The following is a 57,135-nucleotide window of genomic DNA, read 5'->3' on the forward strand; positions in this document are numbered from 1 at the left end:
CTAAAAGGAATCCACGTCATGGAAACATGACGGGGTAATGCATCATGCACTGGCTTTTAACACACTGTTGAGTTCTCAAGAAACGGACGCGTACACCCGGCTGAGACCCACTTTCGGTGGGCCTCGCGCCGTGAGGCGCTATCTCGTTCGCCGCAATCTTACCAGTTCGCCTCGCCTCGTGTCAACTCTCGCGACTTGACGAGAAGCGAATCGGACTTCCAAGATTGTCTGCCCCGATCTGAGGCAACCCCCGCAACGTACCGTGTCACTGTGGTCATGTCGAATCAACCGCATTTTCGGTGATGTCGACACACCCCAGGACAACCCGTGCGAGAACACGCCGAAGCAGCCTCGCCGAGTGGCTCGTTACTTCAAGGGGTTTGCCCTGGGGCCCGTCCGCCTGTCCGGCGTCCGGCTCACTCCCGGGGCGAAGTGAAAGATTAGGTGCCGATCCACGACTCGTCAAATCGCCCCGCCCTACGCGACGAAACCCGCCCCAACGCGGTGACGCCCACCCCAACGCCGCTGCCTCCACCCCGACACGGCCATGCCCGACCCAACGCGACAACCGCCGGTCTATCGCGACAAGGGCGACCTACGCGGTAAGAAACAGCCGTGAGCGTTCCGGGTCACGCATCAGCCCAAGCCATCGGCTAGAGCACCCCAGGTCAAGCCCGAGGCCAAGAAGCAGAGTGAGGCAGGTGCGGCGTGCCAGATCCCTGCGGAGCGGCATGCCCCCGCCGTCACAGGGCGACGGTCTTGGCAAGTTCGCGCACCTGCTCGACCGACCGGAAGACCTCGGCCGTCATGCCCGCCTCCCGCGCCGCCACCACGTTCTCCTCGCGATCGTCGATGAACAGCACCTCCCCCGGCGCCACGCCCATCCGCTCCGCGCAGATCTCGTACGCACGCCGATCCGGCTTCGCCACCCCCTCCCGGCACGAGAACGTCAGCGCGGCGAAGCGGCCGAGCAAGGAGCCGTGGCGCGACTCCCAGACGGGCACCAGGTCCGCGATGATGTTCGACAGCAAGCCGAGGCGGTGCCCCTGGTCGGCGAGTTCGTGGATCAGGCCGGCCATGGCGGTGTCGACGCGCGACCAGCTGTCGAGGTCGGCGGCGATCAGCGCGGGGACATCGGCGAAGCGCACCCCGAGCCGGTCGGCCACGGCGTTCCAGTAGGCGGTGCTGTCCTGGCCGGCGTCGTACGCCGGGCGGCAGGCCCAGTACGCCTCCCAGAACGGCTCTGCCTCGGCCCCGGCCAGCTCGACGATCCGCTGCCGCGCCTCATCCGCCTGGTTGAGGGCGATCACCCCATAGAGGTCGAAAACGATCACGTTTGCCATGTCCCCGACCATAACCGCACGTATCCTGCCTCGGGTGAACTCTGTCGCCACCCGTGTCGCTCCAGCACGTCCGGCCACGCGCCGGCGCGCGTTCGCTCCTTGGTGGATGGGGTTGCTCGGCGCGATCGCCGCGTTCTCGGGCACCGGCGCGAGCACCCTGAACGGCGACGAGCTGGCCACCATCAGCGCCGCCGAACGGTCGCTCGCCGGACTGTTCGAGCTGGCCCGCCACATCGACGGACACTTCCTGCCCTACTACCTGTTCATGCACTTCTGGGTGAAGGCGGGTACGGCCGAGCTGTGGCTCCGCCTGCCGTCGGCGCTGGCCATCGGGGTGGCGGCGTGGCTGCTGGCGGACCTGGGCCGGCGGGTGCACAGCACGCGAGCCGGAGTGGTGGCGGCGGGGGTGTTCGCGATCCTGCCGTCGGTGTCCTACTACGGGGCTTTCGCCAGGTCGTACGCGTTCGCCGCGGCGGCGGTGGTGCTCGCCTTCTGGACGCTGCACCGGGCGCTGGAGCTGCCGAGCGGGCGCAGGTGGGCGGCGTACGGTGCGGCGGTGGCGTTCGTGTGCTGCACGCACCTGTTCGCGGTGCTGGTGCTCCCCGCCCAGATCTTCCTGATACGGCGGGACGTGCTGCCCAAGATGGCGGCCGCGCTCGCCGTCGGATGCGTCCCCGCGGCGGTGCTGGGGCTGATCGGGTTCGGTGAGCGGCACGCCATCAGCTGGATCCCGCAGCGCGGCCCCGAGGTGTGGCTGAAGTTCCCGAAGATGGCGGCGGGCTCGGAGCCGCTGGGCATCGCGTTGTTCGCGATCGCCCTGGCGGGCGCCGTGCTGCTGTGGCGGGCGGCGGGCGAGCGGAGCTGGGCGGCGGCCCTGGCGGGATGGCTGGTGTTTCCGCCCGTGCTGCTGCTCGCGGTCTCCTGGCTCGTCACTCCCGTGTACGTGGACCGCTACCTCTTCGTGACCGCCCCCGCGCTCGCGCTGCTCGTGGGCATGGCGGTCGCCTGCCTGCCGCGCTTGCAGGTGGTGGCCGGAGTGCTGGTCGTGGTGGTGGGCTGCCTGGTCGCCCTGCCCGAGCACGTGGACGTGCGCGAGGAGAACGGCCGCATGGAGAACATCCCGTGGGCGCTGCGGGTGATCAAGGCGAAGCCGGACGACGCCATCGTCTACGGGCAGAGCCAGCTGCGTACCGGCTTCGACTACTACGCCGACTCCCTCATGCCGGTCGACGTCCTGCGCACGGAGGACGCGCCGGCCGCCACCGGGTTCGGCTACCGGGAACGGCGGGATGTCGCGGCGGCGCTGGCCGGGCGCGAGCGCGTGTGGGTGGTCTGGCGCGGCACCAAGCAGACGGGCCTCAAGGGCGACGGGCTCCCCCGGGTCGAGCAGGTACGCGAAGCCGGGTTCGAGCTGGAGCTGGCCAAGCACTCCGGCGATCTGCCGGGGCTGACGGTCGCGCTGTTCACCCGCCCCGAGGAACCGCAGCGGCCGGCGACGCCGCGCGTCACCCGGCGAACCTCCACGCAAGAGGGCGCCCAGCGGCGCAGGGCCGGCACGCCGGATCCGGCTGCGACCGCTCCCGGCCGGCGGGACACGCGCCGGGACGCGCCCGGCACCCAGCGGTAGCGCGGGCATGCGTAAGGGCGGGCGACTGCCGCACAGTGCCCGCCCTCGACAGGCAGGCACTGCCGCTTCAGCAGGCGGCGCCCGCCCTCAGGGAGACCTCAGCCGACGACCTCGACGCCGCCGATCGACTTCTTGCCGCGCCGCAGCACCATGTACCGCCCGGCGAGCAGGTCCTCGGGGCCGGGCACGTACGCCTCGTCGGTGATCTTCCGGTTGTTGAGGTAGGCGCCGCCCTCCTTGATGACCCGGCGGGCCGCGGACTTGGACTCCACGATGCCGCTCTGCGCGAGCAGATCGACGTACGGCACCCCGAGCGCCGGGATGTCGGCCTTGGGCACCTCGGCCAGCGCGGCGCCGAGCGTGGAGGCCGGCAGCTCTTCGAGCGCGCCCTGACCGAACAGCGCCTTGGAGGCGGCGACCACGGCGTCCAGCTCCTCCTTGCCGTGCAGCAGCTCGGTGAGGTCGGCGGCGAGCACGCGCTGGGCCTCACGGGCGAAGGGCCGCTCGGCGACGGCCTTCTCCAGCTCCTCGATCTCCTCGCGGCTGCGGAACGTGAACACCTTCAGGTAGTGGATCACGTCGCGGTCGTCGGAGTTGAGGAAGTACTGGTAGAAGGCGTACGGGGAGGTCATCTCCGGGTCGAGCCAGAGGGCGCCGCCGGCGGTCTTGCCGAACTTGGTGCCGTCGGCCTTGGTGATCAGCGGCAGCGTCATGACGTGGACGTGGCCGCCCTCGACGCGCCGGATGAGGTCGGCGCCGGCGGTGATGTTGCCCCACTGGTCGCTGCCGCCGATCTGCAGCGTGCAGTTGTAGCGGCGGTAGAGCTCGAGGAAGTCGTACGACTGCAGGATCTGGTAGCTGAACTCGGTGTAGCTGAGGCCCTCACCGGCCAGCCGCGCCGAGACGGACTCCCTGGCGAGCATGCGGTTGACCGGGAAGTGCTTGCCGATGTCGCGCAGGAACTCGATGGCGCTCAGCTTGCCGGTCCAGTCGAGGTTGCTGACCAGGAGCGCGGCGTTGGGCTGGGCGTCGAAGTCGAGGAAGCGCCCGACCTGGCCGCGCAGCCGCTCGACCCAGCCGGCCACGACGTCGAGGTCGTTGAGCGAGCGCTCGGTGTTGCGCCCGCTGGGGTCGCCGATGAGGCCGGTGGCCCCGCCGACCAGGCCGATCGGGCGGTGGCCCGCCTGCTGGAAGCGGCGCAGCGTCAGCAGCGGCACGAAATGACCGACATGCAGGGACGGCGCGGTCGGGTCGAAACCGCAATAAAGCGTGATCGGTCCCTTGGCCATGGACGCACGCAGCGCGTCGAGGTCGGTGGACTGGGCGATCAGGCCTCGCCACGCGAGGTCGTCAAGGAAGTCGGTCACGGTGATCTGGCTTTCCTGTCGGATGTCGGTGCCTTTAGCCTGCCCGATCAGGCCGGATGCGCGCCACTTGGATACGCTGGGTGCCCATGTGGAGGGTCCGTCGCGAGCTGGCCGTTTTCAAGATCTTAGGGGCTCTGACGTGTGCCGGGCTCGGGGTCTACTGGTGGTCGGCCGGCGATGTCCGCGGCGTGATCCTCGCCGTTCCCGCGACGGTTCTGCTGGGGGCGATGGGGCTGCGCGACGTGCTGGTGCCGGTGCGGCTGGCGGCCGACGAGAGCGGCATCACGGTGGTGCACGGGTTCGCGGGGCGGCGGCACGTGCCGTGGGAGTCGATCGAGGAGATCAAGGTGGACGTGCGCAGGCGGTGGGGGCTGCGCAGCGAGATGCTGGAGATCGACACCGGCGACTACCTGCACATCTTCAGCGCTCATGAGCTGGGTGCCTCTCCGACGGAGGTGGCCGCGGCCCTGCGGCGCCGGGGCACGTGAGCCCGGTACGGGGAGACGGTCGGATCGCCGTCGATCCAGAACCGCCACGGCGTCTCCTTGGCCGTCGACACGCCGGTGCGCGGGCCTGACCTGATCGTCGCGGGATCGGCGGGACGGCCTTCCAGCACGGCGGCCGACTGCCGGGGACGGCCGGCGGGCGAGCCTTCGAGCACGGCGTCGATGCCGTTGTGCTCGCGCAGCAGGCCGAGCGCGACAGCCAGCCTGGCGGGCCCGCGCGCCAGGTCGCGGTCGGGGACCGGACGGCCGCCCGAGCGGCGGGCGCGCGCCTCGGCCACGCCCTCCACCACCTCGCCCGCGCGCAGCAGCACCGCCGAGCCGAAGCCCTCGGGCAGGCAGACGAGGTTGGCGCAGAAGTGCATGCCGTAGGTGAAGTACACGTACAGGTGGCCCGGCGGGCCGAACATGACGGCGTTGCGCGGGGTCTTGCCGCGGTAGGTGTGGGCCGCGGGGTCCTCGCCGGGGCCGCCGTACGCCTCGACCTCGGTCAGGCGTACGGCGACGGAACCGTGCACGAGCACGCGCCCGAGCAGGTCGGGCGCGACCTCGTGGGACGGCCGGTCGAAGAAGCTCCGCGGCAGCGGTGCGGAGCTCAGCCGCCCGCCGCCCATGCCGCCTGCGCGTCGACGACTTCGCGGAGTGCGATGAGCTGGTCGCGTACGCGGTCGGGCGCGGTGCCGCCGTACGCCTTGCGGGCCGCGAGCGCGCCGGGCACGCTCAGCACGTCGCGGACGTCGGGCGTCAGGTGCGGCGAGACCTTGGCCAGCTCGTCGTCGGTCAGCTCGCCGAGGTCCTTGTCGTTGACCTGGCACCAGACGACGAGGTGGCCGACCGCCTCGTGCGCCTCGCGGAACGGCACACCGCGCCGCACCAGCAGCTCGGCGAGGTCGGTGGCCAGGGCGTAGCCGTCGGGGGCGGAGGCCTCCAGGCGGGCGGTGTTGACGCGCATGGTGGCGACCAGGCCGGCCATCGCGGGCAGCACCAGCAGCAGGGTGTCGACGGCGTCGAAGACCGGCTCCTTGTCCTCCTGCAGGTCGCGGTTGTAGGTCAGCGGCAGGCCCTTAAGCGTGGTGAGCAGCGACATCAGGTTGCCGATGAGGCGGCCCGACTTGCCGCGGGCCAGCTCGGCCACGTCGGGGTTCTTCTTCTGCGGCATGATCGACGAGCCGGTGGAGTAGGCGTCGTCCATCTCGATCCAGCGGAACTCCTGCGAGGCCCACAGGACGATCTCCTCGCCGAGCCGCGACAGATGCACGCCGATCATGGCCGCGTCGAACAGGAACTCGGCGGCGAAGTCGCGGTCGGCGACGGCGTCCATCGAGTTGGGCGCGGCGGCGGCGAAGCCCAGCTCGTCGGCCACGGCCTGCGGGTCGAGCGGCAGCGACGAGCCGGCCAGGGCGCCGGAGCCGAGCGGGGAGATCGCGGCGCGCTTGTCCCAGTCGGTGAGCCGGTCGACGTCGCGGGCGAACGCCTGCACGTGGGCGAGCAGCTGGTGGCCGAACGAGACCGGCTGCGCGTGCTGCAGGTGCGTCATGCCGGGCGCGGCGGTATCGGCGTGCTGCTCGGCCTGCGCCATGAGCGCGGTCTCCAGCTCGACCAGGCGGGAGACGATCGTGCGGGCGTGGTCGCGGAGGTAGAGCCGCAGATCGGTGGCGATCTGGTCGTTGCGCGAGCGGCCGGCGCGCAGCTTGCCGCCGAGCGAGCCGAGCCGTTCGAGCAGGCCGCGCTCGAGCGCGGTGTGCACGTCCTCGTCGGCGACCGTCGGGCGGAACTCGCCGGACTTGCACGCCTGCTCGAGGTCGTCGAGCGCGCCGATCATGCGCTCGAGCTCCTCGTCGGTCAGCAGGTTCGCCCGGTGCAGCACGCGGGCGTGCGCCCTGGACGCCGCCAGGTCGTACGGCACCAGCCGCCAGTCGAAGTGGACGCTCACCGACAGCCGGGCCAGCGCGTCGGACGGGCCGCTCTCGAAGCGTCCGCCCCACAGCCGCATCGGCTTGCCTTCACTCACCGTTATGTCCTCCATATACGTTTTGGGCTGGCCGCGCCCGCGTCGGTGCTCGCCGGCATCGTGCCTCGCGCTCCCCCTAGCTCCTGCGCGACATTAGTGCACGTCGGCCCCTCGTGGTGTCCCGGGCAGCCGTGATCTTAGCCGGGGAGCGGGCCTGAGCAGGTACGGCGCGGTCTAGGCGCGCCGGTCGGCGATCTTGAGCAGGGCGTCGGCGACGGCCTGCCCGCCGGTGGGGTCGCGGCTGATGACGAGGATGGTGTCGTCGCCCGCCACCGTGCCGAGGATGGACTCCCAGTCGGCGTGGTCGATGGCGGAGGCGAGGAACTGCGCCGCCCCCGGCGGCGTGCGCACGATGACCAGGTTGGCCGACGCCTCGGCCTCGACCAGCAGCTCTTCGGCGATGCGGCGCAGCCGGGCGGCCGGGGTCTCGCCGGTGCCGGTGCGGGTGAGCGGGATGCGGCCGCCGCCCTCGCCGGGCAGCGCGTAGACGAGCGAGCCGTCGTCGGCGCGCAGCTTGAGCGCGCCGAGCTCGTCGAGGTCGCGCGAGAGCGTGGCCTGGGTGACCTCGACACCGCTCTCGGCCAGCAGCTTGGCCAGCTCGGGCTGGGAGCGTACGGCCTTGCGCTGCAGCAGCTCGGTGATCTTGGCCTGCCGGGCCGCCTTGGTCATCGGGATCATCGCTGGGACACCAGCCAGTGGAGCAGCGCCTTCTGGGCGTGCAGGCGGTTCTCCGCCTGATCCCACACGACGCTGCGCGGGCCTTCGAGGACGTCTTCGGTGATCTCGTACCCGCGGTAGGCGGGCAGGCAGTGCAGCACGATCGCGTCGGGCGCCGCGTGTTCGAGCAGCTCGGCGTTCACCTGGTACGGCGAGAGCGCGGCGACGCGCTGCTCCTTGCCGTCCTGCCCCATCGACACCCACGTGTCGGTGGCGACGACGTGGGCGCCCTGGACCGCGGCCTCGGGGTCGGACAGCGCGACGACCGAGCCGCCGGTCTGGGCGGCGATGGCGGCGGCCTTGTCGAGGATGACCGCGTCGGGCTGGTAGCCGGCGGGCGCGGCGATGCGGACGTGCATGCCGGCCGTGGCGCCGCCCAGCAGGTAGGAGTGGGCCATGTTGTTGGCGCCGTCGCCGAGGTAGGTGAACGTGACGCCGGCGGTGCGGCCCAGCCGCTCCCTGACGGTCTGCAGGTCGGCGAGGATCTGGCAGGGGTGGAAGTCGTCGGTGAGCGCGTTGACCACGGGCACCCGGGAGTGGGCGGCCATCTCCTCGATGAGCTCCTGACCGGTGGTGCGCCAGACGATGGCGGCCACCTGGCGTTCGAGCACGCGGGCGATGTCGGCGGTGGGCTCGCCGCGGCCCATGAGCACCGAGACGTTGTCGACGACCAGCGGCAGGCCGCCCAGCTCGCCGATGCCGGTGTGGAAGGAGACGCGGGTGCGCGCCGACGGCTTGTCGAAGAGCACGGCGACGGTCTGCGGGCCCTCGAAGGGGCGGTAGCCGAAGCGGTCCTTCTTCATGGCGGCGGCGAGGTCGAGCACCTCGGCCTGCTCGGCGGGGCTGAGGTCGTCGTCGCGCAGGAAGTGCCTGGTCACTTGGCCGCCTCCGCGAGGATCGCGGGGAACGCGGCCACGAACGCGTCGACCTCGTCGGCGGTCACCACGAGGGGCGGCGCGATGCGCACGGCGTCCGGCTGCAGGGCGTTGACCAGGAAGCCGGCGTCGGCGGCGGCCTGCTGCACCTGGGCGGAGCGCGGCTCGGCGAGCACGGCGGCCAGCCACAGGCCGCGGCCGCGCACGCCCTTGAGCAGCGGGTGCGCGACGGACTCAAGGCCGGTGCGCAGCCGGGCGGCGACGGACTTGACGTGGTCGAGGTCGAGGTTGTCGAGCACGGCCAGCGCGGCGGCGCACGAGACCGGGTTGCCGCCGAACGTCGAGCCGTGGTCGCCCTTCTCGAACAGCCTGCCGACGTCGCCGAAGCCGATGCAGGCGCCGATCGGCAGCCCGCCACCGAGGCCCTTGGCGAGCGTGAGGATGTCGGGGGTGACGCCTTCCGCCTGGTGGGCGAACCAGTGGCCGGTGCGGCCGATGGCCGACTGGATCTCGTCGGCCACCAGCAGCGCGCCGGTGGAGTCGCAGATCTCGCGGGCGGCCTCGAAGTAGCCCTCGGGCGGCGGCACCACGCCGGCCTCGCCCTGGGTGGGCTCGAGGAAGACGGCGATGCAGTCGCCGGTGACGGCCTCCTTGAGCGCGGCGGCGTCGCCGTACGGGACGAACCGCACGTCCACCGGGAACGGCCCGAACTGGTCGCGGATGGACCGCTTGCCGGTCAGCGACAGGGCGCCGATGGTGCGGCCGTGGAAGCCGTTCTCGGCGGCCACGAAGTAGGAGCGGCCCTCGCGGCGGCCGTACTTGAGCGCCAGCTTGTAGGCGGCCTCGTTGGCCTCGGTGCCGGAGTTGGCGAAGAAGACGCGGCCGGGCGCGTTGAGCAGGTCGAGCAGCTTCTCGGCCAGCAGCACCTCGGGCTCGTGCAGGAACAGGTTGGACGTGTGCGCGATCGTGGCGACCTGCCGGGAGACCGCCTCGACCAGCGCGGGGTGCGCGTGGCCGAGCGAGCTGGTGGCGATCCCGGCGATGAAGTCGAGGTATCGCCTGCCGTCGACGTCCCAGACGCGGGTGCCCTCGCCGCGGGCCAGCGCGATCGGCGGGACGCCGTAGTTGGGCATGAAGGCGTTGCCGAAGCGCTCGTGCAGGTTCATGACGGGATCACCATCGTTCCGATTCCTTCATTGGTGAAGATCTCCAGCAGCAGCGAGTGGGGCACCCGGCCGTCGAGCACGTGGGCCTGCGGGACCCCGCCTTGCACGGCCGTCAGGCACGCCTCCATCTTGGGCACCATACCGCTGGACAATGTGGGCATCATCGCCGCCAGCTCGTCGGCGGTGAGCTGGTCGATGACGTCGGTGTCGTCGGGCCAGTTCGCGTACAGGCCCTCGACGTCGGTCAGCACGATCAGCTTCTGCGCCTTGAGCGCCACGGCCAGCGCGGCGGCCGCGGTGTCGGCATTGACGTTGTAGATCTGTCCGTCGTCACCCCTGGCCACGCTGGAGACGACGGGGATGCGGCCGTCGTCGAGCAGTGCGCGCACGGCGCCCGGCTCGACCTTGATGATCTCGCCGACCTGGCCGATGTCGACGGGCTCGCCGTCCACGATCGCGTGCTTGCGCACGGCGGTGAACAGGTGGGCGTCCTCGCCCGACATGCCGACGGCGAACGGGCCGTGGTGGTTGATCAGGCCGACGATCTCGGGGTTGACCTGGCCGGTGAGCACCATCCTGACGACCTGCATGGCCTCGGGCGTGGTGACCCGGAGCCCGGCGGTGAAGGTGGACTCGATGCCGAGCCGGTCGAGCGCGCTGCTGATCTGCGGTCCGCCGCCGTGCACCACGACCGGGCGCAGGCCGGCGTGGTGGAGGAAGACGACGTCCTCGGCGAAGCGGTGCTTGAGCGACTCGTCGGTCATGGCGTTGCCGCCGTACTTGACGACGACGACGGCGCCGTGGAAGCGGGTGAGCCAGGGCAGCGCCTCGATCAGCGCCTGGGCCTTGCTCTGTGCGGTGGTCAGCCTCATGAGGAGTACGCCGAGTTCTCGTGGACGTAGTCGGCGGTCAGGTCGGTGGTGTGCACGGTCGCGGTGTGCGGGCCCGCCGACAGGTCGATGGTGATGGTGACGTCGCGGGGGCGCATGTCGACCTTGGAGCGGTCGTCGCCGACGGCGCCGCCCCGGCAGATCCAGATGCCGTTGATGGCGACGTTGAGCCGGTCGGGCTCGAACTCGGCGTCGGTGGTGCCGACGGCGGCGAGCACGCGGCCCCAGTTGGGGTCCTCGCCGTGGATGGCGCACTTGAGCAGGTTGGAACGGGCGACCGCGCGGCCCACCTTGACCGCGTCGTCCTCGGAGGCGGCGCCGACCACCTCGATGGCGATGGCCTTGGTCGCGCCCTCGGCGTCGACGAGGAGCTGCCTGGCCAGGTCGGCGCAGACCTCGGTGACCCGCTCCTCGAACTCGGCGAGGTCGGGCCGCACGCCGGCGGCGCCGCTGGCGAGCAGCAGCACGGTGTCGTTGGTCGACATGCAGCCGTCGGTGTCGAGCCGGTCGAAGGTCTTGGACGTGGCCGCGCGCAGCACGGTGTCGAGCTCTTCTGCGCTGACCTCGGCGTCGGTGGTGATGACGCAGAGCATGGTGGCCAGGGCGGGGGCGAGCATGCCGGCTCCCTTGGCCATGCCGCCGACCATGTAGCCGGTGCCGCGCTTGAAGGAGATCTTGGAGACGGTGTCGGTGGTGCGGATGGCGTCGGCGGCGGCCAGGCCACCGTCGCGGGAGAGCTGTCCTGCCGCGGTCTCGACGCCGGACAGCAGCGCGTCCATCGGCAGCCGCTCGCCGATGAGGCCGGTGGAGCAGACGGCGACCTCGCCGGCGGAGTCTTCGAGCACCTCGGCCACCTTCTCGGCGGTGGCGTGGGCGTCCTGGAAGCCCTCGGGCCCTGTGCAGGCGTTGGCGCCGCCGGAGTTGAGCACGACGGCGCGCAGCCGGCCGCCGGACAGGACCTGCTGCGACCACAGCACCGGGGCGGCCTTCACGCGGTTGGCGGTGAAGACGCCCGCGGCGGCGCGGCTCGGCCCGTCGTTGACGACGAGTGCCAGGTCACGGGCGCCGCCGGGCTTGATGCCCGCGGCGACACCGGCCGCCCTGAACCCCAGTGGAGCGGTGACGCTCATGCCGCCTCCTTCGCCGCCGGCATGGATGCCGGGCACCCGTGCTTGCTGATCTCTACGCTGCGCTCTCTCACGGAGCAACTCCTGTCGTGGGGAGGCCGAGCTCTTCCGGCAGGCCGAGGGCGAGGTTGACGCTCTGGATCGCGCCTCCGGCCGTGCCCTTGGTGAGGTTGTCGATGGCGATGACGGCGACCACGCGGCCCGCGCGCTCGTCGAGCGTCACCTGTAGTGCGGCGGTGTTGGCGCCGTAGGTCATGGAGGTGGCCGGCCAGACGCCCTCGGGCAGCAGGCGGACGAACGGCTCGTCCTTGAGCGCCGTCTCGTACGCCGAGCGCAGCGCCTCCTTGGTGAGGCCGGGCGTGGCCGGGGCGGTGCAGGTGGCCAGGATGCCGCGGCTCATGGGCGCGAGCGTCGGGGTGAACGAGACGCGGACCGGCTGCCCGGCGACGGCCGACAGGCCCTGCTCCATCTCGGGGGTGTGGCGGTGGACGCCGCCCACGCCGTACGCGCTGACCGAGCCCATGACCTCGCTGCCGAGCAGGTGGGGCTTGAGCGACTTGCCGGCGCCGCTGGTGCCGCTGGCGGCGACCACGACGACCTCGGGCCCGGCCAGGCCCGCGGCGTAGGCGGGGAACAGCGCGAGCAGCACGGAGGTCGGGTAGCAGCCGGGCACCGCGATGCGGGTGGCGCCCTTGAGCACCTCGCGCTGGCCGGGCAGCTCGGGCAGGCCGTAGGGCCAGGTGCCGGCGTGCTCGCCGCCGTAGAACTCCTGCCAGGCGGCGGGGTCGGCGAGCCGGTGGTCGGCACCGCAGTCGACCACGATCGTCTCGTCGCCGAGCTGCGCGGCGACGGCGGCGGAGTGGCCGTGCGGCAGGGCGAGGAAGACCACGTCGTGCCCGGCGAGCGCCTCGGGAGTGGTCTCGTCGATGACGCGGCCGGCGAGCGGGGCGAGGTGGGGCTGGTGCGCGCCGAGCCTGGTGCCGGCGCTGGAGGCGGCGGTGAGCGCGCCGATCTCGAACTCGGGATGAGCGAGGAGGAGGCGGAGCAGCTCCCCTCCCGCGTAGCCGCTGGCTCCCGCGACCGCTGCCCTCATGCGACACCCTCCCGCTGCATGATTATGCATCATAGCTTATGACTTTGCTTGTGAAGATGATGCACTCTAGAGGATGAACATGCAAGCCAGGCCAGGGCTGATGACCGCATCGTGAGACTTGCCGACTGCGGACACGTGCCGGAAACATGCGGGCGCGTTGCAAGTCATGCACCAGTTCTTGTCCGTTTTCCGGTCCGCCACACGTAAAAAGCCCCGAGCCGTATGGCTCGGGGCCATGAGTGAGCGTGCGCTCAGCGCAGGAAGGCCGCGGCGACGCCCGCGTCCACCGGGATGTGCAGGCCGGTCGTGTGGGTCAGCTCGCCGCCGGTGAGCGCGAAGACGGCCGCCGCCACGTGCTCGGGCAGCACCTCGCGCTTGAGCAGCGTGCGCTGGGCGTAGAACTCGCCCAGCTTCTCCTCCGCCACGCCGTACACCTTCGCCCGGTTGGCGCCCCAGCCGGAGGCGAAGATGCCGGAGCCGCGTACGACGCCGTCGGGGTTGACGCCGTTGACCCGGATGCCGTGAGCGCCCAGCTCGGCGGCCAGCAGCCGCACCTGGTGCGCCTGGTCGGCCTTGGCGGCGCCGTAGGCGACGTTGTTCGGCCCGGCGAAGACGGAGTTCTTGGAGGAGATGTAGACGATGTCGCCGCCCATGCCCTGGCCGATCATGACCTTGGCGGTCTCCCTGGAGACCAGGAACGAGCCGCGCGCCATCACATCGTGCTGCAGGTCCCAGTCCTCGACCGTGGTCTCCAGCAGCGAGCGCGACAGCGACAGTCCCGCGTTGTTGACCACCAGGTCGATGCCGCCGAAGGCGAGCACGCCCGCGCGCACGGCGGCGGCGATCTGCTCCTCGGAGGTGACGTCCACGCCGATCGCCACGGCCACGTCGGACGGCCGGTGCGCCTGCGCGCCGATCTCGGCGGCCACCTTCTCGGCGGCGGCGAGGTCGCGGTCGGCCACGATCACGCACGCGCCCTCGGCGGCCAGCCGGCGCGCGGTGGCCGCGCCGATGCCGGAGCCGCCGCCGGTGACCAGCGCGATCCTGGTGGCCAGCGGCTTGGGCTTGGGCATGCGGCGGAGCTTGGCCTCCTCCAGCTCCCAGTACTCGATGCGGAACTTCTCCGACTCGGGGATGGGCGCGTAGGTGGAGACGGACTCGGCGCCGCGCATGACGTTGATGGCGTTGACGTAGAACTCGCCGGCCACCCGCGCGGTCTGCTTGTCCTTGCCGAAGGAGAACATGCCGACGCCCGGCACCAGCACGATCGCCGGGTCGGCGCCGCGCATGGGCGGCGAGTCCGGCTGTGCGTGCCGCTCATAGTAGGCGGTGTAGTCGGCGCGGTAGGCGGCGTGCAGCTCGCGCAGCCGCTCGGCGGCCTGCTCCAGCGGCGCGTCCGGCGGCAGGTCGAGCACCAGCGGCGCGACCTTCGTCCGCAGGAAGTGGTCGGGGCAGGACGTGCCCAGCGCCGCGAGCCTCGGGTGCTCGGCCCGCGAGACGAAGTCCAGCACCTCGGGCGTGTCGGTGTAGTGGCCGACCACGCGCGCGTCGGTGGAGGCCAGGCCGCGCACGATCGGGAACAGCGCGGCGGCCCGCGCGTGCCGCTCGGCCTCGGGCAGCGTCTCGTAGACGACCGGGCCGAACGGGTCGGGGCGGCCGTGCTCGGCCAGGTACGCCTCCGCGGTGCGGATGATCTCCAGCGAGCGCTCCTCGCACTCCTGGGACGTCGAGCCCCACGCGGTGATGCCGTGGCCGCCCAGGATGCAGCCGATGGCCTGCGGGTTGGCGTCCTTGATGGCGGCGATGTCCAGGCCGAGCTGGAAGCCGGGCCGGCGCCACGGCACCCACACGACGCGGTCGCCGAAGATGCGCCTGGTCAGCTCCTCGCCGTCGGCGGCGGTGGCCAGCGCGATACCGGCGTCGGGGTGCAGGTGGTCGACGTGGGCGGCGTCCACCAGGCCGTGCATGGCGGTGTCGATCGACGGGGCGGCGCCGCCCCTGCCGTGCAGGCAGTAGTCGAAGGCCGCGACCATCTCGTCCTCGCGCTCGACGCCCGGATAGACGTCCTTGAGCGCGCGCAGCCGGTCGAGGCGGAGCACGGCCAGGCCCGACTCCTTGAGCGTGCCGAGGTCGCCGCCGGAGCCCTTGACCCACAGCAGCTCGACGTCGGAGCCGGTCACCGGGTCGGTCGCGGTGCCCTTGGCGGAGGTGTTGCCGCCTGCGTAGTTGGTGTTGCGCGGGTCCGCGCCCAGGCGGTGGGAGCGGTCGAGCAGCTCGTTGATGACGTTCGACATGTCGGTTCAGGCCCCCCAGCCGGCCTGCTGCCCGCCGACGCGCTCGGCGGCGATCTTCTCGAAGTATCCGGACGCGGCGTAGGCGGCCATCGGGTCGGGCGCGAGGCCCATCTCCTCGCGCAGCTCGGCGAGCAGCGGCCGCACGTCGGTGTTGTAGGCGTCCATGAGGACGGCGTTGGCGCCCAGCACGTCGCCCGCGTTCTGCGCGGCGGCCAGCGCGTCGCGGTCCACCAGCAGCGCCTTGGCGGTGGCCTCCTGGACGTTCATGACCGAGCGGATCTGGCCGGCGATCTTGGGCTCGATGTTGTGGCACTGGTCGAGCATGAACGCGACGTTCGCCTCGGGGTCGAGGCCGCCGCCGCGCACCACCTCGAACATGATGCGGAAGAGCTGGAACGGGTCCGCGGCGCCGACCATGAGGTCGTCGTCTGCGTAGAAGCGGGAGTTGAAGTCGAAGCCGCCGAGCTTGCCCTCGCGCAGCAGGAACGCCACGATGAACTCGATGTTGGTGCCCGGCGCGTGGTGACCGGTGTCCACGACGACCTGGGCCTTGGGGCCGAGCTTGACGCAGTGGGCGTACGCGGTGCCCCAGTCCGGCACGTCGGTGGCGTAGAAGGCGGGCTCGAACAGCTTGTACTCCAGCAGGAAGCGCTGGCCGTCGCCGAGCCGGTCGTAGACCTCGGCGAGCGCCTCGGCCAGGCGGTCCTGGCGGGCCCGCAGGTCGTCCTGGCCCGGGTAGTTGATGCCGTCGGAGAACCACAGCTTGAGCGTGTCGGAGCCGGTGGCGTCCATGATGTCCACGCATTCGAGCAGGTGGTCGGTGGCCTTGCGGCGGACGCGCGGGTCGGGGTTGGTGACGCTGCCCAGCATGTAGTCGTCGTCCTGGAAGACGTTGGAGTTGATGGCTCCGATGCCGACGCCCAGGTCGCGGGCGTGCCGGGCGAGGTCGGCGTAGTCGTCCACCTTGTCCCACGGGATGTGCAGCGCGACCGTGGGCGCGACGCCGGTGTGGGCGTGCACCTGGGCGGCGTCGGCGAGCTTCTCGTACGGGTCGCGCGGCACGCCCTTCTGCGCGAACACCTTGAAGCGGGTGCCGCTGTTGCCGTAGGCCCAGGACGGCGTCTCGATGTGCTGCGCCCGCAGTGCGGCCTTGATGTCAGTCATTACTCCCCGATCAGTCCAGGTGGAACACTTCGGTCAGCGGCGTCATGCCCTCGTCGGGCCGGCCGTCGAGGTCCTCGAAGAACGGCGCCATCTCCGCCTGCCAGCGGGCGTTGACCTCGGTCTCGGCCATCGCCTTCTTGGCGGCCTCGAAGTCCTCGGTCTCCAGGTAGCCGACGAGCAGGCCGTCGTCCCTGAGGAAGAGCGAGTAGTTGTGCCAGCCGGTACGTGACAGCGCCTCGCGCATCTCCGGCCAGACGTCGCGGTGGCGTTCGCGATACTCCGCCAGCCGATCCTGGCGGACTTTCAGCAGGAAGCACACGCGTTGCACTGACACTCCCTTCAAAACGTTTTAATGTTCTGGGCAGGAAACTATGATTCCCGCTGGCCGCTGTCAATGCGCGGCCGGGGCCCCGGCCCTGCGTCGCGGGGCCGGGACCGGGCTCTGACACGTTTCAAACCTCGCGCGTTTCCCCGGCGCCGTCTCAGCAGGGCCCGCCCCCGCACGGGCGCGGGCCGCACGGGCGCGGGCCGGCAGCGCGGGATCCGGCGGCACCCATCTCGGGCGGGGCCCGGTTCGGCAGCGCGCGGCTCAGCCGGGGACGACCACGGCGTCTCCCGCCGCGACCGTGACGGTACGGCCGTCGCGGGTGGTGACCGCGGCGTCCTCGCCGGTGTGGTTGATCGCGAACAGGAAGGAGCCGCCGTCTGCGCGCGTGCGGCGCACCACCTCGACGCCGGGCACGGTATCGGCGGCGGGCTCGACCCCGGCCTCCCTGCACACGGTGCCGATGACCTCGGCCAGCGCGGCGTCGTCGAGCAGGGTGGTCAGGTAGTGGGCGACGCCGTCGCCGAACTCGTTGCGGGTCCAGGCGGGCTCGCCGCTGGCGTACGTGTCGAGCACCTTCGCCGTCGTGACCCGCGCCGCCTCGCTCCAGAGCCGGCCCGTCGCGCCCGATGCCAGCCTGATCGGCTCGGCGAGCGGGAAGAACTCCTCGACGGTCACGCCCAGCAGGTCGCGCCAGGCGCCCGGGTAGCCGCCGAGCCGCACCCTGTCGCATTCGTCCACGATCCCGCTGTACGGCCCGACGAGCACGACGCCGCCCCGGCGCGCGAACTCCTCCAGGTTGGCCGCGCCCGCGTCGCTCACCAGGTAGAGCTGCGGCACCAGCACCAGCCGGTAGCCGGTGAGGTCGCCTTCGGGGTGCGCCAGGTCGCAGGTGACGCCGGCCCGCCACAGCGCCGCGTGCCAGCGCTTGGCCTCCTCCACCGGGTCGAGCTCGGAGCTGGGCTGGGCGGGGTGGTCCTGGGCCCACACGCTGGAGTGGTCGATGAGCAGCGCCACGTCGGCCTCGACCCGGCTGCCCGCGACGCCGGCGAGCCCGGCCAGCTCCGCGCCGAGCGCCTTCACCTCGCGGAAGATCTTGGTGTCGGTGCCGGCGTGCGGCAGCATCGCCGAGTGCCACTTCTCCGCGCCCGCCCTGGACTGGCGCCACTGGAAGAACATGATGCCGTCGGCGCCCCTGGCCAGGTGGGCGAGGGAGTTGCGGCGCAGCTCGCCGGGGGCCTTGGCGAGGTTGCGCGGCTGCTGCCAGTTGACGGCGCTGGTGGAGTGCTCCATGAGCAGCCAGGGCCGGCCGCCGTTGAGCGAGCGCGCGTAGTCGGCGGCGAAGGCCAGGTCGATGTGCGGTTCGGCGCGGGCCCCGATGAGGTAGTGGTCGGTGGAGACGATGTCCAGCTCGGCGGCGAAGGCCCAGCAGTCCATGTCCCAGTGGGCGCCGGCCATGAGGTTGGTGGTGGCGGGCACGCCGGGGGTGATCTGCTTGAGCAGCTCGCGTTCCGCCAGGTAGAGCTCGACGAGGGCGTCGGAGCTGAACCTGCGGAAGTCGAGGAGCTGGCCCGGGTTGGCGAAGCTGGGCGTGGCGCGCGGCGGCAGGATCTGCGCCCAGTCGCTGTAGTGCTGGGACCAGAACGCGGTGCCCCAGGCGTCGTTCAGCGCGTCGAGCGAGGAGTAGCGCGAGCGCAGCCAGGCGCGGAAGGCCGCGGCGGAGGCGTCGCAGTAGCAGCGGGCGTTGTGGCAGCCGTACTCGTTGTGCACGTGCCACAGGGCGAGCGCCGGGTGGTCGCGGTAGCGGACGGCGACCTGTTCGGCGATGCGCAGCGCCTTCTCCTTGTAGATCGGCGAGCTGGGGCAGAACGCCTGCCTGCTGCCGTGGTACAGCCGCCGGCCGTCGGCGTCCACGGGCAGCGCCTCGGGGTAGGCGTCGGCGAACCAGGGCGGCGGCGAGGCGGTGGGCGTGGCCAGGTTGGCCCGGATGCCGTTGGCCGCCAGCAGGTCCATGGCCCGGTCGAGCCAGCCGAACTCGAAGACGCCCTCGACGGGTTCGAGCAGCGACCAGGAGAAGATGCCGAGGCTGACCCTGTTGACTCCGGCCTCGCGCATCAGCGCGACGTCCTGCTCCCAGGTCTCCTCGGGCCACTGCTCGGGGTTCCAGTCGCCGCCGTACGCGATGACATCCGGCATGAAGCCTGCCTTTCATGGATCGTTTACTGGGGGATTAAAACGTTTCCACACGTCGGCACACAAGTCCTGACAGCCGCCCGCCACCGGTCTCCGCTGCTCAGGCGGGGGTTCGGGCGGCGCGGGGCGACCCTGAGCGGTCACTCAGGCACGCCGAGCCACGCTGCGGAGCGTCTGCAGTTGAACGTTTTTCATCTCACTGCCCAATGGGCGGCGTTCTGCGAAGGGGAACCGGGCTCCTACCGGTGGTGTGACTGGCCAAGCGTCCGTTTGTACGTTTTAATTGGTCTTCATGGCCATGGTCAGCATCAAGGACGTCGCCGCGCTCGCCGGCGTCTCCCCGGGCACGGTCTCCAACGTACTGAACCGGCCGGGCAAAGTCGCGCCGGCCACGCGCGAGCGGGTCGAGGCCGCCATCAGCGAGCTGGGGTTCGTCCGGCACGGCTCGGCCTCCACGCTGCGCGCCGGGCACAGCAGGACGATCGGCCTGAGCGTGATCGACATCGGCAACCCGTTCTTCACCGAGGTCGCCGCCGGTGTCGAGGACGTGGCCAGCGAGCTCGGCTACGCGGTGATCCTCGGCAACTCGGCGGGCTCCACCGACAAGGAGGACCGCAACCTGCGCGTGCTGGCCGAGCAACGCGTGCGCGGCGTGCTCATCACGCCGTCGGGCGAGGACCCGGCCAGGCTCGACCGGCTGCGCGAGCACGGCATCAGCGTGGTGCTGGTCGACCATCCCGCCCACCGCCCCGACCAGTGCGCGGTGGCCGTGGACGACGTCGCGGGCGGCCGCGCGGCCGTGGCCCACCTGCTGGGCAAGGGCGCGCGGAGCCTGGCGTACGTGACCGGGCCGCTGACCATCCGGCAGTGCGTCGAGCGCCGCGAGGGCGCCAAGATGGCCATGACCGCCGCCGGGCTCGACCCCGCCGGCCTGCGGGTGGTCGAGGCCGCCACGATGACCGCCAAGGCGGGCGAGAAGGCGGCGGGTGAGCTGGTCGCGGACGGGCTGCCCGAGGCGATCTTCTGCGCCAACGACCTGCTCGCGCTCGGCGTGCTGCGCGCGCTGCTGCGCTCGGGGGTGCGGGTGCCCGAGGACGTCGTGCTGATGGGCTACGACGACATCGACTTCGCCGCCGCCTCGACGGTGTCGCTCACCTCGATGCGGCAGCCGACGTACCAGCTCGGGCGCATCGCCACCGAGCTGCTGCTGGACGAGTGCGACAACCCCGACACGCACGCGCACCAGCACATCATGTTCCAGCCGGAGCTCGTCGCCAGGGAGTCCACCCAATGAGCCGCACGCCAGGGACGCCAGGGACGCCAGGAACGCCGAGAACGCCGAGGACCGCATGACCAGCAGCACCAGTCATCGATTCGCCGCCGTGGACCTGGGCGCCTCCAGCGGGCGGGTGATGCTCGCCGATCTGTCCGACGGCCTGACGCTGACCGAGGCGCACCGTTTCCCCAACGGCCCCGTACGCGTGGCCGGCCGCCTCTACTGGGACGTGCTCGGCCTGTACCGGGAGATCCTGGCCGGGCTGCGCGAGGCGGGCCCGGTCTCCTCGATCGGCATCGACTCCTGGGCCGTCGACTACGCGCTGCTCGACGAGTCCGGCCGGATGCTGGGCAACCCGGTGCACTACCGCGACGACCGCACCGCCGGCGTGCCCGAGCGGGTGGCCGCCGAGGTCGGCGCGGAGGCGCTCTACGACGTCAACGGCCTGCAGGTGCTGCCGTTCAACACCCTTTACCAGCTCCTGGCCGACCGGCTCGACGGCGCCGCCACGATGCTGCTGATCCCCGACCTGATCGGCTACTGGCTGACCGGCGAGATCGGCGCCGAGGTGACCAACGCCTCCACCACGGGCCTGCTCGACGTGCGCACGAGGTCGTGGGCGTTACCGCTGGTCAAGCAGCTCGGCCTGCCCTCGGGGATCCTGCCGCCGCTGCGGCAGCCGGGCGACGAGGCGGGCGGGCTGCGGCCCGACGTGGCCGCCGAGATCGGCTGGTCGGCCCCCGTCATGGCGGTCGGCTCGCACGACACCGCCTCCGCCGTGGCCGCCGTGCCCGCCACCGGCCCCGCGTTCGCCTACATCTCCTGCGGCACGTGGTCGCTGGCCGGGGTCGAGCTGCCGGAGCCCGTGCTCACCCCCGAGAGCCGGGCCGCGAACTTCACCAACGAGGCCGGCATCGACGGCACCGTACGCTACCTGCGCAACGTCATGGGCCTGTGGCTGCTACAGGAGTGCCTGCGCGCCTGGCCGGGCGCCGACCTGGGCGAGCTGCTGGCCGCCGCGGCGAAGGAGCCGGCGTTCGCCGCCGTCGTCAACCCCGACGAGCCGGTCTTCCTGCCGCCGGGCGACATGCCGGGCAGGATCGCCGCCGAGTGCCGCCGCACCGGGCAGCGCCCGCCCGCCTCCCCCGCCGGGTACGTGCGGTGCGTGCTGGAGAGCCTGGCGATCGGCCACCGGCGGGCGGTGCGGCAGGCGATGGAGCTGTCCGGCCGCGACGTCGAGGTGGTGCACCTGGTCGGCGGCGGGTCGCGTAACGAGCTGCTGTGCCAGTTCACCGCCGACGCCTGCGGGCTGCCGGTGGTGGCCGGGCCGGCGGAGGCGACCACGTTCGGCAACGTGCTGGTGCAGGCGCGCTCGGCCGGGCTGGTCTCCGGCCTCGGCGAGATGCGGGCGCTGGTCGCCGAGACCCAGCCGCTGCGCCGCTACGAGCCCTCCGGCGACCTGCGCGCCTGGGACGAGGCGGCCTCCCGGCTGTTCTGACCTGTTTCTACCAGGAGCCGGGAGATCGTCCCGGCCGTTGTGACCTGCCGGTTTTCCCCCCGCTCGTCCCGGGCAGGACTCGGGCCGGGGACATCGGGGGGATGCCATGGATCTCGCGTGGCCGCTGCTGCGGCAGCTCACGGGGGCGGACCGCACGGCACGGGGGCCGGCGGCCAAGTCGGCGAGGACGGAGACGCTGAAGGCCCGCACGGCGACGGCGGACCGGGTGGTCAAGTCGGTCTGCCCGTACTGCGCGGTGGGCTGCGGCCAGAACGTCTACGTCCGGGATGAGAAGGTCATCCAGATCGAGGGCGACCCCGACTCCCCCATCAGCCTGGGCCGGCTGTGCCCGAAGGGCGCGGCCAGCCTGCAGCTCACCACCGGGCCCGGCCGCATGCACAAGGCGCTCTACCGGCCGCCGGGCGGGGCGGACTGGCAGGAGATCGACCTGGCCACGGCCATGGACATGATCGCCGACCGGATCATCGCGACCCGCCGCGCGACCTGGGAGCAGGAGAAGGACGGCCGGCGGACCTCGCGCACCATGGGCATCGCCAGCCTGGGCGGCGCGACCCTCGACAACGAGGAGAACTACCTCATCAAGAAGCTGCTGACGGCGCTCGGCGTGGTGCAGATCGAGAACCAGGCGCGCGTCTGCCACAGCTCGACCGTGGTGGGGCTCGGCACGTCGTTCGGGCGCGGCGGTGCCACCACGTTCATGCAGGACCTGCAGCACGCCGACTGCATCGTCATCCAGGGCTCGAACTTCGCCGAGTGCCACCCGGTGGGCTTTCAGTGGGTGATGGAGGCCAAGGCGCGCGGCGCGGTCGTCATCCACGTCGATCCGCGCTTCACCAGGACGAGCGCGCTGGCCGACCTGCACGTGCCCATCAGAGCGGGCTCCGACGTGGCGTTCCTCGGCGCGATCATCAACCACGTCCTGGAGAACGAGCTGTACTTCCACGAGTACGTGCTCAACTACACCAACGCGGCGACCATCCTGCGCGAGGACTTCCGCGACGCCGAGGACCTCGACGGCCTGTTCTCCGGCTTCGCCGAGGAGAGCCGCACCTACGACACCGACTCCTGGCAGTACGAGGGCATGTCCACGGTCGCCGCGTCGGGCGACAGGGACGAGGACTTCGACCGGCGCGAGGGCCGCACCCCGCCGGGCCGCCCCGAGGTGCAGGGCAGCGCCGGGATGCCGCTCGACGGCGTGCCCGAGCGCGACGAGACGCTGCGCCACCCGCGCTGCGTGCTGCAGGTGCTGCGCCGCCACTTCGCCCGCTACACGCCGGAGATGGTCGAGCGGGTGTGCGGGGTGCCGCGCCACCTGTTCGAGCAGGTGTGCCGGCATCTGACGGAGAACTCGGGGCCGGACAAGACCTCGGAGTTCGTCTACGCGGTCGGCTGGACGCAGCACAGCGACGGCTCGCAGTTCATCAGGACGGCGAGCATCCTGCAGCTGCTGCTCGGCAACATCGGCCGGCCGGGCGGGGGTATCCAGGCGCTGCGCGGGCACGCCAGCATCCAGGGGTCGAGCGACATCCCGACGCTGTTCAACCTGCTGCCGGGCTACATCCCGATGCCGCACGCGCACGAGAACGAGCGGCTGCGCGACTTCCTGCTGGCCGACGCCCCGCATAAGGGCTTCTGGGCCAACATGCCCGCCTACCTCATCAGCCTGCTCAAGGCGTGGTGGGGCGACTCGGCGCAGCCGGACAACGACTTCCGCTTCGGCTGGCTGCCCCGGCTGACCGGCTCGCACAGCACGTACGACACCGTGCTCGCGCAGCTCGAGGGCACCTGCAAGGGCTACATCCTGCTTGGCGAGAACCCGGCGGTCGGCTCGGCCAACGCGAAGATGCAGCGGCTCGGCATGGCCAACCTCGACTGGCTGGTGGTGCGCGACTTCAGCCTGATCGAGAGCGCCACCTGGTGGAAGGACGGCCCGGAGATCGAGACGGGCGAGCTGAAGACCGAGGACATCCGCACCGAGGTGTTCTTCCTGCCGGCGGCGAGCCACACCGAGAAGAACGGCAGCTTCACCAACACCAACCGGCTGCTGCAGTGGCATCACCAGGCGGTCGAGCCGCAGGGCGACGCCCGCAGCGACCTGTGGTTCATGTACCACCTCGGCCGCATCATCAGGGAGAAGCTGGCCGGTTCGACCGACCCGATGGACGCGCCCGTGCTCGACCTCACCTGGGACTACCCGACCGAGGGCGAGACGGAGGAGCCGTCGGCCGAGGCCGTGCTGGCCGAGATCAACGGCTGGGACGAGCGCGGCCGGCCGCTGCCCGGCTATCACGCGCTCAAGGACGACGGCTCCACCGCCTGCGGCTGCTGGATCTACTGCGGCGTGTACGCCGACGGCGTCAACCAGGCGGCCCGGCGCAAGCCGGCGTCCGAGCAGAACTGGATCTCCGCCGAGTGGGCGTGGGCCTGGCCCGCCAACCGGCGCATCCTCTACAACCGCGCCTCGGCCAAGCCCGACGGCACCCCGTGGAGCGAGCGCAAGCGGCTGGTGTGGTGGGACGCCGAGGCGCAGCGCTGGACCGGATACGACGTGCCGGACTTCGAGGCGGACAAGAGCCCCGGCTACCGGCCGCCGCCCGGCGCGCAGGGTGTGGAGGCGCTGTCGGGCATCGACCCGTTCATCATGCAGGCCGACGGCAAGGGCTGGCTGTTCGCGCCGAACGGGGTGGTGGACGGGCCGCTGCCCACCCACTACGAGCCGCAGGACTCGCCGGTCGCCAACCCGCTGTACGGCCGGCAGCGCAGCCCGGTGCGCAAGGTCTATCCGCACGAGCACAACCGCTACCAGCCGAGCGGGGACGAGCCGGGGTCGTCGGTCTACCCGTACGTGGTGACGACGTACCGGCTGACCGAGCACTTCACGGCGGGGGGCATGAGCCGGTTCACGCCGTACCTGTCGGAGCTGCAGCCGGAGATGTTCTGCGAGGTCTCCCCCGCGCTGGCCGCCGAGCGCGGCCTGGTGCACGGCGACTGGGCGACGATCATCACGGCGCGCAACGCCATCGAGGCCCGGGTGCTGGTCACCGACCGCATCCCGTCGCTGCGCCTGAACGGGCGGGTGCTGCACCAGATCGGGCTGCCGTTCCACTTCGGGCCCAACGGTCTCGTCACCGGCGACGCGGCCAACGAGCTGTCGTCGATCTCGCTCGACCCCAACTCCCACATCCAGGAGGTCAAGGCGCTGTCGGCGGACATCCGCCCGGGGCGGCGGCCACGGGGGCCCGCGCTGCCCGAGCTGGTCAGGTCGTACCAGCGGCGGGCCGGGATCGACGCCCGTACCGGAACGGAGGTGTGAGGCGGTGGCCTTCGACCTGAGGGAGCAGCTCGACGGGCGGCGCGTCGGCTTCTTCACCGACACCAGCATCTGCATCGGCTGCAAGGCGTGCGAGGTGGCCTGCAAGGAGTGGAACGCCGTGCCGGACGACGGCATGGAGTTCACCGGCATGTCCTACGACAACACGGCAGGGCTGGGCGCCGACACCTGGCGGCACGTGGCGTTCGTCGAGCAGCGGCGGCCGCTCGGCCACCAGGAGCCGGGCGTCGGCGACATGGACTTCCGCTGGCTGATGGCCTCCGACGTGTGCAAGCACTGCACGCACGCGGCCTGCCTGGACGTGTGCCCGACGGGGTCGCTGTTCCGCACCGAGTTCGGCACGGTGGTGGTGCAGGAGGACGTCTGCAACGGCTGCGGCTACTGCGTGCCTGCCTGCCCGTTCGGGGTGATCGGCAAGCGCGAGAGCAGCGGCACGGCGGCCAAGTGCACGATGTGCTACGACCGGCTCGGAGCCGGGCAGGAGCCGGCCTGCGCCAAGACCTGCCCGACGGACTCGATCCAGTTCGGCGACCTCGACGAGCTGCGCGAGCGCGCCGAGCGGCGGCTGGCGCAGCTTCATGAGGCGGGCACCACCTCCGCCCGCCTGTACGGCCACGACACAGGCGACGGCGTGGGCGGCACGGGCGCGTTCTTCCTGCTGCTCGACGAGCCCGAGGTGTACGGCCTGCCGCCCGACCCGGTGGTGACGACCAGGGACCTGCCGGCGATGTGGCGGCACGTGGGCGTGGCGGCGCTCGGCCTGCTGGCGGGCGTGGCGGCGCTGACGTGGAAGGGGCGGCGCAGGTGACGGCGGACCTTCCGGCGGGACTCTTCGCGAGGCGAGCGGACGCGACGGGAGCGGCGCAGGTGACGGCGGATCTTTTCGACGAAGAGCGGATGCGACGGGGGCGGCGCGGATGAGCCAGACAGACGTGCGGATGGACGGCTCGGCGGAGCTGCGCAGTGAACGGGAGGCCACGCCGGGCTCGGCGGGCCGCAGGCGCGAACGGCTGCTGGTGCCGAAGGCGGAGTTCGACTCCTATTACGGGCGGCCGGTGCTGAAGGAGCCGACCTGGCAGGCCCCCGACATCGCCGGTTACCTGTTCCTCGGCGGCCTGGCGGGCGCGTCGTCCACGCTGGCCGCGGCCGCCGAGCTGACCGGCAGGCCGGGCCTGGCCAGGGCGGGCAAGGTGGGGGCGCTGTGCGCGCTGGGCGGCTCGCTGTACGCGCTCATCCACGACCTGGGCAGGCCCGAGCGGTTCGTCAACATGCTGCGGGTGTTCAAGGTGACCTCGCCGATGAGCGTCGGCACCTGGATACTCACCGCGTACGGCCCGCAGGCCGGGCTCGCGGCGGCCTGCGACGTCACCGGCGTCGCGCCGGGCGCGGGCAGGGCGGCCACCGTCGGCGCGGGGCTGGTGGGGCCGGCGGTGGCGACGTACACGGCGGCGCTGATCTGCGACACGGCGGTGCCGGCCTGGCACGAGGGCCACCGGGAGATGCCGTTCCTGTTCGCCGGGTCGGCGACGGCGGCGGCGGGCGGGCTCGGCCTGCTGGCCGCGCCGCTGGAGGAGGCGGCGCCGGCCCGGCGGGTGGCGCTGCTGGGCGCGGCGGTGGAGTGCGTGGCCGCCCTGCGGATGGAGCGCCGTCTCGGCCCGCTGGCCGAGCCGCTCAAGCGCAGCAGGCTGCTGCGCCTGGGCGAGGCGCTGTCGCTGGCGGGCGCGGTGGCGGGGGCGACCGTGGGCCGGCGCAGCAGGGTCGCGGCGATGGCGGCGGGCGCGGCGCTGCTGGCCGGGTCGGCGTGCACCCGGTTCGGGATCTTCCAGGCGGGGATGGAGTCGGCTCGCGATCCCCGCTACACCGTCCAGCCGCAGCGCAGGCGGCTGGCCAAGGCGAAAGCGGAGCGTGACCTCAGATGAAGCGGAAAGTCGCGGAGTATCTGCCGTTCTTCGGCATCGTGCTCGTCGTCTGCACGGCCTCGTGGCTGGCGGGCCGGACCCCGCCGCAGGCCGTCCTGTGGGGCAAGGCCACGGTACGGCGCTGAGCCGGCCGGCCTTACGATCAGCAGATGACCGAAAAGACCGAGACGACGCCCGCCTGGCTCGCACCCGAGGAACTGGAGTCGGTGCGGGGCAGGATGCCGATCCTCTACATCGACGCCGTGCCGGTGCGCGTCGATGACACCGGTGTGGTCACCCACGTCGGCCTGCTGCTGCGCATCCTGTCGGACGGCACGGTCAGCCGGGCGCTGGTCTCCGGCCGGGTGCTGCACCACGAGCGGATCCGCGACGCCCTCATGCGTCACCTGGAGAAGGATCTGGGTCCCGTGGCGCTCCCGCGCATCCCGGCCTCGCCGCAGCCGTTCACGGTGGCCGAGTACTTCCCGACGCCCGGCGTCACCCCCTACCACGACCCGCGCCAGCATGCGGTCTCGCTGGCCTACATCGTGCCGGTGGCCGGTGACTGCAGGCCCCGGCAGGACGCGCTCGACCTGGTGTGGTTCACACCGGAGGAGGCGGCCTCGCCGATGGTGCAGCAGGAGATGGCGAACGGTCAGGGCGTGCTGCTCAAGCAGGCGCTGGCCCACGTGGGCCGGCTGGTCTGAGACCTGTCTGGCTCCGCCGGGGACGTCAAGGGCGCTCCGCCCCGGCCTTGACCCAGCGGTAGAGCGGGTCGCCGGGGCAGGAGGTGCTGTAGCCGTCGCGGTGCCCCTTGACCTCGGGGCCGGCGTCGCCGTGCTCGCGCAGGTATTCGATGGCGTCCACCAGGGCGTGCAGCAGGTCGTCGTTGGGCTCGGTCAGCCCGGAGCTGCCGACCAGCGCGAGCACCGCGTAGTGGCCGGAGTTGAGCCCCGCGCCGTTGGCGGCCGGCAGGGCGTGCGGGCCGCGCCCGGCGAAGGTGTGCCGGTGGGGGCAGCACACCATGTTGTAGCCGAGGTCGATGTAGCGCTCGCCGCGTCCGCCCGACATGTGCATGCGCTGGATGTCGCGGACGATGCCGGCGCAGCGGTCGTGGTTCGCGGGCTCGGCGAGGTCGGCGGGCACCGCGCCGCCGGTGTAGTGGATCTTCACGCCTTTGGTCGCCCGCAGGCGGGTGTAGGGGCTGGTCGGCTTCTTGGCGCCCCATTCGGCTCTGGTGACCAGGTTCATACGTTCCTCTTCTCGCAGGAGTGTCCTGGTCACCAGAATGTCAACTATCTGTAGTTGCGTCATCACTCTTCGTCATCAGAGTGTGCTGCCGTCCAGGTGAGGTGTCCCTGGAGGTCAGCCGGTGGTGAGCGCCCGGTGGGCGCGCCGGAAGACCTGCTTCCTGCCGCCCGCCCTGAAGTCGGCGCGCGCGGTGATCCCGCCGGATGCCGGGACCGTGAAGCCCACCGAGATCGACATGCCGGGGGCCAGCGACGCCACCTTGCGCGACCGCGCGCCCCGCTCGCCGTCGAGGCTGAGCCGCACGTCGCGCCAGGGCTCGGCGGAGCCGTTGTGCAAGGTCACCACGATCTCGCCGGCCCGCACCTGCGTGCGCAGCCCGTACGGCAGGCGCGGGTCGGGGCCGATCGACCGGTCGAGCCTGGCCAGCAGTTGTTTCGCCAGGTCGGGGCGGGCGGCGGCCAGATTCCTGCGTTCGTACGGATCGGTGCGCAGGTCGTACAGCTCGATCCTGCCGTGCGGTCCGGCCCCGGCGATGTGCGGGTCGAACCTGATCGCCTTCCACCGGCCCTTGCGGATGGCCTGCATCTTGCGCGGCCGGTTCCACACCAGGTGGTCGTGCTCGGGCGCGCTGCCGCCGGTGAGCAGGCCGCGGAAGGACAGGCCGTCGATGCGGGCGGGCACCGGCACCTCGGCGAGGTCGGCCAGGGTGGGCAGCACGTCCCAGAACGCGACCGGCCGCCTGACCACGCGGTGCCGCAGGCCGGGCGACCAGGCGATCATGGGGACGCGGATGCCGCCCTCGTACAGGTCGCGCTTGTCGCCGCGGTAGGGGCCGTTGCTGTTGAACAGCTCCGGCGTCACGCCCTTCTCGTGGTGAGGGCCGTTGTCGCTGGTGAACAGCACCAGCGTGCGCTCGGCCACGCCCGCGTCGCGCAGCGCCCTGATGAGCGCGGCGACGTCGGTGTCGAGCCTGGTCACCTGCGCGGCGTGCCGGCGGTTGGGGCCGCTCCACGGGCGCTTCTCGTACGGTCCCGCATCGCCGGGGACGGCGCTCGGGGCGTGCGGCAGGTTGGTGGGGAAGTACAACAGGAACGGCCTGTCGCCGCTGTCCTTGATGAACTCGACGGCGCGTTCGCGGAACAGGTGCGGCGCGTACGAGCCGCCGTTCAGCCGCACCTTCTCGCGGTTGTGCCACAGGTACTTGGGGAAGTACTGGTGGGCGTGCTTGTGCCCGATGTAGCCGTAGAACTCGTCGAAGCCGCGCGCGTTCGGGTGGGAGACGTGGTCGGGGTCCTCGGGTCCGAAGCCCCACTTGCCGATGCACGCCGTACGGTAGCCCGACATCCGCAGCAGCTCGGCGAAGGTGAGGTCGTCCGCGGTCAGCGAGCGCTGCGGGCCGCCCGCGGGGTTCTCGCGTACGGTGCCGTGCCCGGCGTGCAGCCCGGTGAGCAGCGCGCAGCGGGACGGCGCGCACAGCGGCGCCCCCGAATAGGCGCTGGTGAACTGCACGCCCTCGGCGGCCAGGCGGTCGAGAGTGGGGGTGCGGATGGCGCGCTGGCCGTTGCTGCCGATCTCCCCCCATCCCAGGTCGTCGGCCAGGATGAGCACGATGTTCGGCCGCTCGGGCAGCCGGCCGCGCGCGGCGGCGGTGTCGGCGGTCGCGAGCGTGGCGGCGCTCGCCGGGGCGGCCGCCGAGGTGGCCGCGGGCATGGCGAGGCCGGCGAGAGTACCGGCGAATAAGGCTCGGCGCGAAGGCCCGTTGATCACGAAGGGCAAGATATCGGAGGTCACGGCGAATGGTGGGCGAAAGACCGGCGAGCTCTCTCCGGCGCGCAGAAAAGGTGACCCCGGCAGATGCCGTGCAGCTCCCCGGAGGTCCAGGAACGCGCACAGTGCCGCCGGGATGACGGCGCGCTCTCGCAGCGGGACGGGGGCTCAGTCGCGCGTGACGCGCCGGTCGTGCACCACCGCGTACGTGTTGCGCAGCGCCTCCATCGACTCGTCGTAGGAGGCCTGCGCGACACCGGTGAACAGGCAGTCCACCACCATGAGCTGGGCGATGCGGCTGCCCAGCGCGCCGGAGCGGAACCTGGTCTCCCGTGCGGCGGTCGTGAGCGTCACGTCGGCCGCGCGGGCCAGCGGCGACTCGCGGAAGTTGGTGAGCGCGATCGTGGCGGCCCCCGCCTTGCCGGCGATGGCGAGGAACTCGACGGTGTCCACGGTGGCGCCGGTGTGGGAGACCGCGAGCGCCACGCAGCCGGGGCCGAGGGTGGCGGCGGAGGTCCACGCCGAGTGCGAGTCTGGCCAGTTGATGGCGGTGCGCCCGATGCGTGAGAGCTTCTGCTGCAGGTCGAGCCCGACGAGCGCGCTCGCGCCGACGCCGAAGGTGTCGATCCTGCGGGCGCCGAGCAATAGCTCCACGGCTCGGCCGAGGGCGTCCATGTCGAGGAAGCGCGCGGTGTCGGCGATGGACAGCGTCTCGTTCATCGCGACCTTGGTGACGATGCCGGCCAGGCTGTCGTTCCTGTCGATGTCGCCGGAGACCTCGGGCAGGCTCGCGGTGGCCAGCTCCTCCCTGGCGACGGCCCGGGTGAGGTCGATCCTGAAGTCCCGGTAGTGGGCGTAGCCCATGCGGCGGTAGAAGCGGACGACGGAGGTCGTGGAGGTCTGGCAGCGGGCGGCCAGCTCGGCGATCGACAGGTTGGCCGCGGCGGCGGGGGCTTCGGTGAACTCCTCGGCGATGCGGCGCTCCGAAGGACGCAGGGCGGGCATGGCCGCGCGGATCCGGATCAGCAGCGTCTCGGCGTCCTCGCCCGTCATCACTCATCCCCGTCGACGGAAAATAAATACCCTGATGGTAGGGTCTGTGTAATTTTATGACCTACTGCACCAAGGAGAGCACATGCCCCGTGGCGCCTTCTCCGCGGTCGGCGTCGCCGCTGCGCTGTCCGTCGCGTTGACCGCCTGCTCGTCCTCCGGAGGTACCCCCGCCGCCGCGCCGGGGAACGCCCAGGGCGGCGGTTCGCTCGTCGTCGGCGTCACCTCCGACCCCGACACGCTCTTCCCCTGGAAGGCCACCCAGTTCACGGCCGTCAACGTGCTGCAGAACCTGTACGGCACGCTCACCGAGTTCGACAAGGACCTCAACGTCGTCCCCGGCCTCGCCGAGTCGTGGGAGACGAGCAAGGACGGCAAGACGCTGACCTTCAAGCTGCGCCAGGGCGTGACGTTCGCCGACGGCAGCGCGTTCGGCTCCGAGGACGTCAAGGCATCTCTCGAGAAGATCATGGACGAGAAGACGGCGGCGGTGGCCCGCGCCTCGCTGTCGTCGGTCGAGTCGGTGAAGGCGCCCGACGAGAACACCGTGGTGCTGGAGCTGAAGAGCCCCGACGCCGCGCTGCCGGCCAACCTGGCGACCGTCAACATGGCCATGCTCTCCTCCGACGACACCGAGGAGAAGCTCACCACCACCCCCAACGGCACCGGCCCGTTCACGCTCGGCAAGCGGGTGCCCAGCCAGTCGATCACGCTCACCAGGAACGACAAGTACTGGGGCCCGGAGAAGCCGAAGGTGGGCTCGGTGGAGTTCCGGGTCATCCCCGACGAGTCGTCCATCGTCTCGGCCATGCAGTCGGGCAACGTGCAGCTCGCGGTCTTCAACGACCCGCTGGTCGCGCAGACCGCCGAGGGCGGCGGCACGATCACCGTGACCAAGACGCCGCAGCTCAACTACCACGTCCTGCAGCTCAACGCGCGGCGCGGCGACCTGAAGGACGTCAACGTGCGCCTGGCCATCCAGTGCGCGATCGACCGCAAGCAGGTGCTCGACACCGCCGCGCTCGGCGAGGGCGAGGTGACCGGCCCGATGACCGCGCCCGCGTTCAAGTCGGACCCGGACAAGCGCCCCTGCCCCACCCGCGACCTGGCCAAGGCCGCCGACTACCTCGCCAAGGCCGGCAAGTCCGGCGGCGTGACGGTCAAGACGATCGTCTCCCAGGGCGAGTACGCCACCTCCGTCAACGAGGCGCAGAACCTCAAGGCCCAGCTCGCCGAGGCCAAGATCAACCTGGACCTGGAGGTGCTGGAGTCCGGCGCGTACGTGGACCGCTGGGTCGCCGCCGACTTCGACGCGGCGGTGGCGCTGAACGGCGGCCGCCCCGACCCCGACGGCTCCTACGGCCGCTACTTCACCAGCGACGGCAACCTCAACAAGGTCGCCGGCTACAGCTCGCCCACGCTGGACAAGCTGTTCGCGCAGGGCAAGGCCACCACCGACCAGGCCGAGCGCAAGGCCATCTACGACCAGGTCGCCGCCGAGCTCGAGGACAACGCGGCCTGGATCTGGTTGTTCGCCGGCTACACCTACACCGCGACCACGTCGAACGTGCAGGGCTTCGTGCCGATGGCCAGCGGCTCCCTGCAGTACCTGCGGACGACGTCCGTCGGCTGAGGCGCCACCGATGAGGTTCGTACGCAACCGGGCGCTGCGCCGCGTCGCGGAGACCGTCGGCATCCTGTTCGGGGTGGCCGTGGTGGTCTTCGTGATGCTCAGGGCGCTGCCCGGCGACCAGATCACCGCCGGGCTCGGCACGGAGGCCGCCGCGCTCACCCCGGCGCAGCGGCAGGCCCTGGAGCAGTACTACGGGCTGGACCAGCCGCTGGTCACGCAGTTCTTCTCGTGGCTCGGCAACATGTTCACCGGCAACTTCGGCTACTCGGCCCGCTCCCAGCAGAGCGTGCTGGAGCTGACCCTGCACGCGCTGCCGGTGACGTTCGAGCTGGCCGTGCTGTCGATCCTGCTGGCGCTGCTGATCGGGGTGCCGCTGGGCATGCTGGCCGCCTCGCGGACGAACTCGCTGCGCGACGCCGCCGGCCAGGTGGTGAGCCTGGCCGGGCTGTCGATCCCGGCGTTCCTGCTGGCCACCACGCTGCTGTCGGTGTTCGCCGCGTCGTTCGGGTTCAACCCCAACGGGCAGGGCTTCGCCACCTTCACCGAGGATCCGCTGCTCAACCTGCAGCAGATGTTCCTGCCCGCGCTCGTGCTGGGCTTCGGCATCGCGGCGCCGATCCTGCGCACCACCCGTACGGCGGTGCTGGAGGTGCGCTCGGACGACTTCGTGCGCACCGCCCGCGCCAAGGGCGTGCCCGAGCGGCGGCTGCAGGTCAGGCACGTGCTGGGCAACGCGCTCGTCCCCATCGTCACCATGACCGGCCTGCAGTTCGGCTACCTGCTCGGCGGCGCGGTCGTGGTGGAGCAGATCTTCTCCGTGCCGGGCATCGGGCGGCAGGTGCTGCTCGGCATCCAGCAGAAGGAGTACGCGGTCGTGCAGAGCACCGTACTGGTGATCGCGCTGGCGTTCGTGCTGGTCAACCTGCTGACCGACCTGCTCTACCGGGTGATCGACCCGCGGGTGAGGGCGTCATGAGGCGCAGTCCCGCCGCCGTCGCGGGCATCGTGATCCTGGCGCTGCTCGCCGTCGTGGCCGTGCTGTCGTACCTGGACCTGCTGCCCTACGACCCGATCGCGCAGAACCCGCCGTCGCGCTTCCTGGGGCCGTCGGGCGAGCACCTGTTCGGCACCGACCAGTTCGGGCGCGACGTGTTCTCCCGGGTGGCCGCGGGCGTCGGCAACTCGGCGCTGATCGCGGTCGTCGCGGTGGCGTTCGCGACCGTGGTGGGCACGCTGGGCGGGCTGGTGTCGGGCTTCTACCGGGGCTGGGCCGACGGCGCGATCGGCGGGGTGACGAACGTGCTGTTCGCGTTCCCGCCGCTGCTGCTCGCGCTGTCGCTGGCGTCGGTGCTGGACCGCAACTGGTTCACCATCGCCGTGGCCATCGCGATCGTCTACGTGCCGATCTTCATCCGGGTGACGCGCGGGCCCGTGCTCTCGCTCAGGGAGATCGAGTACGTCAAGGCGGCCGTCTCGACCGGCCAGAGCCGCTGGCAGATCATGCTGCGCCACGTGCTGCCGAACATCACCTCGATCATCGTCGTCCAGGTGGCGCTCTCGCTGTCGTGGGCGGTGCTGACCGAGGCGTCGCTGAGCTTCCTGGGGCTCGGCACCCCGCCCCCCGCGCCGTCGCTCGGTTCGATGATCTTCGAGGCGCGCAGCCTGGTGTTCATCGCCCCGTGGACGCTGATCGCCCCAGGCGCGGTCGTCGTGCTGCTCGTGGTCGGGCTCAACCTGCTCGGCGACGGCCTGCGCGACACTCTCGACCCCAGAAACCGCGGACACCGAGGAACCTGAGGAAAGCGGTGAATCTCTCCGAACTGACAACCGAGTCGGCCGACCCGCGCTTCGCCGGCATCGACACCATGAGCGTGGGCGAGCTGGCGGCCACCATGAACGCGGCGGACGCCACCGTGCCCGGCGCGGTGCAGACGGCGCTGCCCAGCATCACCGCCGCCATCGAGGCCGCCGCCGCCCGCATGGAGACCGGCGGGCGGCTGGTCTACGTGGGCGCGGGCACCCCGGGCAGGCTGGGCGTGCTGGACGCCTCCGAGTGCCCGCCGACGTTCTCCACCCCGCCCGGACAGGTCTTCGCGATCATCGCGGGCGGTGCGAGCGCGATCGTCTCGCCCTGCGAGGGCGCCGAGGACGACGAGGAGGCCGGCGCCGCCGCCATCGACGCGGCGGGCATCGGCCCGCTGGACACCGTGGTGGGGATCGCCTCCAGCGGGCGCACCCCGTACGTGCTGGCCGCCGTGCGGCGGGCCCGCGAGCTGGGCGCGCTGACCGTCGGGCTGTCGTGCAACGCGGGCACCCCGCTGAGCGCGGCGGCCGAGCACGCGATCGAGGTGCTGGTCGGGCCCGAGGTGATCAGCGGCTCGACCCGGCTCAAGGCGGGCACCGCGCAGAAGCTCGTGCTCAACATGTTCTCGACGATCGTGATGGTGCGGCTCGGCAAGACGTACGGCAACCTGATGGTCGATGTGAAGGCCAGCAACGGCAAGCTGCGCGAGCGCGCCGTGCGCATGGTCCGCGCGATCACCGGGGCCGGCCGGGAGGAGGCGCTGGCCGCGCTGGACGCCAACGGCTTCAACGTCAAGCAGGCGGTGGTGGCCTCGCGCTTCGGCCTGTCGCCGCAGGACGCCGCGGCCCGGCTGGCCGCGGCGGGCGGGCGGCTGCGGGTCGCGCTGGGAGAGACCGTATGAAGGTCCTCGGGATGATCTCCGGCACCTCGCACGACGGCATCGACGTGGCGGTGGTGGACTTCGAGCTCGTCGGGAGTGTGCTCGAAGGCCGCCTCGGCCACACCGCCAGCACGCCGTACCCCGACGAGCTGCGGGCGCGGCTGATCGCGGCGCTGCCGCCCGCGCCGGCCACGCTGGCCGAGGTGTGCGAGCTGGACACGCTCATCGGGCAGAGCTTCGCCGAGGCCGCCGCGCGGGCGATCGAGGCGGGCGGGCCCGTCGACCTGATCGTCTCGCACGGCCAGACCGTCTACCACTGGGTGGAGGGCGCGCACGCGCGCGGCACGTTGCAGATCGGCCAGCCCGCCTGGATCGCCGAGCGCACCGGCACGCCCGTGCTGTCGGACGTGCGCATCAGGGACATCACCGCAGGCGGGCACGGCGCGCCGCTGGTGTCGGTGCTGGACGGGCTGCTGCTCGGCGCGCACGAGGGCGGCGCGGCGGCGCTCAACCTGGGCGGCATCGCCAACATGACCGTGGTGCGCGGCGGTCCTGGACAGGACCTGTACGCCTACGACATCGGCCCGGCCAACGCCCTGATCGACGCCGTGGTGACGAGCCGGGGCCTGCACCCGCGCGGCTTCGACGAGGACGGCCGCATCGCCGCCTCCGGGCGGGTGCACGAGGGGCTGCTGGCGGTGCTGCTGGACGAGCCGTACTACCGGCTGGAGCCGCCCAAGAGCACCGGCAAGGAGCTGTTCCACCTCGGCTACGTCGAACAGGCCCTGGCCAGGACCGCCGCGCCGGTCGGCGACGCCGACCTGGTGGCCACGCTGACCGAGCTGACCGTGCGGACCGTCGCCCGCGACGCGCGCGCGTCCGGGGTGGGCGCGCTGGTCGTCTCCGGCGGCGGCGCCCGCAACCCCGTGATCATGGAGGGGCTGCGCGCCGCGCTGCCCGGCGTGCGGGTGGCGCGCTCCGACGAGTACGGCGCGCCCTCCGACGACAAGGAGGCCATCGCGTTCGCGCTGATCGGCTGGCTGACCGCGCACGGCCTGCCGGGCACCGTCCCGGGCGGCACGGGCGCGTCGGCCGCCCGCGTCCTCGGCACGCTCACCCCCGGTGCGGGGCCGCTGGTGCTGCCCGCGCCGCTCGCGCAGGGGCCGCGCTCGCTGGTGCTCACCCGATGACCGCGACGACCGCCCCACGCCCCGGAGAGCCCGCGCCGGAGCCGCCGCCCGGCCTGGTCATGGCGGCCCGTACGCCGTGGTTCGAGCTGACCGAGGTCACCGGCCACCGCACCGTGCAGGCCACCGGGAACGGCCTTGAGTGCCTGGCGCGGATGACGCTGGAGACCTACCACGACCTGGCCTCGGTGACCAAGGTCATGGCCACCACCACGATGCTCATCCGGCTGGTCTCCGACCGGCTGGTGGACCTGGACGCGCCGCTCAGCGCGTACCTGCCGCGCTCCTACGAGGCGATCACGGTGCGCGAGCTGCTGCTGCACCGGGGCGGCCTGTGGGAGTGGTGGCCGCTGTACATCAAGCCGGACATGCCGCCGCCGCGCTACCGTCCCGGCCGCGCCCGCCACTACTCCGACCTGGGCTTCATCCTGCTCGGCAGGATCGTCGGCGCGGTCACCGGGCTGCGTCTCGACCGGGCGCTGGCCGAGCTGGTCACCCGGCCGCTCGGCCTGACCTCCACCACCTACGCCCGCCCGGCCGGGGCCGAGGTCGCCATGAGCGCGCTGGACGACCGGGTCGAGATGACCATGCTGGACACCGGCCGCCCGTATCCGGTGCCCTACCGCAGCGCCGACTTCGCCGGCTGGCGCACCGGTCCGGTGCTGGGCGAGGTGGCCGACGGCAACGCCTTCCACGCCTTCGAGGGCGTGTCGGGGCACGCGGGCCTGTTCTCGACGGTGCCCGACCTGCTCAAGTTCGCCACCGCCATGGCCAGGTACGAGGAGTACGACCACCTGTGGCGGCCCGAGGTCGTCCGGGAGTTCTTCACCCCCGGCCCGGACCCCGAGCAGGCACTGGGCTTTCGCAGGTACGCGCTCGACCTGCCCGGCGAGACGGTCACCGTGCTCGGCCACCCCGGCTACGTCGGCTGCGCGGTCGGTTTCGTGCCCGGCCGCGACATCGTGCTGGCCCTGGCGAGCAACCGCCTGCTCGTCGAGGGCGCCCCCACCCCCACGGACGCCCTCTGGGCCGGCCTGCTGCAGGCCGTCGAAGACCGATCGAGGACCGCATGACGACCCCGCTCCTGGAGATCGACGACCTCTCCGTCGCCTTCCGCACCCGTAAGCAGGACGTGACCGTCGTCAGGAACGTCTCCATGCGCATCATGCCGGGCCAGACCGTCGCCGTGGTGGGCGAGTCCGGCTCGGGCAAGTCCACCACGGCGGCGGCGGTCAACCGGCTGCTGCCCGACAATGGCCGCATCACCGGCGGCCGGGTCGTCTTCGACGGCCGCGACCTGGTCAAGGCGACGGCGCGGGAGATGACCGCGATCCGCGGCGCGGGCATCGGCCTGGTCCCGCAGGACCCGATGTCGAACCTGAACCCGCTGATGCGCATCGGCGACCAGATCGCCGAGGCGCTGGAGGTGCACGGCCTGGCGAGCGGCAAGGCGGCGCGCGAGCGGGTGGTCGAGCTGCTCGACATGGTGGGCATCCAGGAGCCGCGCCGGCGCGCCCGGCAGTACCCGCACGAGTTCTCCGGCGGCATGCGGCAGCGGGCGCTGATCGCGATGGGGCTGGCCTGCCGGCCCAAGCTGCTCATCGCCGACGAGCCGACCTCCGCCCTGGACGTGACCGTGCAGCGGCGCATTCTCGACCAGCTCGAGCAGCTCACCGCCGAGATGGGCACGGCCGTCTTCCTCATCACGCACGACCTGGCGCTCGCGGCGGAGCGTGCCGACGAGGTGGCGGTCATGTATAAGGGCGAGATCGTGGAGACCGGCCCGGCGGCGGGCATCCTGAGCGACCCCGGGCACGAGTACACCCGCAGGCTGCTCGGCGCGGTGCCGAGCCTGTCGTCGGCGCGGGTGTCCGAGCCGCCCCGCGACGCGCCCGACCTGGTCGTGGTGGAGGGGCTGCGCAAGGTGTTCCCCGGCAGGGACGGCGACCCGGACTTCACGGCGGTGGACGGCGTGTCGTTCTCGATCCCGCGCGGGCAGACGGTCTCGATCGTGGGCGAGTCCGGCTCGGGCAAGTCCACGACCGCGAACCTGCTGCTCGGCCTGGACGAGCCCACCGCGGGCAGCATCCGCTTCGACGGTACCGACCTGGCCGGGCTGGGGCGGCGCGAGCTGTTCGCCTTCCGCAGGCGGGTGCAGCCGGTCTTCCAGAACCCGTACGCCTCGCTCGACCCCCACTACACCGTGGAGAAGTCGATCACCGAGCCGCTGCGCGTGCACCGCGTCGGCACCCCGGCCGAGCGGAAGAAGCGGGCCGCCGAGCTGCTGGAGCGGGTGTCGCTGCCCGCCTCGATGGCCGGGCGGCTGCCGCACGAGCTGTCCGGCGGGCAGCGCCAGCGGGTGGCCATCGCCCGCGCCCTGGCGCTCTCGCCCGAGCTGGTGGTGCTCGACGAGGCGGTCTCGGCGCTGGACGTGCTGGTGCAGGCGCAGATCCTGGAGCTGCTCGCCGAGCTGCAGCGGGAGCTGGGGCTGAGCTACCTGTTCATCAGCCACGACCTGGCCGTGGTGCGGATGATCTCCCACCGGGTGCACGTCATGCGCGGCGGGCGCATCGTGGAGAGCGGCACGGCGGCGGAGATCTTCGACAGTCCCGCCGACGGCTACACGCGGGAGCTGCTCGCCGCCATCCCCGGCACCCGGTAAGTTGGAATTTCAGACTTACTTGAAGGACGCGGCAGGAGGCGGGTGTGATGCCCAGGGAATGCTCGATCGCCAACGCGCTCGAGATCGTCGGCGAGCGGTGGAGCCTGCTCGCGCTGCGGGAGATCTTCCTCGGTGTGCGGCGCTTCGACCAGATCGCCCGCAACACCGGCGCCAGCCGCGACATCCTCACCGCCCGGCTGCGCAAGCTGGAAGAGTACGGCCTGCTCGAACGCCGCCCCTACGAGACGCGCCCGCCGCGCTACGAGTACGTGCTCACCGAGTCCGGCAGGGCGCTGAACGAGGTGCTGCTGACGCTGATGTCGTGGGGCGACCGCTACGTCACCCGTGGCGAGCCGCCCACGGTCTGGGGCCACGCCTGCGGCGCGGAGCTGGAGCCGGTGATGGTGTGCGCGAGCTGCCGGGAGCCGGTGCGGATCGAGGACATGGCGGCGCTGCGCGTGAGCGAGCCACAGTAGTCCCGTGAAGATCCTTTTAGTTCAGCCGCCGCACTGGTCCCCGGACGGCCACGCCAACTTCGACGCCGTCGAGGCGCTGCTCGGCGGTTTCTCCGGTGACGTGGTGCTGCTGCCCGAGCTGGCCGGCTCCAGCCTGCCCCGCGCCGACTACCTGGCCAGGGTGCGCGAGCTGGCCGTCGGGTCCGGCATGGCCGTGGTCGGCGGCTCGCACTACGACGGGCCCGTCAACCGGGGCGCGGTCTTCGACGCGGGCGGCACGCTGCTGCTGGAGTACGACAAGGTGCACCCGTACGGGCTGGAGCTGCGCTCCGGCATCAGGCCGGGCCGCCCGAGCGCCGGCTTCGAGCTGGCCGGCCGCCGCCTGCACGTGCTGCTCTGCGCCGACCTGTGGTACTCGGCCAGCCTGGCGGGGCGCGACGGCCTCGACGCCGTGCTGGTGCCGGCCTTCTCCGTGACCCGCTGGGACGGCCCCGCCCCGGCCAGGACGCTGTGGCAGCACATGAGCGTGGCGCGGGCGTACGAGTTCATGACGTACGTGGCGGTCAGCGACTGGCACCACGAGACCACCTACCACGGGCATCCCTGCGCGGGCGTCACCGGCCTGGCCAACCCGTGCCCGCAGACGCACGACGGCTTCTTCACCGGCCCGCCGGACGAGCCGGTCTCGGTGCACGAGCTGGACTTCGGCCGCCTGGACGCCTTCCGCTCCGACCGCGCCGACCGCGGCTTCCGGGCATGACGGACGGGGGAGCGCCGGTGCGGCGCTCCCCCGTCGCACGCGCGCGGGCCCAGCAGTGGCGGGGGCGGTCCGGGAGGGCCGCCCTTCCCTCCCCTCGTCTCACGCGCGCGGGCCTAGCGCAGGGCGTAGGCGCGGATCACCTCCTGCGTCACGCTGTTGCCCCGCACGTCGGACGCGCGCAGCCGCAGGGAGACGAACCCGGACGGCGAGCGGCCGAGCGTCGTCTCGTAGCGGCGATCGCCCTTGGCGCGCAGCCGGGCCTGCGTCCAGGTGCGGCCGTCGTCGTACGACACCTCGAGGGAGACGTCCTTGACGGCGTTCTGCTCGGCGCCCTCCTGGTTGCGCAGGGTGAGGGCGAGCTTGCGCGACCCTGCCCGGTTCTTCAGGTCCACAGGCGCGTCGAAGCTCGCGAGCAGCAGCGGCACGATCGTGGTGCCGTCGGTGTGCTCGGAGGTGAACGTCCACTCGCCGCGCGCGCGGACGGCGAGCTTCGCCCAGACGGCCTCGTTGGCGACGTCGTAGGTGATCCGGTACGTCGCCTTCTCCGGCGGCAGATCGCCCGACCCCGACGGCAGGTAGTTGGTCTGCCACAGCAGCGTGTCTCCCTGGTAGAGCCGGAAGTCGGTCTTCAGGCCGTGCTCGAACTGGCTGGTGTACGCCTCGCCGAAGTTGCCCTGGGCGTCCACGAAGCCCTGCGGGGTCAGGCGGAGCCTGTCGCCCTCCCTGCGTGTCGGGTTACGCGGGTTGAAGCCGGGCATCATCGGCTGCTTGAACACGGTGTGGCTCACCCGCTCGCCCGCCTTGTAGGGCCGGAACTCCGGCGAGGCCACGGCCACGTGCGGCGTGTCGGGGTGCGGGAATGTGTTGCTGTACGGCCGCTCCGGCGTGATCGCCGACGTGTTCCACCGCACCTCGGGGTCCGGGGTGACGTAGTCGGTGCGAACGCGCGGCGTCTTGGCCATGGGGTGGTTCGCCGAGTAGGACACGGTGTCCCACGGCTCGAAGACGAAGCGGGCCTCGTTGATGATCACATCGTCGGCGAGCTGGCTGTGGTAAGCGGTCTCGATCCTGGCCAGCGACTTGGCCCGCACCTTGTACGTCAGCCGGTCCGGCACCTTGCCCTTCTCGCGCAGGTACAGGTCGTAGACGTACGGGCTGGCCACGACGCCCTTGGCGACGACCGGCACGGGCAGCAGGCGCGCCCGCTCGACGAGCTTCAGCCCCTCCTCATGGGTGAGCCGCACTGTCGGGACGTTCAGCTTGACGCCGCTGCCGCCGGTGGTGGCGTCCGGTCCCGGCTTGTCGCTGTAGACGGCCACCATGGCCGCGCCGGCCGCGGCGGCGGCGTTGGCCTGCGTGGCGACCGGCACGCCGTCGGTGCGGCGGATGACGGCGAGCCTGCCGCGCAGGTTGCGGGCCTTGATCTCGGCGGGGGTGCCGCGCCCCGCGTCCACGGCGAGGAGCACGCGGGTGCCGTCGAGGCGCGGGTACTCGGTGGCGAGGTCGCTGAACTGGACGGGGTCGACGTACTGGGGGTCGAGCTTCAGTCCCGGCGTGGAGAAGGTGATCTCGGGCGCGGTGAGCCGCCAGCGGGTGGCGACGACGAACGTGCCCTTGGTGACCTTCCTGGTCGGCTGGACGAACAGGCGCTCCTCGACCTGCCCGCCGGGCAGGATCGTGGTGCCGCCGCGCAGCGCCGTGCCCTGCTCGCCCGCCCGGTACCACATGAGGGCCGCGGCGGCGCCGGGGTTGCGCTTGGTCTCGTGGTCGGGGGTCTCGACCTTGACCTCGACGGCCTTGCGGGCGTCCAGGACGACCTCGGTGTCCTTGGTGATCTTCATTTCTGGGTCGCCGAGCAGGCTCTCGTGGAGCGGCGTGCCGGTGCCGGTGCTGTCCTGCGCGGCGGGCATGGTGAAGATGTGGCCGAGCACCGAGTAGGTGCCGGGCTTGACCAGCAGGCAGGTGCCGGAGCCGTACTTGGCGTCGGTGCAGGGCTCGGAGGGGTCGCCGGGCAGCACGCGGCCGACCAGCGTGCCCTCGTCCAGGTTGAGCACGGTGAAGCCGCCGCGGCCCGGCCTGCCGTCCCTGGCGATGCCGCGTACCCGCAGCTCGACGCGCTCCTCCTCGACGCTGCCCGTCAGCAGCGTGCGGGCGCCGCCCGCGACGAGCTCCTGGCGCAGCACGCGGGGACGGTCCGCCTTGAGCGTGACCTTGGCCTCGGCGGTGCCGCCCGCGGGGACGGCGAGCCTGGCCGGTTCGACGGTGAACGCGTCACCGGCGCTCAGGTCGAGCTCGGCGGGCTGGTCGCCGAGGTTGCGGTAGCCGATGGTGAGCGTCTTCTCCTCGCCCTGGGCGAGGCGGCCGAAGTCGAGCGCGCCCGTCGAGGCGACGACCGTGCCGGCGAGCGCGGCGGCCACGTCGATGCGGCCCGCGCCCTGGGCGTCCACGGGGATGTCCTCGCCCGGCTTGGCGGTGGCCATGAGCAGCGCCTTCAGCTCGCCGCCGGTGAGGTTCGGGCGGGCCTGGCGCAGCAGCGCCGCCGCGCCCGCGACGTGCGGGGTGGCCATGGAGGTGCCGGACATCGCGACGAGCCCGCCGCCCGCCTTGGCGGCGGTGATGTCCACGCCGGGCGCGGTCACGTCGGGCTTGACCGCCTGGGTCGCGTTGATCGGGCCCCGGCTGGAGAAGGGGGCGAGCGCGTCCTGCTTGTCCACCGCGCCGACGGTCAGCGCCTCGGGGGCGTCGCCGGGCGAGCCGACGCAGGACTCGCAGCCGTCGTTGCCCGCCGCGACGACGAACAGCGTGCCGTGCTCCCTGGTCAGCGTGGCGAGGGCGTCGCTGATCGGGCCGCCGGGCTCGGGGCTGCTCAGGCTCATGTTGACGATCTGGGCGTGCTGCTCGGCGGCCGCCCACTCCATGCCGTCGATGACCCACGAGAGCCGGCCCTGGCCGGAGGCGTCCAGGACGCGGCCGTCCACCAGCCGGGCGCCGGGCGCGACGCCCTTGCCGCCCTCGGCGCCGGCTCCGGCGATCGTGTCCGCGACGTGGGTGCCGTGGCCGTGGGGGTCGCCGGTTGCGTCCTGGCCGGTGAAGTCCTGCCGGGCGGCCACCTTGCCGGCGAGGTCGGGGTGGGTGGCGTCCACGCCGGTGTCGAGGACGGCGACGGTGGTGCCGCTGCCGTCGTACCCGGCGGCCCACGCGGCGGGTGCGGCGATCTGCGGCACGCTGTCGGTCAGCGCGGGCTCGACCTTGCGGTCGAGCCAGATCTTCTCCACGCCGGCCAGCGCTCCGGCGGCGCGCGCCTGCGGGGAGGCCGACGCCAGCGCGGCGAGCTGCGCGCCGAACGCGGCCGCGCCCGACTCGGCCACCGTCACGCCGGCGCCGCCGATGCTCTCCAGGGTGCGCCGCTGCTCGACGGCGGGCAGGGCGGTCAGCGCCGCCTTGGGCGCGTTCTCCGCGAAGGTGAGGATGAGCGGGATGGCGTCGCCGACGTCCTGCTCGGCCAGCGTCGTCACGTCGAACAGCGCCGGGTCGAGCCGCTGCGGCACCAGCGCGGCGACGTCGTCGGGGATGACCGTGACGGCGCGCCCGGTCTGCATCACCTGGAACGTCGGCACGGAGCCGTCGGCGCGCGGCGCGGGCGTGACGGTGACCGCGTGGTGGCCGCCGTCCACGGCGCGCACCCGCACCCGGTCTCCGGTGATCAGGGTGATCTCGTCGCTGTCCGCCGCGGCCGTGAAGGCGGCGGCCGGGGCGTCCTCGGCGTACGCACCGGGAGCCGCGAGCAGCGCGGCCGCCAGGGCCGTGGGGACGGCGAGCGCCGTGCCCCGCTTCAGGCCCCTTCTCAGGTGCTGCCTGAGCAGGCTTAAGCCACGCGGCATGGGACGACCTCCAGAGAATCGGTAAGCACGAATACCGATTTCCTAGCCGTCCAGAACGGCGGTGTCCATGAGATCGCCGTGGCCACATCCCGACTTGTCGTGTTCCCGCCAGCTAGCCCTTCGTCGCGCCGCCGAGGTTGAACGACCCCGCCAGGTACTTGTTGACCGCCACGTACAGCACCACCGCGGGCGCCGTGTAGAGGATGGAGAACGCGGCGAGCTGGCCGTAGGCGACCTGCCCGTACTGGGAGAAGAACGTGTAGATCGTCACCGCGGCCGGCTGCTTCTCCGGCGCGTCGAGCAGCACGAACGGGGCGAAGAAGTTGCCCCACTGACCCACGAACACGAAGATCGCCACCACCGCGATGCCGGGCGCCATCAGCGGCCCCACGACGGCGCGCAGCGACTGCACCCATCCGGCGCCGTCCACCCAGGCGGCCTCCTCCAGGCTGACCGGCACGCCGTCCATGAAGTTCTTCATCATCCAGATGGAGAACGGCAGCGAGCTCGCGGTCAGGAACAGCACCATCGCCGGCACCGAGCCGTACAGGTTGAACCTGAAGAACATCGCGTAGACCGGCACCAGGATGGCCGTCATCGGCAGGCCCGTGGTGAACAGCAGCGTCAGCATGAAGTGCCGCCGGTAGCGCAGCTGGTAGCGCGAGAGCGGGTAGGCCGCAAGGCCCGCCACGATCACCGTCAGCAGCGCCGTCGAACCCGAGATGATCACCGAGTTGATCAGCGGGAGCACGATCGTCTCCCACGTCAGCACGGCCTTGAAGTTGTCCAGGGAGAACTCGAACGTCGGTGCGGCCGACAGCGTGGCCTCCGGCTGCACCGAGGCGATGAGCACCCACAGGAACGGCCCCAGGAACGCCAGCGCGATCACCAGCAGGGCGAGGTTGGCCGCGCCGCGCGCGGCGAGTCTGGTCATGCGTCCTCCACCTTGATCAGGCGCAGGTAGATCAGCGAGAACAGCGCCCCGATGACCAGCAGGACCAGCGCGATCGCCGAGCCGTAGCCGATCTCGAAGTAGCGGAACGCCTGCTCGTACATGTAGAGCGGGGTGGTCTGGCTGGCCGTGCCGGGGCCGCCGCCGGTCAGCGCGTAGATGAGCCCGAAGCTGGCCAGCGTCTGCAGCGTGATCAGCATGAGGTTCGACATGATCGAGCGGCGGATCAGCGGGAGCGTGATGTGCAGCAGCCGCTTGCCGGGCCCCGCGCCGTCCACCGCCGCCGCCTCGACCAGGTCCTTCGGCACCTCCGACAGCGCCGCCGAGTAGACCAGCATCGAGAACGCGGTGCCGCGCCAGACGTTGGCCAGGATCACCGCGAACATCGGCGCGGTGTAGAGCCACTCCTGCTCGATGCCGAGCACGGTGTTGAGCGTGCCCTCCTCGGCCAGGAACGAGAACCAGCAGGCCGCCGCCACGATCTCGGGCATCACCCAGGCCGCGATGACCACGCCGTTGACGACGCTGCGCGTCACCCGCCCGCGCCCGCGCATGAGCAGCGCGATGATCAGGCCCAGCGTGTTCTGGCCGATGACGGCCGAGCCGATCACGAAGACGAACGTGAGCAGGAACGAGTTGATGAAGTTCGGGTCATCGAAGAGCCTGGCGAAGTTGTCGAACCCGACGAACTGCGAGTTCACCGAGGCCGAGCCGGTCAGGGTCTCGTTGGTGAAGGCGATGTAGACGCTCCACAGAATGGGCCCCGCCATGAAGAGCGCCAGCAGGATCAGCGCCGGCCCGAGGGGCAGCAGCCAGCGCAGGACCCGCCGCCGTGACGGGCCGCCCGGAGGCGTGCCCGTCACGGCGGGCGATGGCGCCGTGGCGACCGTCATTTGGCGACGACCTTGTCGGGGCCTCCGACCGCGCCGGGCAGCGCCTTGGCGTAGGCCGCGGTGGCCTCCTCAGGCGTCTGCTTGCCCGTGGTGACCGCCTCCATGGCCTCCTGGATCTGCGCGGAGACCTTCGGGTACGCCTCGTACGCCGGCCGGTAGTGCGTCACCTCGGCCAGGTCGGTGAAGAACTTGACCGACGGGTTGTCGGCGGTGTACTTCGGGTCGGCCGCGACGTCCTTGCGGACCGCCAGGTCACCGGTGCTCACGGAGTACGTCATCGCGTTCTCCTTGTTCATGGCCACGGTGATGAAGTCGAACGCCTCCTGCTTGAGCTTGGTGTAGGAGCTCATCGCCATGACCCAGCCGCCCGACATGCTGACCCGGCCGGGCTCCTCGCCGTTCTGCGTCGGCATGGCGGTCCAGCCGACCTTGTCCTTCCATTCGGGCCAGGGCTTGGTGCTGGTCTCCTTCCAGGCCGCCGGGGTCCATGCGCCGTCGAGCGAGATGCCGATCTTGCCGGCCGGGAACCACTCGTTGTTGACCTTGTCGGCGAGCTTGGCGTTGTGCGCGTCGGCCTGCTTGGGGCCGAGCTCCTCGCGGTAGATGGTGTTGATGAAGGTCAGGGCGTCGGTGAAGTTCTTGCCGCCGGCGATCCACTTCTGCGAGGCGTCGTCGTACAGCGTGCCGCCGGGGGTGCCGTACAGGAGCATCTCGAAGCCCTGCATGGTGGCCGCCTCGCCGTGGACCTTCGTGGAGTACATGCTGAACGGGACGGCGTCCGGCACCTTCTGCTTGATCGTGCGGGCCGCGTTGAGCACGTCGTCCCAGGTCTTCGGCTCCCACGGCACGGGCAGGCCGGCCTTGGCGAAGACGTCCTTGTGGTACCACAGGCCGCGCGTGTCGGTGCTGATCGGCACGCCGTAGATCTTGCCGTCGGCGCCCTTGGCGGCCTGCTTGACCGAGTCGGGGAACTGCGTCTCCCAGTCGGGCCACTTGGTCAGGAATTCATCCAGCGGGGCCAGCTTGCCCGCGGCGACGTCGGCGTTCACCTGGAAGGTGTCGTGGTAGTAGATGTCGGGCGCGGAGTCCGCCGAGCGGTTCAGCAGCGCCAGCTTGGTGTAGTAGGCCTCGTTGTTGCCCTGCACCGGGGTCAGCTTGATGGTGACGCCGGGGTGTGACGATTCGTACTGCTTCTTGGCGTCGTTGAGCATCTTCTCCAGGTGCGGCCACGTCGGCTCGACCTTGTAGAGGACCTCGAGTTCCTTGCTTGATGAGGACTCCTCGGCGGCGCCACCGCCGCAGCCGGCTGCTGTCAGCGCTGTCAACAGCAGGAGGGATCCGGCCAGCCTACGTGTCATCTCGGCCTCCCCTAGTTTCCTGTGGGTTGCGGAGAACGTAAATCTTTTTGATTTACTAAGTCAACACTCTGTGGTGATATTACTCACATGCAGCAGGGCACCAACCTGCCCAAGGTCGGCAGCTACAACCGGGCCGTGGTGCTGGAGGCCATCCAGGCCTCCGACGGGATCAGCCGCGTCCAGGTCGCTTCTGTGACGGGGCTGACGGCGCAGACGGTGTCGGTGATCGTACGCAGGCTGCTGGAGGAGGGCCTGGTCGTCGAGGACGGCTCCGCGCCGTCGCGTGGGGGAAAACCGGCCACGATCCTGCGGGTCGACGCCCGCGCCGGCTACGCGGTCGGCGTGCACTTCGATCCCAAGGCGCTGTCGTGCGTGCTGGCCGACCTCGCGGGCCGGCCCGTCGCCCGGCTTCACCTGCCGGTGCGCCCGCAGGCCAGGCCGGACGCTGTGGTCAGGCAGATGGCCAGGGCCGCGCGCCGCATCCTGCGCGAGGCCGGGGTGCCGGACGGCAAGGTGCTCGGGGTGGGTCTCGCCTGCCCCGGGCCGCTCGACGCCGACGGCGTGATGGTGAGCCCGCCCCGGCTGCCCGCCTGGGCCGGCACGCCGATCAAGGAGTTACTGGAGGAGTACACCCGCTTCCCGGTGACCGTGGACAACGACGCCACAGCGGCGGCGATCGGCGAGCGGTGGGCGGGCATCGCGCGCTCGGCGCCCAGCTTCGCCTACCTCTACCTCGGCACCGGCATCGGCGGCGGGCTCTTCCTCGACAACCAGGTCTATCGCGGCAGGTCGCTCAACGCCGCCGAGTTCGGCCACATCACGGTCGAGCCCGACGGGCCCGAGTGCTACTGCGGCAACCGGGGCTGCGTGGAGGCGGTGTGCTGCCCGAGCGCGATCGAGGCGGCAGCGGGCGGCATCGACCACGCGGCCGTGTGCGCGGCGGCGGCGCGCGGCGAGCCGGAGGCGCGCGCGGTGATCGAGCGCGTGGCCGAGCGGCTGGCGGTGGCCGCCGTCAGCGTGGTGAACATGCTGGACATCGACCTGCTCGTGCTCGGCGGCCCCGCGCTCAGGGAGGTGGGCGGCATCTACCGCGAGGCGATCGCGGGGGCGGTGGCGGAGCGGTCGATGGCCAGGCGGCTGCACGCCGTGCGCGTGGAGACCTCACCGATCGCGGCCGACGCCGCCGCGATCGGTGCGGCCTCCCTGGTCTTCCACGCCACCTACGCGCCCCGGCTGGGCACGCTGCTCAGCGGCTGACGGCCGGTCAGGCGGCCCGCTTCATGCGCAGCGTGACCAGCTCGAACGGGCGCAGCGACACGGGGATGGCCGCGCCGGGCCGCTCGGGCTCGCCGGTCGGCCGTTCGAGCAGGTCGGTGGTGACGACCTCGGCGACCGGGAAGTTCGGCCGCAGGGTGGCGCGGGCCCGGCCGCCGCGCGACTCGTGGAAGCGGACCACCACGTCGCCGCTGCCGTCGTCGGCCAGCTTCACCGCGGTCACCACCACGGCGTCGTCGTCCACCGTGACCAGCGGCTCGACCGGGGCCGATCCGGGCACCCGGCGCTCCGGCTGGTTGATGAAGTGGCCCTCGCGCACCGCGTCGCCGATCGACACGCCCGGCACCAGCGCGTGGCGGAAGCGGTGCGCGCCCTGGTCGGTCTCCGGGTCGGGGAAGCGCGGCGCGCGCAGCAGCGAGACGCGCAGCGTGGTCGTGGTGCCGTGCTCGTCCACGTCGCGGGTGACGTCGTGGCCGTAGGTGGAGTCGGTCACCATGGCCACGCCCCAGCCGGGCTCCTCCAGGTGCACGAAGCGGTGGTTGCACGCTTCGAACTTGGCGGCCTCCCAGCTGGTGTTGGTGTGGGTGGGGCGGAAGGTGTGGCCGTACTGGCTCTCGGCGGCGTACCGGTCGGCGCGCACGTCGAGGGGGAAGGCCAGCTTGAGGAACTTCTCGGTCTCGTGCCAGTCGACCTCGGTGTCGATCTCCAGCCGGCCCTCGGCGAGCGTGAGCCGCTGGACGAGCGTCGACTTGCCGAACGAGCGCTCGACCACCACCGTGGCCCCGTCGAGGCGCACGTCGTCGGCCTCGGTCAGGTCGGTCACCGTGTTGCGGTAGAACTCGTCCACATCCCAGGCGTCCCACTTGTTCGGGAAGTCCTGGTGGAGCTGCGGCAGGCAGGCCGCCCGCCCCGGCGGCACCGTCTCACGCCCGGCCCGCAGGTCGTAGGCGGAGACGACAAGGCCGCGCCCGTCGATCTCGACCCTGAGCCGCCCGTCCTCCAGCACGAACCCGCCGCCCTCGCGGGGGCCCGCCTGCACGGGGTCGACCGGGGCCTCGGGGGCGGCGCCGCCCGCGGGCACGCCGTGGCGGGCGTGCGGGGCGCCGTTGAAGACCAGCGTGCCGCCGGTGGGCTCGCCGGCCAGCGCGCGCTGCGCGGTGTCGATGATCCCGTTCAGCTCCTCGATCACCAGCTCGTACGTCCTGCGCGCCTCCCGGTGCACCCACGCGATCGACGAGCCGGGCAGGATGTCGTGGAACTGGTGCAGCAGCACCGTCTTCCACAGCCGGTCGAGCGCCTCGTACGGATACTCGGCCCCGGTCCGCACGGCCGCCGTCGCCGCCCACAGCTCGGCCTCGCGCAGCAGCGCCTCGCTGCGCCGGTTGCCCTGCTTGGTCTTGGCCTGGCTGGTCAGCGTGGCGCGGTGCAGCTCCAGGTACAGCTCGCCCACCCAGACCGGCGGGTTGGGGTATTCGGCCTCGGCCTTGGCGAAGAACTCAGCGGGCGTCTCCCATGTGACGGTGGGCGAGCCCTCCAGGTCGCGCAGGCGGGCGGCGCGCGCGACCATCTCGCGGGTGGTGCCGCCGCCGCCGTCGCCGTGCCCGGTCGGGGCCAGCGAGTGCCTGGCCACGCCCTTGTCCTTGAAGTTGCGGGCCGCGTGCGCCAGCTCGCCGCCGCGCAGCGAGGCGTTGTAGGTGTCGATGGGCGGAAAGTGGGTGAAGATCCGGGTGCCGTCGATGCCCTCCCACAGGAACGTGTGGTGCGGGAACGTGTTGGTCTGGCTCCACGAGATCTTCTGGGTGAGCAGCCGCTTCGACCCGGCCGCCTTGATGATCTGCGGCAGCCCGGCGGCGAACCCGAAGGTGTCGGGCAGCCACACCTCCTCGTTGTCCACCCCGAACTCGTCGATGAAGAAGCGCTTGCCGTGCACGAACTGCCGGGCCATCGCCTCGGAGCCGGGCATGTTGGTGTCGGACTCCACCCACATGCCGCCAGCGGGCACGAACCTGCCGGTCGCCACCGCCTTGACGACCTTGGCCCACACCTCGGGCCGGTGCTCCTTGAGCCAGGCCCACTGCTGGGCCTGCGACATCGCGAAGACGAAGTCCGGCTCCTCCTCCAGCAGCGCGGTCATGTTGGACGCGGTGCGCGCCACCTTGCGCACGGTCTCGCGCAGCGGCCAGAGCCAGGCCGAGTCGATGTGGGCGTGCCCGACGGCGCTGATGCGGTGCGCCGACGGCACGGCGGGTGAGGACAGCACGTCGGTCAGCTCGGCCCTGGCCGCGGCGGCGGTGCCGTTCACGTCCTGCAGATCGAGTGCGTCCAGCGCGCGTTCGATGGCGCGCAGGATCTCCCAGCGGCGGCCGCTGTCCACCGGCAGCTCGTGCATGAGCTCGCCGAGCACCTCAAGGTCGATGACCAGCTCCCACACCGTCTTGTCGAAGACGGCGAGGTCCATGCGGGCCAGCCGGTAGAGCGGCTCGGTGCCGGCGGTCTCCTTGTCGCCGAGCAGCGTCGGCTTGAAGGGCTGGTAGTCGAGGATGATCGGGTTGGAGGCGGCCTCGATGTGCAGGCACACCTCCTCGCCGCCCTGGGCGGGGTTCGCGATGCGGACCCACTGCGTACGCGGGTTGAGGCTCTTCACCGGGGTGCCGTCGGGCCGGTAGACCAGCCCCTCGCATTGGAAGCCCGTCTTGTCGGGGTTGAAGCCGAGGTCGAGCACCGCTTCGACGATCTTGCCGGTCCACTCCATCGGCACGGTGCCGGTCACGGTGAACCAGCTCGTGCCCCACGGCGGGCCCCAGGGCGTACCGACCGCGATCGGCTCGCGCGGCGCGGCCAGGCCCTCGGCCACCGGCACGGGCTCGCCCGGCGCGTGCCACACGCCCACCTCCAGCGGCACCGACTCGGGGTAGATCGCGGGGCGGATCCGCTCGGTCAGTACGCGCTTCAAGCGGGCTTCGACCAGCGTGCGGTCGTCATGCATCAGGCAGGCTCCTCAGCAGATGGGGACGTAAGCCACCGGTACGCCGCCGGTAACGCGGGTACCAGCAGCACGTTATGCATCCCCATCATTTCCGGCAAAGCCACCCCCTCTTCACCAAAAGGGAGGAATCCCCTGGGGCGGTCACCGCTTGCCGGGCGGGCAGTCGGGCAGGCCCCAGGGGATCCCCGATCAGGCGCAGGTGTAGCCGGAAGGCGTCTGCGTGTCGCCGTTCGGGCGGTTGACCTGGAATCCGAAGGTGGTGCTCGCGTTCGGGGCGAGGTTGCCGTTGTAGGCGGCGTTCGTGGCGGTCACGGTCTGGCCGCTGACGGTCAGGGTGGCGTGCCACGACCCGGCCAGGGTGTGCCCGGCGGGCAGGGTGAAGGTGACCGTCCAGCCGTCTATGGCCGTGGTGCCGGTGTTGGTGACGGTCACCGGCTGCACGACGTAGCCGTTCTGCCACTCGGTCTGCACGGTGCCGGTGGCGGTGCAGCCACCGCCGCCGCTCGGACCTTCCTCGGTCGTGAACGTGGCGGTCGGCGAGTTGCCCGACAGGTTGCCCGCGCCGTCACGTGCCCGCACGTACACCTGGTACTCCGTGTCCGGCGTCAGCCCCGTCAGGGTGATCGAGTTGGTCGAGGTCTGCCCGAGCAGCGTGTCCGTCGAACCCTGCTCGCGGTAGACGTTGTAGCCGGCCAGGCCGCTGCCGCCGCTGTCGGTCGAGGCGCTCCACGACAGCGTGGCCGAGTTGGAGGTGATGTTGCTCGCCGTCGGCGTGCCCGGCGTGGTCGGCGGCGTCGTGTCGTCCGTGCCGGAGCCGCTCGCCAGCGTGTCGTGCACGGCGTCGTAGGAGCTCTTCTTCTGGTAGTTCTCGTCGTAGATCAGCGCCGCGCCCTCACCGCCGAAGGTGTCGGGCACCCACGAGTGCTTGTCGGTGAAGCCCCAGATCGTCACGCCGGCGCAGGCCTCGACCGCCAGGCAGGCGTTGACCACGTTGCGGTAGTAGGTGGCCTGGGTGGCGTCCTTGGAGGAGTCGCGCGGCATCTGCATGCGCACGTCCAGCTCGGTGATGCGCACCTGCACGCCGAGGTCGGCGAAGCGCTGCAGATTCTGCTGCAGGTCGTTCGGGAAGCCGTACTGGATGGCCAGGTGGCTCTGGAAGCCCACACAGTCGACCGGCACGCCCTGCTGGCGCAGCGAGCGGACCAGGTTGTACATCGCGGTGCTCTTGGCGTTGATGCCCTCGACGTTGTAGTCGTTGATGCACAGCCGGGCGTCGGGGTCGGCGGCGCGCGCGGCCCTGAAGGCGTCGGCGATGTAGCTCTGGCCGAGCGTGTTGTACCAGAACGACGTGCGGAAGTTGCCGTTCTCTTCGAAGACCTCGTTGACCACGTCCCACGAGACCACGGCCGGGTTGTCGGCGTAGCGGCCGACGACCGTCGAGATGTGGCGCTCGATCGCCTCACGCATGGCGCTGGCGCTCAGGCCCTGCACCCAGCCGGGGGTCTGCTGGTGCCAGATGAGCGTGTGGCCGTGCACCTGCTGGTCGTTCTGGACGGCGAAGTCGACGATGGCGTCGGCGCCGGAGAAGTTGAACTGGCCCGGGTTGGGTTCGGTGGAGTCCCACTTCATGGCGTTCTCGGCGGTCACCTGGTTGAACTCGGTGGCCGCGATGTTGCGGTAGGCGGTCTCGTTCGACAAGGGGCCGGTGGCGAGCGCCGCGCCGATGAACTTGCCTTTGGCGGCCGCGTGCGTACGCAGGGGCGCCGACGCCTCCGCCGAGACGGCGGGAAGGAGGAAGGTTGCGAGTAACCCCACTAACGTGAGGGCTCTGAGGAGCGAGGACGAATGCACGGACATCTACCTCCGGAGGCAGGCACTCGATTCCGAAAGTTTCGGCCCCGTGGGGACCGCTGAGCAGACGGTATTGACATGCTCGTCAGCCGGTCAATAAGGCGGTTGAGCCGGAGCTGAATGAGCAGTTGGCGGGCAGAAATTATCGGCCATGCAATGAAACTTTCATTGCCAAAGGACCGGCCATTCGCCGTCTAGCGCGACGTACCGGCCGGTCGGTACTGTGAGGACCGGAACAATCGTCCACTGCGGGAGTACTGCGGATGTCTCTTTCGCATGACCAGGTCCAGGCGCAGCTCACCGGCCCCGGCCAGCTCTTCGAGATGGAGGAGATCGACGGCACCGGCGTACGCACGTGGAAGCACGCCCCGCCGGACTTCCGGGCGCTGCTGGAGATGAGCAGGAACCACGGCGACCAGGTCTTCCTCGTGTACGAGGACGAGCACATCACGTTCGAAGAGCACTTCCGCCGCGCCGCCGCCCTCGCCCGCCGCCTCGTGGACGACTACGGCGTGACCAAGGGCGACCGGGTGGCGGTGGCCATGCGCAACTACCCGGAATGGGTGATCTCCTTCTCCGCCGTGCTGGCGACCGGAGCCATCGCGGTGCCGCTCAACGCCTGGTGGACGGAGTCCGAGCTGGCCTACGGGGTACGCGACTCCGGCGCCAAGGTGCTGATCGCCGACGGCGAGCGCGCGCCCAGGCTGGCCTCGACGGGCGTACCGATGATCGTCACCAGGGGCGAGCCGCCGGCCGGTGCGCGCGCGTTCGCCGACGTGCTGGGCGAGGTGCCGGCCGACGCCGCGCTCCCCCAGGTCGAGCTGGCCCCCGACGACCCCGCGACGATCTTCTACACCTCCGGCACCACCGGCAGCCCCAAGGGCGCGCTGGGCAGCCACCGCAACATCGGCCAGGCCCCCATGACGGTCGCCTACGGCCTCATGCGCGCCGTCGCCCTGTCCGGCAAGGACGTCTCCCAGGCCGCGAGCACCCGCAGGATCACCCTGCTCACCGTGCCGCTCTTCCACGTCACCGGCTGCTTTTCGGCGATGACGACCGCCATGTTCAGCGGCGGCGGGCTGGTGCTGATGTACAAGTGGGACCCCGAGCAGGCGCTGCGGCTCATCGAGCGCGAGCGCGTCACCACCATGATCGGCGTGCCCACCAACGCCTGGCAGCTCATGTCCCACCCCGACTTCGGCAAGTACGACCTGTCCTCGCTGGTCAACCTGGGCTACGGCGGCGCGCCCGCACCGCCCAAGCTGCTGGAGCGCATCACCACGAACCTGCCCGACCGCGCACCCTCCAACGGCTACGGCATGACCGAGACCAGCGCCCTCGCCATCGGCAACGGCGGCGCCGACTACCGCGCCAAGCCCGACAGCATCGGCCTGCCCTCGCCCGTGGTGGACGTGCGCGTGGTCGATCCCGCGGGCGTGGAGCTGCCGCCCGGGGAGGTCGGCGAGCTGTGCGTACGCGGCCCCAACGTCATCCTCGGCTACTGGAACAAGCCGGAGGCGACCGCGCAGACGTTCGTGGACGGCTGGCTGCACACCGGCGACCTGGCCAGGATCGACGAGGACGGCTTCGTCTACATCGTGGACCGGGCTAAGGACATGGTGATCAGGGGCGGCGAGAACGTCTACTGCGCCGAGGTCGAGGCCGCCCTGTTCGAGCATCCGGCGGTGGACGACGCGGCCGTGATCGGCGTGCCGCACGACGAGCTCGGCGAGGAGGTCGGCGCGGTGCTCCGCCTGACGCCCGGCGCCTCCGTCACGCCCGGCGAGCTGCGCGAGTTCCTGTCCTCCAGGATCGCCAAGTTCAAGATCCCCGTGCACTACTGGTTCCGCGACACCGAGCTGCCCCGCAACCCCGGCGGCAAGATCCTCAAGACCCACCTGCGCCGCGAGGTCCTCGGCCTGTGACGTCTGGTGCCGGCGGCTCCCCTCGCGGGGGCCGCCGGGCGCTGTGACGGGCCTCACAACGTGTGCTTCTCCCCTGGTCGGACGGCCTGTCCCCGCTCCCGCTTACCTGGCGGGTAATCGCGGCGGCTACCCGCGTCCTGGCATCGTCCTCGGTGTCAGCACGAACGAGGTCACCGCCGAAGGAGCCGCCATGACCGCCCTTCCGATCACCACCGGCCGTACGAAGTTCCTGCGCCTCGCACTGGCCGCCGACGCCGCCGTCACGGGCGTCAACGGGCTGGCCTACCTCGCCTTCGCCGCCCCCATCGGTGCCCTGCTCGGCCTGGACGCGGCGCTGTTGCGCGGTATCGGCGCCTTCCTGCTGGTCTACGCCGCGGCCGTCGCCGTCCTGGCCACCCGCCGCGCCATCAGCCCGGCCGGCGCCAAGGCGGTGATCGCCGTGAACGTGGCCTGGACCCTGGGCAGCGTCGCCGCCGTCGTCACCGGCGCGGCCGGCCTCACCACGATCGGCGCGTTCTGGGCGATCGCCCAGGCCCTGGTGGTGGCCGCGTTCGCCGAACTGCAGATCACCGGCCTGCGCAAGAGCCGCTGAGATCACCCGGACAAGGAGAGACCCGTCATGAGCACCCTCATCGACCGCTATGTCGCCTGCTGGAACGAGACCGACCCCGAGGCCCGCGCCAAGGCCGTGGCCGAGCTGTGGACCGAGGACGGCACCTACACCGACCCGCTCGCCGACGTCTCCGGCCACGCCGGGATCGCCAGGGTGATCGAGGCCGCGCAGGGCATGTTCCCCGGGCTCGTCTTCACCCCCGGCGACCTGTACGACAGCCACCACCACATCGCCCGCTTCACCTGGCACCTCGGCCCCGAGGGCGGGGAGCCGGTCGCCGTCGGGTTCGACGTGGTGGAGCTGGCCGAGGACGGCCGCATCCGCAAGGTCCTGGGCTTCCTGGACAAGGTCCCGTCCTGACACGACCTGGCAACGGCCGGCGGGCCCCAGGGACGCACTCCCGGAGCCCGCCGGCTTAATCATTTGCCCAGGCCACGCGCGATAACGGACAATTTCCACTCGTGCCATCAGCATTGAAGCGCCTGCTCCGCCACCTCGCGCTGGACGTGAGCCCGCTGCGCGACTCCCGCGACTACCGGCTGCTCTTCGGGTCCGGCGTCATCACCATGTTCGGGACGATGATCTCGATGGTCGCGGTGCCGTACCAGATGAAGCAGCTCACCGACTCCTACGTCGCGGTCGGCCTGGTGAGCCTGGCGGAGTTCGTGCCGATGGTGGTGTGCGGGCTGTGGGGCGGCGCCATCGCCGACGCCCTCGACCGCCGCAAGATCATCGTGATGAGCGAGCTGGGCCTGCTGGTCACCTCGGCCGCTCTCATGATCAACTCCATGCTGCCCAGTCCGCAGATCTGGGTCCTGTACGTCATCGGCGCCGTCTCCACCGGCATCGGCTGCCTCCAGCGTCCGAGCCTGGAGGCGGTGATCCAGCAGGTCGTCAAGCACGATCAGCAGGCCGCCGCGGCCGTCCTGTCGAGCCTGCGCTGGAACTTCGGCGCCATCGTCGCCCCCGCGCTGGGCGGCCTGATGATCACGGCCTGGGGCGTGGCCTCCGCCTACGTCCTCGACACGCTGTCCTTCCTGCTGTCGATGCTGCTGCTGTGGCGGGTCAGCTCGCTGCCCCCGGCCGCCGACGCCGCGCCCGCGTCGCTGAAGTCGCTGGTCGAGGGCATGCGGTACGCGGTGAGCCGCAGCGACCTCGTCGGCACGTACCTGGTGGACATGGCCGCCATGATCTTCGCGATGGCGACGGCGCTGTTCCCGTTCATCGCCGAAG

The 57,135-nt window shown here is 71.6% G+C and carries 46 protein-coding genes (1 of these 46 only partly in view); 23 read left to right on the plus strand and 23 right to left on the minus strand.

Annotation, left to right across the window (positions count from 1 at the left end; all coding sequences use genetic code 11):
• Nucleotides 1-743: 743 nt before the first annotated feature.
• Nucleotides 744-1,343, minus strand: coding sequence for an HAD family phosphatase (locus AB0K67_RS39035; RefSeq protein WP_364070276.1), 600 nt, complete (start codon nt 1,341-1,343; stop codon nt 744-746).
• A gap of 106 nt (nt 1,344-1,449) precedes the next feature.
• On the opposite strand from AB0K67_RS39035, the gene AB0K67_RS39040 reads away from it, so the two are divergent.
• Entirely contained in the window at nt 1,450-2,970 is a 1,521-nt protein-coding gene (locus AB0K67_RS39040) for a glycosyltransferase family 39 protein (RefSeq protein ID WP_364070279.1), read from the plus strand.
• A 98-nt stretch (nt 2,971-3,068) separates the two neighbouring features.
• On the opposite strand, the gene tyrS is transcribed toward AB0K67_RS39040, so the two are convergent.
• Nucleotides 3,069-4,337 carry a tyrosine--tRNA ligase gene (gene tyrS, locus AB0K67_RS39045; protein ID WP_364070281.1) on the minus strand — a complete coding sequence of 423 codons (1,269 nt, stop codon included), beginning with the start codon at nt 4,335-4,337 and terminating at the stop codon, nt 3,069-3,071.
• 86 nt (nt 4,338-4,423) lie between these two features.
• On the opposite strand from tyrS, the gene AB0K67_RS39050 reads away from it, so the two are divergent.
• Nucleotides 4,424-4,825, plus strand: a complete 402-nt coding sequence (locus tag AB0K67_RS39050) for a PH domain-containing protein (RefSeq protein ID WP_364070283.1) — start codon at nt 4,424-4,426, stop codon at nt 4,823-4,825.
• Here the strand turns inward: AB0K67_RS39050 and AB0K67_RS39055 are convergent.
• The 12 genes from AB0K67_RS39055 to AB0K67_RS39110 form a co-directional block, all read right to left on the minus strand.
• Nucleotides 4,765-5,454, minus strand: a complete 690-nt coding sequence (locus AB0K67_RS39055; protein WP_364070286.1) for a DNA-3-methyladenine glycosylase — start codon at nt 5,452-5,454, stop codon at nt 4,765-4,767. The genes AB0K67_RS39050 and AB0K67_RS39055 overlap by 61 nt on opposite strands.
• Nucleotides 5,436-6,866, minus strand: a complete 1,431-nt coding sequence (gene argH / locus AB0K67_RS39060; RefSeq protein ID WP_364070288.1) for an argininosuccinate lyase — start codon at nt 6,864-6,866, stop codon at nt 5,436-5,438. The genes AB0K67_RS39055 and argH overlap by 19 nt, the downstream gene beginning before the upstream one ends.
• Before the next feature lie 159 nt (nt 6,867-7,025).
• Nucleotides 7,026-7,529: an arginine repressor gene (locus tag AB0K67_RS39065; RefSeq protein ID WP_364070290.1), complete on the minus strand. Its 504-nt coding sequence runs from the start codon at nt 7,527-7,529 to the stop codon at nt 7,026-7,028.
• Nucleotides 7,526-8,446, minus strand: coding sequence for an ornithine carbamoyltransferase (gene argF / locus AB0K67_RS39070; protein ID WP_364070292.1), 921 nt, complete (start codon nt 8,444-8,446; stop codon nt 7,526-7,528). Before argF ends, AB0K67_RS39065 begins: the two co-directional genes overlap by 4 nt.
• Complete coding sequence (locus AB0K67_RS39075) at nt 8,443-9,609, minus strand: acetylornithine transaminase (protein ID WP_364070294.1); 1,167 nt, start codon at nt 9,607-9,609, stop codon at nt 8,443-8,445. The genes argF and AB0K67_RS39075 overlap by 4 nt, the downstream gene beginning before the upstream one ends.
• Nucleotides 9,606-10,481, minus strand: a complete 876-nt coding sequence (gene argB / locus AB0K67_RS39080) for an acetylglutamate kinase (RefSeq protein ID WP_364070297.1) — start codon at nt 10,479-10,481, stop codon at nt 9,606-9,608. The genes AB0K67_RS39075 and argB overlap by 4 nt, the downstream gene beginning before the upstream one ends.
• Nucleotides 10,478-11,629 carry a bifunctional glutamate N-acetyltransferase/amino-acid acetyltransferase ArgJ gene (argJ, locus tag AB0K67_RS39085; RefSeq protein WP_364070300.1) on the minus strand — a complete coding sequence of 384 codons (1,152 nt, stop codon included), beginning with the start codon at nt 11,627-11,629 and terminating at the stop codon, nt 10,478-10,480. The genes argB and argJ overlap by 4 nt, the downstream gene beginning before the upstream one ends.
• A 67-nt stretch (nt 11,630-11,696) precedes the next feature.
• Complete coding sequence (argC, locus tag AB0K67_RS39090; RefSeq protein WP_364070303.1) at nt 11,697-12,719, minus strand: N-acetyl-gamma-glutamyl-phosphate reductase; 1,023 nt, start codon at nt 12,717-12,719, stop codon at nt 11,697-11,699.
• A gap of 251 nt (nt 12,720-12,970) precedes the next feature.
• On the minus strand, nt 12,971-15,013 hold the full coding sequence (locus tag AB0K67_RS39095) for a bifunctional aldolase/short-chain dehydrogenase (protein ID WP_364070305.1): 2,043 nt from the start codon (nt 15,011-15,013) through the stop codon (nt 12,971-12,973).
• A 6-nt stretch (nt 15,014-15,019) separates the two neighbouring features.
• A complete protein-coding gene (rhaI, locus tag AB0K67_RS39100) occupies nt 15,020-16,177 on the minus strand; it encodes an L-rhamnose isomerase (RefSeq protein ID WP_364070307.1) in 1,158 nt (385 codons plus the stop codon).
• A 10-nt stretch (nt 16,178-16,187) separates the two neighbouring features.
• A complete protein-coding gene (locus tag AB0K67_RS39105; protein ID WP_364070310.1) occupies nt 16,188-16,505 on the minus strand; it encodes an L-rhamnose mutarotase in 318 nt (105 codons plus the stop codon).
• Nucleotides 16,506-16,766: 261 nt separating this feature from the next.
• Nucleotides 16,767-18,698 carry a beta-galactosidase gene (locus tag AB0K67_RS39110; RefSeq protein WP_364070312.1) on the minus strand — a complete coding sequence of 644 codons (1,932 nt, stop codon included), beginning with the start codon at nt 18,696-18,698 and terminating at the stop codon, nt 16,767-16,769.
• Nucleotides 18,699-18,987: 289 nt separating this feature from the next.
• Here AB0K67_RS39110 and AB0K67_RS39115 point away from each other — a divergent pair, with 289 nt between their 5' ends.
• From AB0K67_RS39115 to AB0K67_RS39145, 7 genes are all read left to right on the plus strand, one after another.
• Nucleotides 18,988-19,989, plus strand: coding sequence for a substrate-binding domain-containing protein (locus AB0K67_RS39115; protein ID WP_364070314.1), 1,002 nt, complete (start codon nt 18,988-18,990; stop codon nt 19,987-19,989).
• Nucleotides 19,990-20,044: 55 nt separating this feature from the next.
• Nucleotides 20,045-21,469 carry a rhamnulokinase family protein gene (locus AB0K67_RS39120; protein WP_364070317.1) on the plus strand — a complete coding sequence of 475 codons (1,425 nt, stop codon included), beginning with the start codon at nt 20,045-20,047 and terminating at the stop codon, nt 21,467-21,469.
• A 106-nt stretch (nt 21,470-21,575) separates the two neighbouring features.
• A complete protein-coding gene (gene fdh / locus AB0K67_RS39125) occupies nt 21,576-24,803 on the plus strand; it encodes a formate dehydrogenase (RefSeq protein WP_364070319.1) in 3,228 nt (1,075 codons plus the stop codon).
• Between the two features lie 4 nt (nt 24,804-24,807).
• Nucleotides 24,808-25,629, plus strand: coding sequence for a 4Fe-4S dicluster domain-containing protein (locus AB0K67_RS39130; protein ID WP_364070321.1), 822 nt, complete (start codon nt 24,808-24,810; stop codon nt 25,627-25,629).
• A 109-nt stretch (nt 25,630-25,738) separates the two neighbouring features.
• Nucleotides 25,739-26,740: an NrfD/PsrC family molybdoenzyme membrane anchor subunit gene (nrfD, locus tag AB0K67_RS39135; protein ID WP_364070323.1), complete on the plus strand. Its 1,002-nt coding sequence runs from the start codon at nt 25,739-25,741 to the stop codon at nt 26,738-26,740.
• On the plus strand, nt 26,737-26,865 hold the full coding sequence (locus AB0K67_RS39140) for a hypothetical protein (protein ID WP_364070326.1): 129 nt from the start codon (nt 26,737-26,739) through the stop codon (nt 26,863-26,865). The genes nrfD and AB0K67_RS39140 overlap by 4 nt, the downstream gene beginning before the upstream one ends.
• Nucleotides 26,866-26,889: 24 nt before the next feature.
• On the plus strand, nt 26,890-27,426 hold the full coding sequence (locus AB0K67_RS39145) for an NUDIX hydrolase family protein (protein WP_364070328.1): 537 nt from the start codon (nt 26,890-26,892) through the stop codon (nt 27,424-27,426).
• A 25-nt stretch (nt 27,427-27,451) separates the two neighbouring features.
• Here the strand turns inward: AB0K67_RS39145 and AB0K67_RS39150 are convergent, their stop codons facing one another.
• The 3 genes from AB0K67_RS39150 to AB0K67_RS39160 form a co-directional block, all read right to left on the minus strand.
• Nucleotides 27,452-27,970 (minus strand): peptidoglycan recognition family protein, encoded by a 519-nt coding sequence (locus AB0K67_RS39150; RefSeq protein WP_364070330.1) that lies wholly within the window; start codon nt 27,968-27,970, stop codon nt 27,452-27,454.
• 114 nt (nt 27,971-28,084) lie between these two features.
• Nucleotides 28,085-29,680, minus strand: coding sequence for an arylsulfatase (locus AB0K67_RS39155; RefSeq protein WP_364070333.1), 1,596 nt, complete (start codon nt 29,678-29,680; stop codon nt 28,085-28,087).
• A 225-nt stretch (nt 29,681-29,905) separates the two neighbouring features.
• Complete coding sequence (locus AB0K67_RS39160) at nt 29,906-30,790, minus strand: MurR/RpiR family transcriptional regulator (RefSeq protein ID WP_364070335.1); 885 nt, start codon at nt 30,788-30,790, stop codon at nt 29,906-29,908.
• An 82-nt stretch (nt 30,791-30,872) separates the two neighbouring features.
• Here AB0K67_RS39160 and AB0K67_RS39165 point away from each other — a divergent pair, with 82 nt between their 5' ends.
• Genes AB0K67_RS39165 through AB0K67_RS39205 form a run of 9 tightly spaced genes read left to right on the plus strand, consistent with a single transcriptional unit; the run spans nt 30,873 to nt 40,168 of the window.
• Nucleotides 30,873-32,420 carry an ABC transporter substrate-binding protein gene (locus AB0K67_RS39165; protein WP_364070337.1) on the plus strand — a complete coding sequence of 516 codons (1,548 nt, stop codon included), beginning with the start codon at nt 30,873-30,875 and terminating at the stop codon, nt 32,418-32,420.
• A gap of 10 nt (nt 32,421-32,430) precedes the next feature.
• Nucleotides 32,431-33,396 carry an ABC transporter permease gene (locus AB0K67_RS39170; protein ID WP_364070340.1) on the plus strand — a complete coding sequence of 322 codons (966 nt, stop codon included), beginning with the start codon at nt 32,431-32,433 and terminating at the stop codon, nt 33,394-33,396.
• The gene (locus tag AB0K67_RS39175) at nt 33,393-34,217 is read left to right on the plus strand and encodes an ABC transporter permease (protein WP_364070342.1); all 825 of its coding nucleotides are present in this window, start codon (nt 33,393-33,395) and stop codon (nt 34,215-34,217) included. The genes AB0K67_RS39170 and AB0K67_RS39175 overlap by 4 nt, the downstream gene beginning before the upstream one ends.
• 8 nt (nt 34,218-34,225) lie before the next feature.
• Nucleotides 34,226-35,125, plus strand: a complete 900-nt coding sequence (gene murQ / locus AB0K67_RS39180; RefSeq protein WP_364070345.1) for an N-acetylmuramic acid 6-phosphate etherase — start codon at nt 34,226-34,228, stop codon at nt 35,123-35,125.
• A complete protein-coding gene (locus AB0K67_RS39185; protein WP_364070348.1) occupies nt 35,122-36,294 on the plus strand; it encodes an anhydro-N-acetylmuramic acid kinase in 1,173 nt (390 codons plus the stop codon). Before murQ ends, AB0K67_RS39185 begins: the two co-directional genes overlap by 4 nt.
• Nucleotides 36,291-37,364, plus strand: coding sequence for a serine hydrolase domain-containing protein (locus AB0K67_RS39190; RefSeq protein WP_364070351.1), 1,074 nt, complete (start codon nt 36,291-36,293; stop codon nt 37,362-37,364). Before AB0K67_RS39185 ends, AB0K67_RS39190 begins: the two co-directional genes overlap by 4 nt.
• Entirely contained in the window at nt 37,361-38,953 is a 1,593-nt protein-coding gene (locus tag AB0K67_RS39195; protein WP_364070354.1) for an ABC transporter ATP-binding protein, read from the plus strand. Before AB0K67_RS39190 ends, AB0K67_RS39195 begins: the two co-directional genes overlap by 4 nt.
• A 47-nt stretch (nt 38,954-39,000) precedes the next feature.
• Nucleotides 39,001-39,429 (plus strand): helix-turn-helix domain-containing protein, encoded by a 429-nt coding sequence (locus AB0K67_RS39200; protein ID WP_364070423.1) that lies wholly within the window; start codon nt 39,001-39,003, stop codon nt 39,427-39,429.
• Between the two features lie 4 nt (nt 39,430-39,433).
• Complete coding sequence (locus tag AB0K67_RS39205; protein ID WP_364070357.1) at nt 39,434-40,168, plus strand: carbon-nitrogen hydrolase family protein; 735 nt, start codon at nt 39,434-39,436, stop codon at nt 40,166-40,168.
• Nucleotides 40,169-40,281: 113 nt separating this feature from the next.
• Here the strand turns inward: AB0K67_RS39205 and AB0K67_RS39210 are convergent, their stop codons facing one another.
• The 4 genes from AB0K67_RS39210 to AB0K67_RS39225 form a co-directional block, all read right to left on the minus strand.
• Complete coding sequence (locus tag AB0K67_RS39210) at nt 40,282-44,049, minus strand: S8 family serine peptidase (protein ID WP_364070360.1); 3,768 nt, start codon at nt 44,047-44,049, stop codon at nt 40,282-40,284.
• A gap of 112 nt (nt 44,050-44,161) precedes the next feature.
• Nucleotides 44,162-44,983, minus strand: a complete 822-nt coding sequence (locus AB0K67_RS39215; RefSeq protein WP_364070363.1) for a carbohydrate ABC transporter permease — start codon at nt 44,981-44,983, stop codon at nt 44,162-44,164.
• Nucleotides 44,980-45,894, minus strand: a complete 915-nt coding sequence (locus tag AB0K67_RS39220; RefSeq protein WP_364070366.1) for a sugar ABC transporter permease — start codon at nt 45,892-45,894, stop codon at nt 44,980-44,982. Before AB0K67_RS39220 ends, AB0K67_RS39215 begins: the two co-directional genes overlap by 4 nt.
• Nucleotides 45,891-47,252 (minus strand): extracellular solute-binding protein, encoded by a 1,362-nt coding sequence (locus tag AB0K67_RS39225; RefSeq protein ID WP_364070369.1) that lies wholly within the window; start codon nt 47,250-47,252, stop codon nt 45,891-45,893. The genes AB0K67_RS39220 and AB0K67_RS39225 overlap by 4 nt, the downstream gene beginning before the upstream one ends.
• Nucleotides 47,253-47,339: 87 nt before the next feature.
• Between AB0K67_RS39225 and AB0K67_RS39230 the strand changes: the two genes are divergently transcribed.
• The gene (locus AB0K67_RS39230; RefSeq protein ID WP_364070371.1) at nt 47,340-48,509 is read left to right on the plus strand and encodes an ROK family transcriptional regulator; all 1,170 of its coding nucleotides are present in this window, start codon (nt 47,340-47,342) and stop codon (nt 48,507-48,509) included.
• 7 nt (nt 48,510-48,516) lie between these two features.
• Here the strand turns inward: AB0K67_RS39230 and AB0K67_RS39235 are convergent, their stop codons facing one another.
• Entirely contained in the window at nt 48,517-51,513 is a 2,997-nt protein-coding gene (locus tag AB0K67_RS39235; RefSeq protein WP_364070374.1) for a glycoside hydrolase family 38 C-terminal domain-containing protein, read from the minus strand.
• A gap of 189 nt (nt 51,514-51,702) precedes the next feature.
• Nucleotides 51,703-53,328 (minus strand): endo-1,4-beta-xylanase, encoded by a 1,626-nt coding sequence (locus AB0K67_RS39240; RefSeq protein WP_364070376.1) that lies wholly within the window; start codon nt 53,326-53,328, stop codon nt 51,703-51,705.
• Nucleotides 53,329-53,627: 299 nt separating this feature from the next.
• Here AB0K67_RS39240 and AB0K67_RS39245 point away from each other — a divergent pair, with 299 nt between their 5' ends.
• The 4 genes from AB0K67_RS39245 to AB0K67_RS39260 all read left to right on the plus strand — a co-directional run.
• On the plus strand, nt 53,628-55,289 hold the full coding sequence (locus AB0K67_RS39245; protein ID WP_364070378.1) for a class I adenylate-forming enzyme family protein: 1,662 nt from the start codon (nt 53,628-53,630) through the stop codon (nt 55,287-55,289).
• A 190-nt stretch (nt 55,290-55,479) separates the two neighbouring features.
• Nucleotides 55,480-55,881 (plus strand): hypothetical protein, encoded by a 402-nt coding sequence (locus tag AB0K67_RS39250; RefSeq protein WP_364070380.1) that lies wholly within the window; start codon nt 55,480-55,482, stop codon nt 55,879-55,881.
• 27 nt (nt 55,882-55,908) lie between these two features.
• Entirely contained in the window at nt 55,909-56,262 is a 354-nt protein-coding gene (locus AB0K67_RS39255) for a nuclear transport factor 2 family protein (RefSeq protein WP_364070382.1), read from the plus strand.
• A 101-nt stretch (nt 56,263-56,363) separates the two neighbouring features.
• Nucleotides 56,364-57,135 carry the 5' portion of an MFS transporter gene (locus tag AB0K67_RS39260; protein WP_364070385.1) on the plus strand. Its footprint extends 533 nt past the window's final position, so the window shows 772 of its 1,305 coding nt (coding positions 1-772); the start codon lies at nt 56,364-56,366; the stop codon falls past the right edge of the window.

It is taken from the genome of Nonomuraea sp. NPDC052634 (genome assembly GCF_040678535.1).
Taxonomy (GTDB): Bacteria; Actinomycetota; Actinomycetes; order Streptosporangiales; family Streptosporangiaceae; genus Nonomuraea; species Nonomuraea fastidiosa.

What these genes read in the sequence shown, in the direction of transcription:
- AB0K67_RS39230 (WP_364070371.1), top strand. Translation starts at nt 47,340, where the DNA reads ATGCAGCAGGGCACCAACCTGCCCAAGGTCGGCAGCTACAACCGGGCC.
- argH (WP_364070288.1), bottom strand. Translation starts at nt 6,866, where the DNA reads ATGGAGGACATAACGGTGAGTGAAGGCAAGCCGATGCGGCTGTGGGGC.
- AB0K67_RS39140 (WP_364070326.1), top strand. Translation starts at nt 26,737, where the DNA reads ATGAAGCGGAAAGTCGCGGAGTATCTGCCGTTCTTCGGCATCGTGCTC.
- nrfD (WP_364070323.1), top strand. Translation starts at nt 25,739, where the DNA reads ATGAGCCAGACAGACGTGCGGATGGACGGCTCGGCGGAGCTGCGCAGT.
- AB0K67_RS39110 (WP_364070312.1), bottom strand. Translation starts at nt 18,698, where the DNA reads ATGCCGGATGTCATCGCGTACGGCGGCGACTGGAACCCCGAGCAGTGG.
- AB0K67_RS39095 (WP_364070305.1), bottom strand. Translation starts at nt 15,013, where the DNA reads ATGTCGAACGTCATCAACGAGCTGCTCGACCGCTCCCACCGCCTGGGC.
- AB0K67_RS39190 (WP_364070351.1), top strand. Translation starts at nt 36,291, where the DNA reads ATGACCGCGACGACCGCCCCACGCCCCGGAGAGCCCGCGCCGGAGCCG.
- AB0K67_RS39220 (WP_364070366.1), bottom strand. Translation starts at nt 45,894, where the DNA reads ATGACGGTCGCCACGGCGCCATCGCCCGCCGTGACGGGCACGCCTCCG.
- AB0K67_RS39250 (WP_364070380.1), top strand. Translation starts at nt 55,480, where the DNA reads ATGACCGCCCTTCCGATCACCACCGGCCGTACGAAGTTCCTGCGCCTC.
- AB0K67_RS39055 (WP_364070286.1), bottom strand. Translation starts at nt 5,454, where the DNA reads ATGGGCGGCGGGCGGCTGAGCTCCGCACCGCTGCCGCGGAGCTTCTTC.
- AB0K67_RS39150 (WP_364070330.1), bottom strand. Translation starts at nt 27,970, where the DNA reads ATGAACCTGGTCACCAGAGCCGAATGGGGCGCCAAGAAGCCGACCAGC.
- AB0K67_RS39195 (WP_364070354.1), top strand. Translation starts at nt 37,361, where the DNA reads ATGACGACCCCGCTCCTGGAGATCGACGACCTCTCCGTCGCCTTCCGC.
- AB0K67_RS39035 (WP_364070276.1), bottom strand. Translation starts at nt 1,343, where the DNA reads ATGGCAAACGTGATCGTTTTCGACCTCTATGGGGTGATCGCCCTCAAC.
- AB0K67_RS39155 (WP_364070333.1), bottom strand. Translation starts at nt 29,680, where the DNA reads ATGCCCGCGGCCACCTCGGCGGCCGCCCCGGCGAGCGCCGCCACGCTC.
- AB0K67_RS39120 (WP_364070317.1), top strand. Translation starts at nt 20,045, where the DNA reads ATGACCAGCAGCACCAGTCATCGATTCGCCGCCGTGGACCTGGGCGCC.
- AB0K67_RS39050 (WP_364070283.1), top strand. Translation starts at nt 4,424, where the DNA reads ATGTGGAGGGTCCGTCGCGAGCTGGCCGTTTTCAAGATCTTAGGGGCT.
- AB0K67_RS39165 (WP_364070337.1), top strand. Translation starts at nt 30,873, where the DNA reads ATGCCCCGTGGCGCCTTCTCCGCGGTCGGCGTCGCCGCTGCGCTGTCC.
- AB0K67_RS39235 (WP_364070374.1), bottom strand. Translation starts at nt 51,513, where the DNA reads ATGCATGACGACCGCACGCTGGTCGAAGCCCGCTTGAAGCGCGTACTG.
- AB0K67_RS39170 (WP_364070340.1), top strand. Translation starts at nt 32,431, where the DNA reads ATGAGGTTCGTACGCAACCGGGCGCTGCGCCGCGTCGCGGAGACCGTC.
- AB0K67_RS39245 (WP_364070378.1), top strand. Translation starts at nt 53,628, where the DNA reads ATGTCTCTTTCGCATGACCAGGTCCAGGCGCAGCTCACCGGCCCCGGC.
- AB0K67_RS39255 (WP_364070382.1), top strand. Translation starts at nt 55,909, where the DNA reads ATGAGCACCCTCATCGACCGCTATGTCGCCTGCTGGAACGAGACCGAC.
- AB0K67_RS39160 (WP_364070335.1), bottom strand. Translation starts at nt 30,790, where the DNA reads ATGACGGGCGAGGACGCCGAGACGCTGCTGATCCGGATCCGCGCGGCC.
- AB0K67_RS39175 (WP_364070342.1), top strand. Translation starts at nt 33,393, where the DNA reads ATGAGGCGCAGTCCCGCCGCCGTCGCGGGCATCGTGATCCTGGCGCTG.
- AB0K67_RS39075 (WP_364070294.1), bottom strand. Translation starts at nt 9,609, where the DNA reads ATGAACCTGCACGAGCGCTTCGGCAACGCCTTCATGCCCAACTACGGC.
- AB0K67_RS39065 (WP_364070290.1), bottom strand. Translation starts at nt 7,529, where the DNA reads ATGATCCCGATGACCAAGGCGGCCCGGCAGGCCAAGATCACCGAGCTG.
- fdh (WP_364070319.1), top strand. Translation starts at nt 21,576, where the DNA reads ATGGATCTCGCGTGGCCGCTGCTGCGGCAGCTCACGGGGGCGGACCGC.
- rhaI (WP_364070307.1), bottom strand. Translation starts at nt 16,177, where the DNA reads ATGACTGACATCAAGGCCGCACTGCGGGCGCAGCACATCGAGACGCCG.
- argJ (WP_364070300.1), bottom strand. Translation starts at nt 11,629, where the DNA reads ATGAGCGTCACCGCTCCACTGGGGTTCAGGGCGGCCGGTGTCGCCGCG.
- argC (WP_364070303.1), bottom strand. Translation starts at nt 12,719, where the DNA reads ATGAGGGCAGCGGTCGCGGGAGCCAGCGGCTACGCGGGAGGGGAGCTG.
- AB0K67_RS39210 (WP_364070360.1), bottom strand. Translation starts at nt 44,049, where the DNA reads ATGCCGCGTGGCTTAAGCCTGCTCAGGCAGCACCTGAGAAGGGGCCTG.
- AB0K67_RS39215 (WP_364070363.1), bottom strand. Translation starts at nt 44,983, where the DNA reads ATGACCAGACTCGCCGCGCGCGGCGCGGCCAACCTCGCCCTGCTGGTG.
- AB0K67_RS39185 (WP_364070348.1), top strand. Translation starts at nt 35,122, where the DNA reads ATGAAGGTCCTCGGGATGATCTCCGGCACCTCGCACGACGGCATCGAC.
- AB0K67_RS39145 (WP_364070328.1), top strand. Translation starts at nt 26,890, where the DNA reads ATGACCGAAAAGACCGAGACGACGCCCGCCTGGCTCGCACCCGAGGAA.
- AB0K67_RS39200 (WP_364070423.1), top strand. Translation starts at nt 39,001, where the DNA reads ATGCCCAGGGAATGCTCGATCGCCAACGCGCTCGAGATCGTCGGCGAG.
- AB0K67_RS39225 (WP_364070369.1), bottom strand. Translation starts at nt 47,252, where the DNA reads ATGACACGTAGGCTGGCCGGATCCCTCCTGCTGTTGACAGCGCTGACA.
- AB0K67_RS39040 (WP_364070279.1), top strand. Translation starts at nt 1,450, where the DNA reads ATGGGGTTGCTCGGCGCGATCGCCGCGTTCTCGGGCACCGGCGCGAGC.
- argB (WP_364070297.1), bottom strand. Translation starts at nt 10,481, where the DNA reads ATGAGGCTGACCACCGCACAGAGCAAGGCCCAGGCGCTGATCGAGGCG.
- AB0K67_RS39115 (WP_364070314.1), top strand. Translation starts at nt 18,988, where the DNA reads ATGGCCATGGTCAGCATCAAGGACGTCGCCGCGCTCGCCGGCGTCTCC.